Origin of the sequence: Ruegeria sp. (assembly GCF_965199275.1) — a bacterium.
Lineage (GTDB): Bacteria > Pseudomonadota > Alphaproteobacteria > Rhodobacterales > Rhodobacteraceae > Ruegeria.
Map to the genome: position 1 here is coordinate 1 of NZ_CBDAQX010000014.1, position 56,229 is coordinate 56,229.

The following is a 56,229-nucleotide window of genomic DNA, read 5'->3' on the forward strand; positions in this document are numbered from 1 at the left end:
CAGCGCACCTTCTACAACACGTGGATCATCGCCCTCAGCAAGGGCGATGATCTTTTTGGAACTGGTCGCAGCCCCGAGAATTTGATGTAGGGGCTTCACCGCGATCAGGCCTCGACTTGCGGCTTCATGTCTGCTGCTTCGATACCCGCAACCGCAACCGGCTTTTTCATCGCGTCGCGGCGGAACGGCTCACCCAGTTCCTGGTTGATCATGGCTTCGATCAAGGTGGTGATGCCGTTCTTCTGATCTTCGATGGCCTGGTTCAGCGCAGCTGTCAGTTCGTCTTGCGTACGTGCAACGACGCCTTTCAGGCCACAGGCCTCCGCGATACCGGCGTAAGAGACCTTCGTGTCCAATTCAGTGCCGACGAAGTTGTCGTCGAACCACAGGGTCGAGTTCCGCTTTTCCGCGCCCCACTGATAGTTGCGGAAAACGATCTGGGTCACGGCGGGCCATTCCTCACGTCCGATCGCCGTCAGTTCGGTAACCGCGATACCAAAGGCTCCGTCGCCCGAGAACCCAACAACGGGCACATCCGGGCAGCCGATCTTGGCGCCGATCACTGACGGCAGACCATAGCCACAGGGGCCGAACAGACCGGGGGCGAGGTATTTACGGCCTTCTTCGAACGAGGGGTAAGCGTTGCCGATGGCGCAGTTGTTGCCGATGTCGGACGAGATGATCGCCTCTTTAGGCAGCGCGGATTGGATCGCTCGCCATGCCATGCGCGGGCTCATCCAGTCCGGCTTGGCGGCACGGGCGCGTTCGTTCCAGGTGGTGCCCGGGTCGTCCTGCTCGTGGTCCATCGAGGTCAGCTCCTGCGCCCAACGCGACTTGGTTTCGGCAATTTTCGCCCTACGCGCATCGCGGCCTTCATCGCCCGCGGTTCCCGAAAGCTGTGCCAGGATACTGGTTGCAACGGTGGCTGCGTCGCCAACGATACCAACCGAGACCTTCTTGGTCAGGCCGATGCGGTCTGGGTTGATGTCGACCTGAATGATTTTTGCGTCAGTCGGCCAGTATTCCATACCGTATCCGGGCAGGGTCGAGAACGGGTTCAGACGGGTGCCAAGGCACAGGACAACGTCCGCTTCCTTGATCAGCTCCATCGCAGCTTTCGAGCCGTTGTAACCCAGAGGGCCGGCAAACAGCGGGTGCGAGCCGGGGAAAGCGTCGTTGTGCTGGTAACCAACGCACACGGGGGCATCCAGACGCTCGGCCAGTTCTTTCGACGCTTGGATGCCGCCTGCGGACAGCACCGTGCCAGCACCGTTCAGAATGACCGGGTTCTTGGCATCGGACAGCAGAGCGGCAGCTTCGGTCACGGCAGAGGCGCCGCCCGAAGGCAGTTCGAATTCGACCACGGCAGGCAGCTCGATATCGACAACCTGAGTGAAGAAGTCACGGGGTACGTTGATCTGTGCCGGGGCCGAGGCGCGCTTGGCTTTGGTGATCACGCGGCTGAGGACTTCGGCCATGCGCGACGGGTCGCGCACTTCTTCTTGATAGCAGACGCAGTCTGCGAACATCCGCATCTGTTCCATTTCCTGGAAACCGCCCTGACCCATAGTCTTGTTTGCGGCCTGAGGAGTGACCAGCAGCAGCGGAGTGTGGTTCCAGTAGGCGGTTTTGACGGCGGTGACAAAGTTGGTGATGCCGGGGCCGTTCTGCGCGATCATCATCGACATTTTGCCGGTGGCGCGGGTGTAGCCGTCGGCCATCATCCCGCCCGAGCCTTCATGCGCACAATCCCAGAACGTGATGCCCGCTTTCCCGAAAATATCCGAGATCGGCATCATGGCCGAACCGATGATGCCAAAGGCATGCTCGATTCCGTGCATCTGCAGAACCTTAACAAAGGCTTCTTCCGTGGTCATTTTCATCGGTGGCTCTCCAAAACTGAATGCGTGAATTGGCCGGGGGGTTCAGCCCGGCCTTTGATACGGTTTTGGCGTATGGGTGCGGATGGCGTTAGGGCCAGTTGAGGCGGCGGAATACGTCCAGCCGACGGTTAACTGGCCCGGATCGCATCCGCGATCAGCTTCACTCCGGCCTCAATGCGGTCGGGCGCAATCGAGGAATACCCAAGACGGTAGAAATTCCGAGGCGGCCTCGGCCCCGAAAAGAACGGCGCGCCGGGTTCGATATGCACCCCTTGCGCCTGCAACGTGGCAGCCAGTTGCGCAGTGTCTACATGCGAAGGGGCCTGCATCCAAATGGACGACCCGCCAAGCACGCCGCGCCCTGCGACCTGTAGCGCATGGGTTTGAACGGCTTTGTCCAACGCCTCTCGCCGTTGGGCCAAGGCGTTCGACATGCGCCTGATCTGAGCGTCGTAATGCCCGAGTGACAGGAAATAGGCTGCCGTGCGCTGAACATGCCCCGGAGGATGCCGCAACACGAGCGACCGCAGCGCGCGGGCTTCGCGGATGAAGGTCTCGGATCCGACCATGTAGCCCAGCCGCAAGCCCGGAAACAGCGATTTCGAGAAGCTGCCCACATAGACTACTCGCCCGTCGCGATCCATCGACTTGAGCGCGGGAGAAGGCGCGCCCAGATAGGCCATCTCGAACTCGTAGTCGTCCTCAACGATCATGGCGTTCAGCTCGCTCGCGCGTTCCAAAAGTGCGGTTCTGCGGCTGACGGGCATGGTGGCTGTTGTCGGGCTTTGGTGGCTGGGGGTGGTAAAGATCACGTCGGTGTCGTCTGGCAGAGCCTCGGGCGGCAGACCGTCACCATCCACGCGGATCGGGGCCATGGTGCAATCCGAATGGCTCAGCAGCTCACGCAGAGCGTAGTAGCAGGGGTCTTCAATTGCCGCTGTCCGCCCTTTTTTCAGAAGAATGCGCGAGGCCAACCACAACGCGTTCTGCGCGCCCAGCGTGATCAGGATCTCTTCGGGGCGGGCGGTGATGCCTCGGCGTGGCAGGGTGTGGCGGGCAATGAACTCGACCAGCAGAGGATCGTCCTGATCAGCGTAGTCAGTCGTTAGGGACTCGAAATCCTTGTGTCCCAGCGCCCGAACCGCACATAGCCGCCAATTCGCGTGGTCAAACAGTGTCCTGTCGGCCTGCCCGTAGATGAACGGGTATTTGTAGTTGCGCCAGTCCTGAGGTTTGGTCAGCACATTGCCGCCCGAGAACCGCCGGGCCAGCGCGTTGTCCCAGTCGACCGTCTCTTCGCTGCGCGGGACGGGCGTGTATTTCGGCGGGACCGGCGCATTTTCTGATACATAGTAGCCCGAACGCCCTTTGGCGGTCAGGTAGTCATTGGCCAGAAGTTCGGTATAGGCCAGTGTCACCGTAATCCGACTGACGCCCAGATGGGTTGCCAGCTTGCGGGACGAGGGCAGCTTTTCCCCAATGTGGAACCGACCCGACAGAATGCCTTCGGCGATCATCTGCTGGATTTGCGCCTGCAGCGTCCCCTGTCCGTTCAGCTCAAGAAAGAAAGTGTCAACCGAGATAGCCATGAGCGCTTATAGGTTGGACTTAAGGCGGTGGCAATCTGGACTTACATACCTCGGAGTGAATTTGTGATGTGGCTTGACGAGGAAATTCGAATCACCTAAATAACTAGAAATATAGTTTAATGGAGAATTCAGATGTGGGAAACCGCTGCAGCAGGATTTTCGGCCATGGGGTCCGAGGCCCGGTTGAAGGTTCTGAAAACACTTGTGAGGGCCGGGCAGGCCGGTTTGACCGTGGGTGAGATCCAGACACGTACCGGCATCGCCCCCTCCACCCTTGCGCATCACCTTCGGTTTCTGGCTGCAGGTGGTGTGGTTGAACAGGAAAAGATCGGGCGCACGACGATCAATCGCGCCTGTTTCAACGAGTTGCGAAACCTGGCGCAGTTTATTCTAAGCGAATGCTGCGCAGACGAAGTCGGAAAGGCCGCAAACGATGGCTGAACTATCACAAAACCCAAAAGCCTCGGCCAAACTCGCGCTGGATGTGATCAAAACGCCTTGGGCTTTGATCGTCGCGATACTGGCGTTGGTCGCAGTTTTCGATCCGGGCAACTGGGCTGAGGTCGTAAGTTTCGCCGCCAAAGCACTGGCGCATACGGGCCAGTATATCCTGTTCGCCGTCCTTCTGCTGTCCTATCTCAAGGCCACCGGCGCCGAAGTCATGGTAGCACGCGCGTTTGAAGGGCGAGAAACCCGGATGATCTTTCTGGCCGCCCTGTTCGGAGGGCTTGCGCCGTTTTGTTCCTGTGAGGTGATCCCATTCATCGCCGGGCTTCTGGCACTGGGCGCGCCGCTCTCTGCGGTGATGGCCTTCTGGCTTAGCTCTCCACTCATCGACCCGCCGACATTGCTGATCACCGCAGGCGCATTGGGGTGGCCTTTTGCCATCGGCAAGGCCGTTGCAGCAGTCGCTTTGGGTCTGTTCGGCGGGTTCGCCGTGCGTCTTCTGATGCGCAACGGGGCCTTCGCTCAGCCCCTGCGGGAATACAAACCCGCCGGATGCTGTGGGTGCGGCCCCAAGCTGGATGACAAACCCGTCTGGACGTTCTGGCAGGAACCCGAACGCCGTCAGCGTTTCCGTTCTGAGTTCGTGCATAACGGTCTCTTCCTGCTGAAATGGCTGGCTCTGGCCTATGTGCTTGAGGCGCTTCTGGTCAGCTATGTGCCTGCCGACCTGATCGCAAGCGTTGTCGGCGGAGAAGGCGTGCTGCCCATCGTCGTGGCCGCGCTGGTCGGAATGCCCGCCTACCTGAACTCCTATGTCGCGCCGCCGCTTCTGGCGGGACTGATGGAGCAAGGCATGACGGCAGGCGCGGCCATGTCCTTCATGGTGGCAGGGGCGGTCAGCTCAATCCCCGCCATGGCTGCGGTCTGGTCATTGGTGAAACCGCGCGTCTTCGCTACCTATCTGACCCTCGGGGTTGGGGGCGCGATTGTCGCCGGGATCTTGTTCCAGATGCTCTGAAAAAGAAAACGCCCGGCGCAGTGCCCGGGCGTTTTCCTCTGGTTCGCTAGGGATCAACCAGCCTCGCAGAACCGAGGCAGTTTGAACCTGTATCGTGCTTCTCCGCTTTCCACGTAGACGCGTTTTTCCACACAAGCGCTGGTGCCGACCGATTGGGATACTGGAGCCTCGGTTGAGGTGATCGACGTGGCCGTCCCATCGGGCAGACGAACCGAGGCGATGACCCCGTTCTTGAGATCCCCGTTGATCGCTGTAGCCGACAAAACCGGGACGGTCATGAAAGAATGATGCTCATGCTCGCCGTCATCCCCCAACAGGAAAAGACCGCCGACGATGAAAGCCATGACCACAGCAGCAGCCAGACCCAAACCCCAGGTTTTTAGGAAGGCATAGATCGTAACGGCGCGGTGTGGGCCAAAGATGGCAGATAGAATGCTGAGCATGAGAGGTCCCAAGAAAACGCCCCAGCCAGTTTAGACCGAGGCGGGCCAGAAATCAGGGGCGCAGATCGTCTTCTTCTTCGTCGTCCCCACCGCCTTTGGGAAGGTTGAAGAAGCTGTCGGCGTCCACGATCGGATCACTGTCTTCCTTTTCAGCTTCCGGCTCTTCAGAGAGCGAGAAGGTTTCCAGACCTTCAATCGCGGTCGGGATCTTCGGTGCTGCGTCCATTTCCAGCGACTGCTCGGTCGAGACCAGCTTGCGGCGCTCGTCATCGCTCATTACGCCGCCTTCAGCCGCTTTCTTCGCGGCGGCCTTCTGCACCACAGCGTCCAGTTCAGACTGTTTGCACAGGCCCAAGGCAACCGGGTCGATGGGCTGCATGTTTGCGATGTTCCAGTGCGTGCGCTCGCGGATCGACTGGATGGTCGGCTTGGTGGTGCCAACCAGCTTGGCGATCTGACCGTCACTAAGCTCGGGGTGGAACTTGACCAGCCACAGGATCGAGTTCGGACGGTCCTGACGCTTGGACAGCGGGGTATAGCGCGGGCCACGGCGCTTTTCTTCGCCCGTTGCCGACGGGTTGAACTTGAGCTTCAGCTTGTGCAGCGGGTTGTTCTGCGCCGCATCGATCTCTTCCTGCGTCAGCTGGTTGTTGGCAAGCGGGTCGAACCCTTTGACGCCAGCGGCCACATCGCCATCGGCAATGCCCTGCACTTCAAGCTCGTGCATCCCTACGAAATCCGCGATCTGCTTAAAGCTGATCGTGGTGTTGTCCACCAGCCATACGGCTGTTGCCTTGGCCATAAGCGGTTTTGCCATCAGCCCGTCTCCTATACATACATCTGTCCCGTCGCCGGAATTCGGCGGCCCCGGGGTTTTTGGGGCAGGTTTCCGTTGTCGGGGAACTTGGGGTGTATATAGTCGCCGCGACGCAAGAAGGGAAGAGGCGAATGCGCCATGGGTTTTTAGCGCTGGTTTTGTGGGCCATAAGCGCAGTCGCCGCGTTGGCCGAGGGCGAAAAGGCCGGTGAGTTCGACTACTACGTCCTGGCGCTCAGCTGGTCTCCGAACTGGTGCGCGCGCGAAGGGGATGCGCGGGGATCAGATCAATGCGACGCCCGGCATGACCATGGTTGGATATTGCACGGGCTCTGGCCGCAGTTCCATCAGGGCTGGCCCTCCTATTGCCGCACGCCCGAGGCCCCGCCGTCGCGCGCGATGACCCGCGCGATGGAGGATATTCAGGGCAGTGCGGGCCTTGCATGGCATCAGTGGAAGAAACACGGCACCTGTTCGGGCCTGTCGGCGCGGGGCTACATGGATCTGTCGCGCGAAGCGTATGGTCGCGTGACCCGGCCCGAGGTGTTCCGCCAGCTTGATACCTCGGTCAAACTGCCCGCGTCGATTGTCGAAGAGGCCTTTCTGAAGGCCAATCCCAAGCTCGAGCGCGACATGGTCACGATCACCTGCAAACAGGGCTATATCGAAGAGGTCCGACTGTGCCTGTCCCGCGACCTTGATCCCGTGCCCTGCGGCCGCGATGTCATTCGCGACTGCACGGCCAAAGACGCCCTGTTCGACCCGATTCGTTAGAGCTTTTTGTTCTGACACTCCCGCGCGTATTCCAGCGCCTTGGCGGTGCCTTTGAGGTCGATGGCCATCACCACTTCGCCGGCCGGATTGTAAACCGTCATCGTCTTATTTTGAGCAATCGCGGTGACGAAATTCCGGTCAGTGAAAAAGACTGTCGCGCCGGGGACGTCACGCTCGTTGAAGCCAATGGCGGTGGCGTCATAGCTTTTGCCGTCCAGAGCAAATCGGATCGGATAAGATTTGCCCTGTTCGATTTCGCCCCAGGCCTTGTTGTAGACGGCGAAATACCCGCGATTGCCTAGCGCGTCATAACCGATCCGCACGACCGAGAGGTCCTGATACACCGTCTGGATCAAGCACCCATTGCCCAACGCGGGGTCCATCATGATGTTCCAGCCGTCGACAAAGCCCTTGTCGATCAGTTGCTGAGAAAACGCTGCAGTGGCTGTAAAGGCGGCAAGTGCGAGGGCAAAAAGGCGTTTCATAACAGTTCCCAAAATCAAACGGATAAGGTCATAGCCATAGTACACGCCGCGTGCGGCAGGCAAAGACCATTCTTGACTGATATCATCGCGAAAGAAGACCTATGTGCATGGCTGAACCCGGCTATGTCTCGCCGGGGAGGCGCTTGAAACTCGGCTGTGGCACAATAGTTTTTGCCCCATAAGACAAGGAACGAGCCATGCCGCAACATCCAAGAACGTTCTCTCACATCGGATTGTCCGTCCCAAACGTTGACGAGGCTGTAAAGTTTTACTCCGAAGTCCTTGGTTTCTACGTGATCATGCCACCGACTGATGTGGTAGAGGATGACACGGATATTGGTGTCATGTGCACTGATGTGTTTGGTCCTGAGTGGAAAAAACTACGTATTGCGCATCTCGCGACTGCTGATCGCATCGGGTTCGAGCTTTTCGAGTTTGACGGGAATTATGTACCGGAAAACAATATCGATTTTCGCCAGAATGGTACGTTCCATTTTTGCGTCCAAGACCCGGATGTCGAAGGCCTGGTAGAAAAAATCGTTGCAGCGGGTGGCAAACAACGTATGCCGATTCGATACTATTATCCCGGAGAGAAACCCTACCGAATGGTCTACGTCGAAGACCCTTTTGGTATTGTCTTCGAGATCTACAGCCATTCTTACGAATTGACGTACTCTTCGGGCGCCTACACCTGAAATACGAGGCGGTGTCTCGTGTGCAACCGGAGGGGGTGAAAGCGTTCCGGTTGCTGTCATATTGCAATGCTCAGAGCTCTTTTCGTGCCCTCAGTGCTGCGGTAATCGTCCCGTCATCCAGATAGTCGAGCTCGCCTCCAATCGGCACGCCTTGCGCCAGTGAGGTCAGGCGGACCTGCCCCTCCAACTGATCGGCGATGTAGTGCGCTGTGGTCTGGCCGTCGACGGTGGCGTTCAGGGCCAGAATGATCTCGGTGACGCCTTCGGCCACAACCCGGTCCTTGAGGCGAGGAATGCGCAACTCATCCGGGCCAACGCCATCCAGCGCCGAAAGCGTGCCGCCCAACACGTGATAGCGTCCTTTGAACACGCCGGCACGCTCCATCGCCCACAGGTCGGCGACGTCCTCGACGACGCAAAGCTCTCCGGTCGCTCGGGCCTCATCGTTGCAGATGTCACAGATGTCGGTGGTGCCAACATTGCCGCAATTCAGGCACTCGCGGGCGGTGATGGCGACCTGCTGCATCACGTCGGACAGGGGCGTCAGCAGCAGGGAGCGTTTGCGGATCAGGTGCAGCACCGCGCGGCGGGCCGAGCGAGGGCCGAGGCCGGGAAGCTTGGCCATCAGGTCGATCAGATTGTCGATGTCGCTGTTAGAACTCACGGCCTATCCTGTCTGACGCCGGAGGGAGCCTCCGGCGGGAGTACTATTGAAAAGATGGAGATCAGAACGGCAGCTTGATGTCTGCGGGCAGGCCCATGCTTTCGGTCAGTTTGGCCATCTCGGCCTGCGAGCGCTCGGCGGCTTTGGTCTGTGCGTCCTTGATGGCCGCCAGGATCAGGTCCTCAACCACTTCCTTGTCGTCGCCATTGAAGATCGACGGGTCGATATCCAGGCCCTTCAGCTCTCCTTTGGCGGTTGCGGTTGCCTTGACCAACCCTGCGCCGGACTCGCCTACAACCATAAGGTTGTTCAGCTCTTCCTGCATCTCGGTCATCTTGGTCTGAAGATCCTGCGCGGATTTCATCATCTTGGCCATATCGCCCAGGCCGCCTAGTCCTTTAAGCATGTTGCTTCTCCTGTAAGTCCGGTTTGTGCCTAGATACGGGGGTCACCGTGGTGACACAAGAGCAGAGCGCGCTGCCGGGCCCAAGGCCGCTCAGGGTGATCGGCTTTAGCCGATTGCCCGTGGCGGGCGCGGGCGGGTTTGGTTTTGTGGTGCGATCAATCTTCTTCGAAAGGGTCCCATTCATCTTCGACCTCGGGCAGGGCTTCGGTCTCGACTTGGGCGGCGCGTTGTTCCGGTGTTTCGATACGGGTGATTTTGGCCTTGGGGAAACTTGCCAGAACGGCCTGAACCAGCGGATGTGCCGTGGCCTCTTCTTTCAGAGCCAGTTCGGCTTTATCGCGAATTTCGGCGATCGTCGGAGCGTCGCCCTCCGACACGATGGATACCGCCCATCTGTTGCCAGTCCAACGCTGCAAGGCCGATCCCAGTCGTGGTGCAAGATCGGTTGGGGCTTGCGACGATGGGTTGAATTCGATCCGTCCGGGCTGGTAAGAGACCAGCCGCACGCCGTTTTCGACCTCGACCAGAAGCTTGACGTCTCGGTTGTTCCGGATCAGCTCGACCACATGTTCGAAACTTGGGTATCGCGCCAGTGCCGTCTGTGTATCTTGCGCCAAGGCGGCGACGGGTGCGCCGCCGGACCCGCGTGGCGCAGGGGCGTAGCTTGTAGTGGCGCGGGCTTCGACCGGGGCCGCGCCGTTGCTTTGAATGGGCATCCCACCGCCAGGCCCGCCACTGGGGGGAGGAGGCGTATCCTGCAGCCGTTTGATCAGTTCTTCCGGGCTAGGCAGGTCGGCCACATGAGTCAGTCGGATCACAGCCATTTCGGCAGCCATCATGGCGTTGGGGGCGGCTGAAACTTCCTCAAGCGCTTTCAACAGCATCTGCCACATCCGAGTCAGTACCCGCATGGGGAGGGCCTCAGCCATCTGCTGGCCACGGGCGCGTTCATCCGGGGAAACAGTGGGGTCTTCGGCTGCGTCCGGGGTGATCTTCACGACCGAGACCCAATGAGTGATCTCAGCCAGATCACGCAGCACGGCCAATGGATCAGCCCCTTCGGCATATTGGCCACCAAGCTCGGTCAGTGCCCCTGTTGCATCGCCACTTAGGATCATGTCCATGAGGTCCAGAACCCGGCCACGATCCGCCAGGCCCAGCATCGCGCGCACTTGATCTGCCGTCGTCTCTCCGGCCCCGTGCGAGATCGCCTGATCCAGCAATGAGGTGGCGTCACGAGCAGATCCCTCGGCCGCACGGGTGATCAGCGCCAGCGCATCCTCGGCAATCTCTGCGCTCTCAGCCGAGGCGATCTTGCGCAGCAGGCCGATCATATCCTCGGGCTCGATCCTACGCAGGTCGAAGCGCTGGCAGCGCGACAGAACTGTGACGGGAACCTTGCGAATCTCGGTTGTGGCGAAGATGAACTTCACATGCGCCGGCGGCTCCTCGAGCGTCTTGAGCAGCGCGTTGAAGGCGCTGGTCGACAGCATGTGGACCTCATCGATGATGTAGATCTTGTAGCGGGCCGAGGCAGCGCGGTATCGGACGCTGTCGATAATCTCGCGAATATCATTCACGCCAGTGCGGCTGGCGGCGTCCATCTCCATCACATCGACATGGCGACCTTCCATGATGGCGATGCAGTGTTCACATTGGCCGCACGGCTCGGTCGTGGGTCCGCCAGTTCCGTCCGGTCCGATGCAGTTCATGCCTTTCGCAATGATCCGTGCGGTTGTGGTTTTACCCGTTCCGCGAATGCCTGTCATGACAAAGGCTTGCGCGATGCGATCCGCCTCGAACGCGTTTTTCAGCGTGCGGACCATCGCGTCCTGACCCACCAGATCGGCAAAGGTTTCCGGGCGATATTTGCGGGCGAGAACCTGATAGGCGGGGCTGTCTGAGTCGGTCATGTCTACTCTGGCGGATTCGGGACGTCACCGCAGCGTAGAGGCCCGCGCCGCCCGCGTCCACATGAGTTGAAGAACGATTTTGTTTTGGAAACCGGCGCGTCAGGGGTACACTCTGCAGATCGTGACTCAAGCCTAAAGTCAGGATCAACGCTTCCGGGGGGATGCTGTCATGACGAATTTGGTCATTCATGCTTTGCAAGTGGGCGGGGGCACACTTGCCCTGACGTCGATGCCGGGAAAGGGCGGCGACTATGCAGGCGACCTTGAAACGATTGGAGATTGGAGGCCGGGCCTCGTGCTGTCGATGACAACCGAGGCCGAGCTGGTCCAGTTCGGAGCCCGCGATTTTGGCCGCGACGTTCAGGGTCGCGCCAGCCGCTGGGTGCATCTGCCGATTCAGGATTTCGGCGTGCCACCGTCAGAGGTTGATGCGCAATGGCCTGATGTTAGCGCCGCGGCACGTCAGGCATTATCGGGCGGAGGGCGCGTGCTTGTCCATTGCAAGGGCGGATGTGGTCGCTCTGGCATGGTTGTGTTGCGGTTGATGATCGAATGCGGCGAGCTTCCAACCCAAGCGCTGGATCGGTTGCGCAAGCTGCGCCCCTGCGCGGTCGAAACTGACGCGCAGAAGCACTGGGCAACCTTGCCCGCCCGAGCTTTGGCAGACTCCTAAGCCGACGGCTGCAGTTCCGCCTGTGCCGGTTTACGCGGCGCAATCACCGAAGCCTCGAGCATGGCGCAGGGCAGGGATGTCATTGCTGCGCTCGGCAGGCTGCTCGTGTCGGTACCGAACATCAAATCGGCATAGCTATCAAGGGTCTCGCTGTCGGCATTGTCGCTAACACGCGATATGTCCGGTGTATGTAACATGCGATCTGTCCGGTTCTATTCTGTCTCTGAGAGGAGGCGTTATGAACCGAGCAGAAGTGTTACAGGAAGTTCGACTGATGAAGTTTGAAGATGTGTATTCGCGGCGAAGCGCGAACAAGCTGACGCAAGAACAGGCGGCTGAGATACTGGGTGTATCCGTGCGCACCGTCAGGCGTTGGGAGGATCGATTTGAGGCGGATGGTGCAGAAGGTCTGTACGACCGTCGGCTTGGCAAACTGGCCAACAATCGTGTTGCCACGGATAAGGTCATGGAGATGCTTGAACTGTTTGATACCAAGTACTGGGATTACACGCCGAAGCATTTCCACGAGAAGCTGGTGGCCCACCATGGTTTCACACAGAGCTACAACTGGGTGCGGCTTACACTGCAGCGCCACGGCCGGGTTCAGGCAGCACCCCGACGAGGTGCCCATCGGCGCAAGCGGCCCCGCCGTCCGATGGTTGGCATGATGTTGCATCAGGACGGCTCCAGCCATGAATGGGTTCCGGGTCAGTGGTGGGATCTGATCGTCACCATGGACGATGCCACCAACCGGGTTTATTCGGCATTCTTTGTCGAGGAAGAAGGGACGATGAGCAGTTTTCAGGGGCTGACAGAGGTGATCGAGGCGCAAGGTCTGTTTTGCTCGCTCTATGCCGATCGGGGCTCTCATTACTGGCATACGCCCGAAGCGGGCGGCAAAGTGGACAAGGACAATCTGACCCAGGTCGGGCGCGCCTTGCAGCAACTCGGCATTGAGCTGATCCCGGCCTATTCACCGCAGGCCCGTGGACGGTCTGAACGCATGTTTGGCACGTTCCAGAACCGATTGCCGCAGGAACTGCGGTCCCATGGGATCACAACCATTGAAGAGGCCAATCAGTTCCTGAAAGAGGTCTATCTTCCCGAACACAATGCCCTGTTTGCAAGGGAGCCGGAGGATACGACCTCGGCCTTCGTGCCGTTTACAGGCAATGTGCGCGACACCCTGTGTGTGCAGGAAGACCGCGTCGTCGGCAACGACAATACGGTGCGCTACAAGGGCCTGGTCATGCAGATCGCGGCAGACAGGCACCGTCATCATTTCGTCAAGGCGAAGGTCAGGGTCCACGAATACCCCGATGGTCAACTGGTCATCTTCCACGGCCCGAGATGCATTGGCCGCTACCAGCCTGACGGATCACCCATCACACAGGAGGATAGCAAACACAAAGTCGCGTGACCCGCTTCGACGTGGCGCGAACGCGGTGGCCCAAATCTACGGTCGCCTACGGCTCCCTCCGAATTGGGCCACCGCGCAATCAACTGAAGCGGACAATTGGCATGTTACCTACACCGGACAATTCAGAATGTTCTCGACAGGGTCTCGCTGTCGGCATTAGGATCCGCTCCGCAATAGACCCGCACCCGAGAAGGGCTGGCCCGAAACCGGGCGTGGCATCCGTCCGAGCAATGGGTCAGGTCGCTGCTGCCTTCGATTTCGAAACCCGATGTGGTTGCTGGACCGGCTTGGTCCAGCGCGTCAACCATCGAACGCGCCAGCCGTGCCAATGCAGGGCAAGTCTTGCCCGTATGTTGGCAGATGGTTGCTGAGAACCTGTGTGTCTTCGTCTTCCAGATCATCCTGCGCCCTCCGCGCGGTGGACTGGTGCTGGGATCAGGTGGGGCAGATAGGGTCTGTCACGGCCTGCCCGGACACCCCGCCCGAGTTTGGGTTATGTTGACGATGGCAGGTCTCCTGACTTGCGGGTCATCGCTTTGCCGACCTTCCCGGCCTTTCGGCCAGTGGCTTTTCGACATCGCTCACCGCTTAAAGTTGCGGGGGCAGTCGCGGAATTGGTTCTTCCCGAGCAAGCCGGGGAAAACCGCACCGTGTTCCCTTTTCATCCCGACGTCTTGTGAAAGCCGAGAACCATCGCATCATCGCTAGCGTTCATTACCATTCTGAGTCAAGTTGAACCTTCTGCGTTGCGGAAAGCCGATCCGCGAAGTGGACGCGTGGTCAAGCGGGATCGCAGTTGACTTGCATGGGCTGTCTGGGGTCAAGTTGCAATATGAACTCATCAGTTCAGTTTTCCGCCGAGGATACCCATGTTGGATTCAAACCAAACAGTGCTGATCGAAGATGTTCAGATCCCGGTGGGGGATGGCGCCCTGTCCGGGCGGATCTACCGGCCCGTGGCGCAGCCCGAGACAGTGGTGGTGGTCAACAGCGCGACAGGGGTTCCGCGCGATTACTACAAGCATCTCGCACAGTGGTTGGCCTCGGATCGGGATATCGCCTGTCTGATCTATGACTATCGGGAATTTGGGCATTCGAAATCGGGCCCACAGCGTCGGTCGAAGATTTCGATGGCCGATTGGGCGTTGCAGGATATGCCCGCCGCGCGGGCCGAGATGCGCCGACGGTTCCCGCTGGCGCAGCAATGGTCAGTTGGTCATTCGCTTGGAGGGATGCTGGGGCCAGTGCAGCCGGATATCGACACGATTGACCGGATGATCTGCGTCTGTTCCGGCCTTGTGAAACTGGGCGATCATCCTTGGCCGTACCGCGCTCTGGCAGGGTTGTTCTGGTATGGGCACGTGCCTCTGGTCGTGCGCGGCATGGGGTATTTGCCGGGCAAGGCACTTGGGTTTGGAACAGACCTACCGCCTAAGGTCTATTGGCAATGGCGCAAATGGTGCACCGCGCCGCACAGCTACTTGCCCGAGATCGGAGACACCCTGCCGCAAGCTAAATGGCAGGATGCTGACGTTCCCGTCGACCTGTTTGCCTTCACGGATGATGAGATGGTGCCCGAAGCCGCCGTTTGGCGGTTGGCCGATCTTTACGGGCCGAAGTCACGCCCCTGACTTCCGACATTTTTTCGTATAAGTCATTGATATTATTATGCCTTGGTTGCCAAAAGGCACTACACGGACTTTTTTCGCCAGCGATTGTTTCGGAGTGTTGAGGGAGCTCAGGCTTTGGTCTGGCCAGTTTTTCGGGTGCGCCCGGGGGGTATCTTGAAAGGGGCTTCGTTCCAGGTCAGGCCGACGCAGGTGAGGATGCGTCTGGCATCGACCGTGGCATGGCTTGGCATGCCGTAGCGGTCAGGGGTGCCTTTGTGGCGCAGGATCGAGAGCTGCAATGCGTTCAACTCGTTGCGGATACGAGCCGGGCTCATCGGGTGTCCGAGCAGGTCCAGATGCTTGCGCAGGTGCTGCAGGCAGCAGAAGGCCATGTAGCAGATGGCGATATGGGCCCGGACCCGACGCGGCGACCAGTGATAGATGGGCCGGATTTTCAGATCGTGCTTGTTGGTGCGGAAGCAGGCTTCGATCTCCCACAACTGGTGATAGCGGGCAATGACGTCCTGTGCCTCCAGTTCGTCCGCACCATGAACAACAATGGCATGCAGCCCGTCCCATTGTGCCGCTGCCTTGATCTTTGCATCATCCAGCGTGACGTCCCCGCTGTCGGGGAAGGCCAGGAAGCGGCCATATCCCCGGCTGCTGAAGCTGCCGGGTTTGCGAGAGCGCTTGAGCTTCTTGTGCAGCTTTTCGATTGCCTTGTCGCGCTTGTGGGCATCATTGCGTGCCCGGGTGGGTGACCAGGTCACAATGACCCGCGCTCCCTCCTGGTCGATCACCTTGTACCAGCCCTTCTCGGTTGCCTCTTCAGAACCGTGTCCAGCCCAAGGCTGGCGTCCCTCCGGGCTCAAAATGTTCGCCTTCACGGCGGCCGGGGCGGACTTCATGCGATAGCCGAGGATGTAGGGCAGACCCTTGTTCTGCAACATCTGCTGGTTGTCCTTGCTGAGCATGGCGGCATCGGCCACGAACGTGACCCTGGCCACGTCGAAGCGTCCCTCCAACGCCTTCAGCGCAGCTTCCAGCGTATGACCTTCCCAGGTGTTTCCCGGGAAGAGTTCATAGCCCACAGGCAGCCCATCGGAGGTGACGATCAGCGCCAGCATGACCTGAGCGCGGTGATGCTTGCCATCCTTGCTGAAGCCCTTGGCCAGAAGATGATCCTGCTCGACCCCGTCCGCATCCTCGGCCGGGTCCTCGCGCTCGGTGTCAAAGGCCAGGGTCGTGCAATCGTAGAACAGCACGGTCACTGGCCCGCCCAGCAACTTCTCTGCCGCCGCGTGAGAGGTTTTGCAAATCCCGTCTATCACCGGCGTATTGATGTAATCCATGCTCCGATAGACCACGTCCAGATTGAGCGTGATGCCTGCCTGGTTCTCCAACGCCTCCACGGTCGCGCGCTTGCTCTCGGGCTGTGCGATCCGCGCCATAACCAGCTCTTTCACAATGCGATTGGCACTTTTACGCGCCGCCCCCAGAAGGGCCCCCCAACCCAGTTGGTCATACATCGTCCCCATGACATCCCGCAGACCCAGAGAGACCCGCGCCTCCTCACGGCACTCGGCAAGATCAACGCCAAGCTTGTCCGGCCGCGGAGCGCGGCGCACCAGCGCCTGCAGATCGGCATATTCCGTGGGCGTGAACAGTTCCATTTGCGGCGAGCGATCAATGCGTAATTGCTCCATCAAGCGGCCCGCCAGACGCTTGATATCCTCAATCTCGCTGTCGTTATGGGCCACACCCACATGGCGCAGGATCTTCTGGCGTACCTTGGAGCCGGTGCGGACGGATTCAACGATCTGGATCCGTGTGCGGTTGAGCTTTGCGTCATGTTTGGTGCGGATGAACATGGGCGAAGAGGTTAGCCATCTGAAGGCCCATGTCAATACTTTTTATAATAATGGGGCACTACAACGCGCCTCTGAGCAACCACACCTGAAAACAAACCAAAAACCCAGTCAGATCAACAAAAAGGTCGGAAGTCAGGAAATGGTGCACCGCGCCGCACAGCTACTTGCCCGAGATCGGAGACACCCTGCCGCAAGCTAAATGGCAGGATGCTGACGTTCCCGTCGACCTGTTTGCCTTCACGGATGATGAGATGGTGCCCGAAGCCGCCGTTTGGCGGTTGGCCGATCTTTACGGGCCGAAGTCACGCCGTCACCTGTTGTCACCGGAAGAGTTTGGCGTTCCGGAAATCGGCCATATCGGTGTGTTTGCCCGTCGCAATGCTGCACTCTGGCCCCGATTGATCGCTTGATGGGGGACGCCGGCGAAGCGGCGCCCCTGTTTCAGCCCGTGTTTCAATCGCCGCGCCGCGCGGATTGTCTGTGCATCGCGGATCGGACCATCTTGCCGAAAGCCTTGTCGCGCGCCCGCGCCTCGGCCACGGTCTCAGAGTTGCGCTGATCCTCGCGCCGCAGCTTGCGCCAGCGGTCCAGCCGTTCTGCATCCAGCGGGCCTTCTTCTATTGCCGCTTGCACAGCGCATCCTGGCTCGGCCTCATGCTGGCAATCCGAGAACCGGCAGGCTTGGGCCAGCTCCAGAATGTCTGAGAACACTTCGTCCACCCCGTCCTGCGCATCGAGCAGCCGCAGGGCGCGCATGCCGGGGGTGTCGACCAGCCAACCGCCATTTTGCATCGGATGTAAGGCGCGAGACGTCGTGGTGTGGCGGCCTCGGGCATCATCCTCGCGGATTGCCGCAGTTGCCTGATCCTGACCGGTCATTCCGTTGGCGAGCGTTGTTTTGCCAACCCCGGATGACCCGACCAAAGCCGCTGTCTGACTCGCCGGACACCATGCCAGAACCTGCTGCAGGTCTAACGCGTCATGTGCGTTGACCGTCAGGACTGTCAAAAACGGTGCCAGCGCTTCGGCCTGCTTGGCGTAGGCTGCGGGGTCCGAGCAGCTATCTGCTTTGGTCAGGACCACGACAGGATAGCAGCCCGCCTGATGCGCCAGTGCCAGATACCGTTCGAGCCGGGGCACATTGAAATCCGCATTGCACGAGCTGACGATGAACAGCACGTCAACATTGGCTGCGATCAACTGCGCCTCGGCCCCGGTTCCGGCAGCACGGCGTTGCAATAGGCTGCGCCGGTCAAGCGGATGCTGAACGCGATTCTTGTCATCGGCCAGCACCCAATCTCCGACAGCAAAGTCGCCGGTAGAGTGACCAGGGGCAAACAGAGATGTTTCACCAGCCTCGTTCATCCCGACCAGACGGTCCCGGTGAACGGCGGTGAGACGAAAAGGCGTAAGCTGCGCGTGCGCCGCGTGTTGTGCAGCAAAGTGAGAGGACCATCCTAGGTCCGAAAGAGTAAAAGACATTGGTTTGCCTGTGTTCAGATATAGCACTCCCATCGGATGGCAGGCGCGCATCCGTTGGTGATGTGTTCAGGCAATCGGAGAGTTGGGTTTAGAACCGATCTGCCCGAAGGGTATTTGCTACATTCATAAAGCCCTCCTGCGGCTGATGGTTTCCATAAAGTGAGAGGTTGGACATCGACCCAAGCGGGGCTCGTTGTGGCTGCTTCCTTCCGGACCTGACCAGGTTGGCGAGGCGCTCGCCCGCGCCAACCTCTCAGGGCTTGATATAGGGAAGCTATATGAAAATGACAACCCGTCACAAGGTCAGTCGTATCCTTTCAAAGCCCTCGGTATCAGGCCCCAGCAATTCGGGGGAGTATCTGCTTAGCTCGGGCAAATACTTCAACGCCCCGCTGCCGGTTCTTAGGATCGTGCGAATACCATAAAGCGGGGCTAAGGAGAATGGGTAAGGCGCCTGATCCAGAGGGTCCGCGGGCAGGCGATCTGACAGGTAGTCCCGCAGTATCTCTTTGATATCCCTGGACGGCAGAGGAATGGCCCGGGCTTTTGCGACGAAAGGGAAATGCCCACCACCGCTGGCGCGATAGTTGTTGAGGGCGACCACAAAGCTCTGGTCGTCGTGGACTATTTGCCCGCCAAAGCACAGGTCGCGGACGCGCTGGGCGGTTGGATCGGTCGAGCCGCCGTTGCTATCGAACCGCGCCGGGCTGGACAGGTCGATCTGATAGGTCACGCCAAACACGACGTCAAAGTTATGCCCCGCCCGGCGGGAATCGGTTAGCTCGGCTTCGGCGTCTGGCTGGATCTGGTTGAAAACACCCGCCGACATCTCAAGCCAATCCCGCAGTTGCGCGCCAGTGATTTCGACGGCCCGCAACTCGTTGGGAAAGACATGCAGGTCAGCGACGTGACGCAGGCAAATCTTACCTACAGGCACGTCCGTATAGTTCCTCGGCCCGGCGCGGCCGCCGAATTTGTAGGGGGACACTGCAGACAGAAGCGGCACGCCAGCGAAGGCCGTGCCGTGCAGAAACGGGCGTAAACCCGCCGCTTGCGCCGCCGCCACCAGGGCAAGCCCGCGATCCGGTGCGCAGAAGCTGAAGTAGCTGTGCAGGCTCTGCGCGGTATGGCTGACAGGTTCGGCCATCATCTTGCGTGTGGCCAGATGAGCGGGCTTGAACATCTCGCTCAGGCCCTTGTCCTCAACCTCATCGGCAATGGCGACCAGGTTGCAGTGGTGAGCGGTGATCTGCCAACGCCCCTTGGGTGCCTTGGTCAGGTGCAGGTCAATGACACCCAGAAAAGACCCAGCAGACCCGGCCATGACCACAGGTGTTCCGTGGACCAGACCATTTTCGGCATCAACGCCGTCAAGCCCGAGATGCCCCGCGCCCGGCAGTGTCAGGTGCGTGTGACCGGCAACAATCGCGTCAATGCCCTCAATCTCGGCGAGGGGAATCACCGCATTCTCAAGCCCCGGCTGAGTCGTCGATTGCTCCAACCCCGAATGGGCCAGCGCGATGACCAGATCACAGCCTTGCGCGAGCAACGCCTCAGCCGTTCGTCGGGCGGCGGTCAGGATATCCTCGGCAATGAACGTGTCTTTTAGGTGATGCGCCTCCCACATCGTGGTTTGAGGCGGAAGCACTGAAAATACGCCGATTCGGATCGTTTCTTCCTGCGTAATGGACCGGGTCAGAACGACACTGCGCAGCCAAGGCTGCCGGTCGTTCACATGGTTCAGATTGCTGCAAATCACCGGGCAAGGGGCTTGGGTTATTACGCGCTCAAGTACATCCAACCCGAACCCGAAATCATGATTGCCCAAGCCGATCGCGTCATATTCCAGCGCCTTGAAGGCCTGCATCATCGGGTGCGGGCCATCGTTTTCCACCGCCCAGTCCCCAATCGGCGTTCCTTGCAGCGCGTCGCCATTGTCCAACAAAAGGGTCAAGGCGCCTTCGGCCTGTTGACGGGCGTCTCGGATCGCCGACGCCGTACGCGTCAGCCCGACGATCGGGTCCGTTTTGTCCGCATAATAGTCGAACCCGGTCAGGGTCATGTGCAGATCGGTGGTTGCCAGAATGCGGATATGCACGCCGGCGTCCTGCGCGTCTTTCATGCGCGGGGAGATTGCGGTCACGTTCGGTTGTCTACTTTTGCGCTATGAGAGTTAAGAAAATTTACCAAGAGGACAAATAAGTGAAAAATCCGAGGCGGTCATGCGGTGTTTCGGTGGCACCTGTCGATATGCCGCAGTAGTGAATTGACATTGCAACACCTGCGCGGACATGGCAGCCCTAGGCGCAAAAACCCGAGGGGACCCCAATGAAAAACGCAGAAAACGTGACATTCGGCAGTTCAGGCCTTGAGCGTGCGGCCCATCTGCGGGGAGACGCGGACAAGCTGACCGAAGCGGCCCAAGATCCAAACGCCCGCTGCCTGTTGCTGTGGCGTGGAAAAGTGCTGGTGCAGGGCGAGGCTCTGGATCGGTTGGGTCTGATCAACATGGCGCATACTCTGGTCGCGAATGGCCCAGGTGGAGTGGTTGAGGCTCCGATCTTGCTTGGCTGCTCCGATGACGGGGTGGCGATGTTTGCCGCAGATATCTCTGAATGGCAGGCCGAGGGGCTGGATCTGGCGAGCTTGGGCAATTTCATCGACCCGTCCGAGCAACAACATCCCGATCTGCCTGAGGGCCATGTGTTTGCCGAACTGCGCCGGATCATGACGCGCCTATCCGCCCGCGATGCCGAGCTTGCGGCGACAGCCAAGGCGGTTATCGGCTGGCACGAGACGCATCGCTTCTGTGCTCGCTGCGGTGCGCCAAGCGACGTATCGCAAGCAGGATGGCAGCGCAGTTGCCCGACTTGCGGCGGCCAGCACTTCCCGCGTACCGATCCGGTTGTGATCATGTTGATCACCCATGGCGACAGCGTGCTTATGGGGCGCTCGCCGGGGTGGCCGGAGGGGATGTTCTCGCTGCTGGCAGGGTTCGTCGAGCCGGGCGAAACACTCGAATCCGCCGTCCGGCGCGAGGTGATGGAAGAGGCGGGCGTTCCCGTGGGCGCCGTGTCCTATCTGTCCAGCCAGCCCTGGCCGTTTCCCGCGTCGCTGATGTTCGGCTGTGCTGGCGAGGCTCTGTCTCGGGACATCCAGATCGACCCGGTTGAGATTGAAGAGGCGATGTGGGTCAGCAAATCGGAGATGATGCAGGCCTTCGCGGGGGAACATCCGCGCCTGCTGCCCGCTCGCAAGGGGGCGATTGCGCATTTCCTGCTGCAGAACTGGCTTGCAGATACGCTGGACTAAAGAAACACTGGCAATAAAGAACGAGCAGCAAAGGCCCACATGCAGTTTTCAGCGCGCGAAGATATCGAGGCTCCCATCCACTCGGTTTTTGACATGGTGGCCGATTTCGATCGGTTCGAACGCATGGCGATGCGCCGTGGCGTTGACGTGCGCCGCACCACTGGCGGGGTTATACCTGCTGCAGGCATGGCGTGGGAAACCGAGTTCAAGCTGCGCGGCAAACCCCGCCAGATGTCCGTACTGCTGACCGATTGCGACCACCCCTCGCAAATGCGATTCGAGGCGACGGGCAAGGGCATGACCGGGGTTACGGTGGTTGACTTTATGGCCCTGTCTCAGCGTCGGACCCGCTTGAGTGTGGACCTGTCACTCAGCGCCAAGTCCCTGCCGGCGCGGTTGCTGCTGCAGTCGATGAAGCTGGGCCAAGCGCGGTTTCGCAAACGCTTTCAAATGCGCCTTGCGGAATTCGCCCGAGAACTGGAGCAGCGCCACAGGCATGGCGCCTAAACTCACATTTACCTGAAGCGCGGGCCTAGCCGCGTGGCTGGGCCGCCGGGTAGACGCCAAGTATTTCCACATTGGTGGTGAAATGCTCAAGCTCGTCCATCGCCAGTTGCACGTTCCGGTCTTCCGGATGCCCGACGATATCGGCATAGAACTGGGTCGCGGTGAACGAGCCATCGACCATGTAGCTTTCCAGCTTGGTCATGTTGATTCCGTTGGTCGCAAACCCACCCATCGCTTTATAAAGCGCCGCTGGAATATTGCGGACCTGAAAGACAAAGCTGGTGATCATGCCATGCTCGCCCCGACGCGACAGGTCAGCCTTGGGTGACATGACCAGAAAACGCGTGGTGTTGTCGCCATGATCCTCGATATGACGGGCGAGGACGTTCAGGCCGTAGATCTCTCCGGCCAGTTCGCTGGCCAGAGCGGCGGAATGGATTTCACCCGCCTCTGAGACCTCGCGCGCGGCGCGGGCGTTGTCGGGGCTGACCCGCCCATGAATACCGTGCTGGCGCAGGAAGCCCGCGCATTGGGGCAGCAGCACCAGATGGGAATGCGCCTCGGTGATGTCGTCGAGCGTCGCGCCGGGCACGGCCAGCAGGTTGATGTGAACGCGCACGAAGGCCTCATCAATGATTTGCAGACCACTATGCGGCAACAGCCGGTGGATATCGGCCACCCGCCCATAGGTTGTGTTTTCGACCGGCAGCATCGCCAGATCAGCCGCGCCGGAGCGAACTGATTCGATAACATCCTCGAAAGTGCGGCAGGGCAGCGCCTCCATATCGGGTCGCGCGTTGCGGCAGGCCTCGTGGCTATAGGCGCCGGGTTCGCCTTGAAAGGCAATGCGTTTGGTCATTTGGTCGGTCCCCTGCAACAAGTTACAAAATTGGGCGTTTCGTCGCGGTGTCTATACCTTGCCTCTCGCAAGGGGAAGCCTTAGACACCTTTTCAGACAGCTGAAATGGACTAGCGATCAATGTTCGACACGATGACAGTTACCAAGGCCGCTGCGGGCCTGTTCGGCACGTTCCTTGTGCTGCTTCTTGCCAAATGGGGTGGTGACATCCTGTACCATTCGCATGGGGGCCATGGGGATGCACAGGCTGCCTACATCATCGAGACCGAAAGCTCGGGTGAAAGCGCCGATGGCGAAGAGGTGGTCTTTGAAGACTTGCTGGCCGCCGCAGACCCTGAAAAGGGCGCCAGAGTTTTCCGCAAATGTACTGCTTGCCACAAGTTGGAAGACGGTGCGAACGGCACCGGACCCTACCTGTACGGCATTGTAGACCGGCCCGTTGCGTCGGCCAAAGGCTTCACCGGCTATTCGGCGGCGATGCAAGCGCATGGCGGCAACTGGACTCCCGAAGCGCTTGATGCCTTCGTTGAAAGACCCAACGCATATATCTCGGGTACATCCATGAGCTTTGCTGGCCTGAAAAAGCCTCAAGAACGCGCTGACCTGATTGCCTATCTGCAAACCATCGGCAACTGATTGCCATCACGTTTGTGAAAAAACCCAAAGCCGCTGCCTTGTGCAGCGGCTTTTTTTATGTCGAAAATCTTCACAAAGCGTTCACGCATTCTATACTTGAATCAGCCAGGACTGGCGATTTAGCTGGCGGAACAAACATAGATGACGACAACAATCCAGAGGATGAGCCTTATGAAACCCCTCCTGCCTGCTGCGCGCGACATGAGTATTCGGCATTGGGGGGTGGTCTTAGGGTTGGTCGCCGTGACGCTCGGATCAGCCGAGGTCGCCCAAGCGAATGATGAAAACGTTACAACCAGTCACGGGTACTCCTATTTTGGAAATCTGGACTACCCGGCGGACTATCCGCATCTGAATTACGTGAATCCCGACGCTCCCAAGGGCGGTGAGATGTCACTGGCAGCGTCTGGAACCTTTGACTCGTTGAACCCTTACTCACGAAAGGGTCGGAGCGGAGCGCTAACCACTATCCAATATGATCGCCTGTTCGAAAGCGCGGATGACAGCGTCGGTCAGTATTACGGAGTGCTGGCGGAAAGTCTCGAGTACGACGAAGGGCGCAACTACGTCATCTTCAACTTGCGCCCTGAGGCCATGTTCTGGGATGGAACACCGGTAACGGCTGAAGACGTTGTTTACAGCCACCGTTTGTTTATCGAGCAGGGCCTGCCGTCTTACGCGCAGGCTGTCGGGCGTATGGTCACCGGGGCTGAGGCGCTAGACGATCACACCGTGAGGTTCACGTTCAACCCAGAAGTCACGCGCCGTAGCTTGATCGAAACCGTAGGATCGACGCCTGTCTTCTCGAAAGCGTGGTTTGAAGCCGACGAGTCGCGTCGTCTGGATGAACCTCGTCTGGAAGTGGCAGTGGGGTCGGGACCATACAAACTGGACAGTTACGACATCAACCGCCGTATCGTCTATAAGCGCCGCGACGACTATTGGGGCAAAGACCTGCCGTTCAACGTCGGCCGCAACAACTTTGACTCTATTCGCGTCGAGTATTTCGCTGACCAGACTGCCGCGTTCGAAGGTTTCAAGGCGGGCGAATATACGATGCGGATCGAGAGCGATCCCAAGCTCTGGGCGACAAGCTATGACTTCCCCAAGCTGACAGAAGGCTCAGTTGTGCGCGACGAAATCATGGACGGCAGCCCGCCGACGCCGTCTGGTTTTGTGTTCAATCTCGGCAAGCCCCAATTCGCAGATAAGAACGTCCGCAAAGCGTTGGCTCTGGCATTCAACTTCGAATGGGCAAACGAATCCTTGTTGTTTGGATTGAATTCACCTCGCAACTCTTTTGTGCAAGGCACACCGCTTGAAGCGCAGGGCACCCCAGCGGGCCCAGAGCTGGCCTTCTTGGAAACGCTTGGCGATGTCGTCCCAGCCGATTTCATATCCGAGAATGTCGTCGTTGCTCATGAATCCAACCCAGCGCGCCTAAACGACCGTCGCAACCTGCGCAAAGCGTCAAAGATGTTGGACGAGGCGGGTTGGCCCGTGGGCGAAGGCAATGTGCGTCGAAATGCCGAAGGGCAGACGCTGAAGGTGAATATCCCATACCCTTCGAACTTGCCGACATCGACGGCGACGATGATCGAAACCTATGTTCAGAATCTTCAGGCACTGGGTGTAGATGCAACTGCGGAAAAGGTTGAACCAGCACAATACACATTGCGTAGCCGAGAGCGCGACTACGATATGGTCTATTCCACGCGGTATGGGTCGTTCCTGTCGACCGGCGGCGGATTGAGCCAGATGTATGGGTCCGAAGAGGCAGCCTTTAGCCTGTTCAATCCCGCTGGCCTGGCAAGCCCGTTGGTCGACGCGATTATTGAAGCGTCTTTTGAAACCGACAATCAGGCTGATCAGGACGCAGCACTTATGGCTTTGGATCGTGCCCTGAGGTATGAGTTTTTCGTGATCCCCGTGGGATACATCGCGGACTACTGGACAGCCTATTACGACATGTACGAATACCCTGAGAACCTGCCGCCCTATTCGTTAGGTCATTTGGACCTTTGGTGGATCAACCCCGAGAAAGAAGCCGATTTGAAGGCAAAAGGCGCGCTGCGGTAAAATGGGCGCCTATATTCTAAGACGCCTGCTTTTGGTCATTCCGACCTTGCTGGGCATAATGGTCGTCAACTTCACGCTGGTGCAGTTTGTTCCGGGTGGACCCGTTGAACAAATCATCGCTCAGATCGAAGGACAGGGCGATGTCTTTGCGGGCTTCGCTGGGGGCGGAGACGCCGGTGCCGGGTCCGAGCCTGCAGGCGGTGTCTTCGACGACAAATATGTGGGCGCGCGCGGCCTGCCTCCTGAGTTCATTGCCGAATTGGAAAAGGAATTCGGTTTCGACAAGCCACCGCTTGAGCGTTTTCTTGGAATGATGGGCAACTATCTGACGCTCGATTTTGGCGAGAGCTATTTCCGGTCGATCAGCGTGATTGATTTGGTGCTGGAAAAGATGCCCGTGTCGATCTCGCTGGGTCTATGGTCGACGCTGATTGCCTATCTGGTTTCAATTCCGCTAGGCATCCGCAAAGCAGTCAAGGACGGGTCGCGGTTCGATACCGTGACGAGCGGCGCTATTATCGTGGCCTACGCGATCCCCGGCTTCCTGTTTGCCATCCTGCTGCTGGTGCTGTTTGCGGGTGGATCCTACTGGCAGATCTTCCCGCTGCGAGGGCTGACCTCGGACAATTGGGACAGCCTCAGCCTTTTGGGCAAGATCGCCGATTATTTCTGGCACATCGCGCTGCCGATCATTGCCCTGACGATCTCGGCCTTTGCGACGCTGACGCTGCTGACCAAGAACTCGTTTCTGGATGAGATAAAAAAGCAATATGTCATGACGGCCCGCGCCAAGGGATTGGGGGAACGCAAGGTCCTCTATGGCCATGTCTTCCGCAACGCGATGCTGATCGTGATTGCGGGTTTCCCAGCGGTGTTCATTGGTGTCTTCTTCGGCGGCTCGATCATTATCGAGACGATCTTCTCTTTGGACGGTCTGGGTCGCCTCGGGTTCGAGGCCGCCGTGGCGCGGGACTACCCGGTGATCTTTGGCACTCTGTTCATCTTTGGTCTGATGGGGCTGGTTGTAGGTATCATCAGCGACCTGATGTACGTGCTGGTCGACCCACGCATCGATTTTGAGAAGAGGGAGGGGTAAATGGCGCTTTCCCCTCTCAACCAACGGCGTTGGCGCAATTTCCGACGCAATGGTCGGGCTTTCTGGTCGCTGATCATCTTCTCGGTGCTGTTCGGCCTGTCCCTATTCGCCGAGTTCATTGCCAACGATAAACCGATCCTCGTGCAATATCGTGGTCAATTCTACACGCCGATTTTTAACTTCTATCCCGAAACTGAATTTGGCGGCGATTTCCAGACCGAGGCGATCTATCGCGACCCCGAGGTCCGCTGCCTGATCGACAGTGGCGGACTTGAGGACTGTTTCGACGACCCCGAAGGTATCATCGAGCAGATCGAGGCGGGGACTTATCAGGCCGAAGGGTTTGAGCGAGGCTGGGCCATCTGGCCCCTGATCCCCTATTCCTTCAACACCAGCGTCGATCGCCCCGGTGCGGCCCCCTTGCCGCCGAATGGCCAGAACCTGCTGGGGACAGATGATACCAAACGGGACGTGCTGGCGCGGGTGATCTATGGCTTCCGCCTGTCGATCCTGTTTACGCTGATGGTGACCGGCGTGGCCAGCCTGATCGGTATTTTCGCCGGAGCTATTCAAGGCTTTTTCGGTGGCTGGCTCGACCTCATTTTTCAGCGGGTCATCGAGATATGGTCCGCGACTCCGTCGCTCTATGTCATCATCATTATGTTCGCCATTCTGGGCCGAAGTTTCTGGCTACTGGTGATCCTGATGATCCTGTTCAGCTGGACCGGATTGGTCAGCGTTGTAAGGGCCGAGTTCCTGCGGGCGCGCAATCTGGAATATGTCCGCGCCGCGCGGGCGCTGGGTGTGGGCAACATGACGATCATGTTCCGTCACATGCTGCCAAATGCGATGGTTGCGACGCTAACCTTCATGCCCTTCATCGTGACCGGCACGATTGGCGGGCTGGCTTCATTGGATTTCCTTGGTTTCGGTTTACCCTCTTCGGCTCCGTCTCTGGGTGAGCTGACTCTGCAAGCCAAACAGAACCTGCAGGCCCCGTGGCTGGCCTTCACCGCCTTTTTCACCTTCGCCATCATGCTGTCGCTGCTGGTGTTCATTTTTGAAGGCGTCCGCGATGCATTTGATCCCAGAAAGACCTTCTCATGAGCCTTTTGGACGTAAACAACCTCAAGGTCTCATTCCGGCAGGACGGAAAGGTGTCGGCTGCGGTTAAAGGCGTCTCCTTCACCGTGGATCGGGGTGAGACGGTTGCCCTGGTGGGTGAGTCTGGCTCGGGCAAGTCGGTGACGGCATTGTCGACCGTGTCGCTGCTGGGCGATAGCGCCATGGTCGAAGGCTCGGTCAAATATGACGGGGCCGAGATGATCGGGGCGTCCGAGGACAAGCTGATGGAGGTGCGCGGCAATGATATCAGCTTCATCTTTCAGGAGCCGATGACCTCGCTTAACCCGCTGCACACGATCCAGAAGCAGATGGCGGAATCGTTGGTGTTGCATCAGGGCCTGGCCGGGGATGCCGCGCGCGACAGAATTGTGGAGTTGCTGAACAAGGTTGGCATTCGCGACCCTGAGGATCGTCTGGACAGCTATCCGCACCAGCTTTCGGGCGGGCAACGGCAGCGTGTGATGATTGCTATGGCGCTGGCCAACAAACCGGATGTTCTGATCGCGGATGAACCAACGACCGCCTTGGATGTGACCATTCAAGCGCAAATTCTCGAACTATTGGCCGAGCTGCAGAAATCTGAGAACATGGGGATGCTGTTCATCACCCATGACCTTGGCATCGTGCGTCGGATCGCCGACCGGGTCTGCGTGATGAAAGACGGTGAGATTGTCGAAACCGGAATCACGGCTGAGATTTTCAACAACCCACAACACCCCTACACGCGCAAACTGCTGGAGGCCGAGCCTTCGGGGCACCCCGACCCAGTCGCCGCAGACGCGGAAGAGGTCGCCCGGACCGACCACCTGAAGGTCTGGTTCCCGATCCAGCGCGGCTTTCTGAAACGCACGGTCGGCTATGTGAAGGCCGTCAACGATGCGACGTTCAGCGTGCGGGCCGGGGAAACCCTTGGGATTGTCGGCGAAAGTGGCTCGGGCAAGACGACGATGGCGCTGGCCATTATGCGGTTGATCGCGTCCGAGGGTGGGATCACCTTCCGCGATCAGGATGTGCGCCGTTGGTCCACGCGAGAGTTGCGGCGCCTGCGCAAGGACATGCAGATCGTGTTTCAGGACCCGTTCGGCAGCCTGAGCCCACGTATGACATGCCAGCAGATCATCTCCGAGGGGCTCACTATTCACAATGTCGACCCCCATCGCGCCCCGCGCGAGCTAGTGGCCGAAGTGATGACAGAGGTGGGCTTGGACCCGGCCTCAATGGACCGCTACCCGCATGAGTTTTCGGGCGGGCAGCGTCAGCGGATTGCAATTGCGCGGGCCATGGTGCTGCGTCCGAAACTACTGGTTTTGGATGAGCCGACAAGCGCGCTGGACATGACGGTGCAGGTTCAGATCGTTGATCTTTTGCGCGATCTGCAACGGAAATACGGGTTGGCGTATCTGTTCATCAGCCATGACCTGAAAGTTGTGCGGGCTATGTCCCATAAGGTCATCGTCATGCGTAACGGCGACGTGGTCGAGATGGGCGCATCCGAGGATCTGTTTGAAAATGCGCAAACAGATTACACTCGTGAACTGATTGCGGCGGCGGGCTAAGGCCCGCCTCGCGTTTCCCTCAGGCGCTTGCTTTTTCGCGATCGGCGGGTTTGGGGACAGGGCCGCGAAGCTCTTCATAGTGATCGAAGCTCAGCTTGACCCAACCCGTTCCCCGCGTGGCACTGGCGAGGGTTCGGTGAAGCTCATCCTGCGCTACAGCAGGAAGTTGGGCGTTGAAGATTTCCCAACCGGAGGCATTGGGATTGCCTTCGAACCCCAAAACCTGACCTTGCAGAGAACTGATCGTAGGGACCAGATCGCCGACGAAATCTGACGGCAGATGAATCTCGGCCGTGAGAATCGGCTGTAGCACCACGGGCTTGGCCTGCGGCAACGCCTCGCGCACCGCATTCTTGCCCGCCGTCCGGAACGCGTAGTCCGAACTATCGACATTGTGGTGTTTGCCGTCGCTGAGGGTGATTTTGACATCCACGACCGGGAAGCCTTCGGGGCCTTGTACTAACGCGTCTTTGGCCCCATGCTCAACGGATGGGATGTAGTTCTTCGGTACCGCGCCGCCCTTCACAACCTCTTCGAATTGAAAGCCCGAGCCACGGGGTTGAGGCGCGACCGAGATCACAACGTCGGCGAATTGCCCGGCGCCGCCCGATTGCTTGCGATGACGGTGGCGATGTTCGACCGGCGTACGGATGGTTTCGCGATAGGCGGTCTCGACGGGGTCGGTTTCGATCTCGATGCCGAAATCCTCCAATAGCTTGGCCGTCACGCGCCGCATATGTTGCGGACCCTGCGAACCCAGTACGGAATGACCGCTCAGCTCGTCTTGCTCCATATGCAGCCCCGGGTCGATCTCGACCAAACGGCTCAGAGCGTTTGATAGGCGCACGTCGTCGCGCTCATGCGCGGGTGAGACGACCTGCCGGTGCGCAACCGGATGCGAAGACGCCCAATCCGGAAGCGGTGTAGCCGACCGGCTGTCATAGATGTATCCCGGGTTGAGATGATCAGATTTGACCGCAAGACCGATTTGCCCGGCCTCCAAAGCGCCGATCTGTGTTTTGGCGTCGAGGCTGGTCAAATTGCCGACCGTTTCGCCTCCCAAAGCCTCATGCGCTTTGACGCCATCGCCCAACCCGCGCAGCACGGTGATCTTGCCGATATGTTTCTTCACATCGGCAAAGCCCGCAATCGCGCGCGCATTGTCCGCGGCCTCATCCCGCCCAGCGGCGATATCGAACTCGGGCGCTTCGTGCCGCAGGGCTTTCATCAAGCGTGTGAGCCCATTGCCATGTTGCGCAGCCCCCAGGCAGGCCGGAATCAGCTGATGATTTTGCAGAACCTGAGCGGCCAGATCGTAAATCTCGGCGCTGGGGGGCTGCTTGTCCTCTATAAGCTGCTCCAGCAGATGGTCGTCGAAATCCGACAGCGTTTCCAACAATTCAGTGCGGGCTTCCTGTTCACGGTCCTCGACGGATTGAGGCAGTTCGATCAAGGCCGAGGGCTGGCCTTCTTGGTACTTCCACGCGCGTTCCGAGATCAGATCAACAGCGCCTATGATTGTTTCGCCGTCGCGGATCGGGACCTGCCGCAAGGCGATGTGATGGGTGCAATAGGTCTGCAAGGCTGCGATGATGTCGCGGATACGGCCATTGGGGTTGTCCATTCGGTTGATGAACAGGAAGCAGGGAATGCCTGCCTCTTCCACCAGCCGCAGGTATGGCGCGCATAGCACGGCAGCATCTGGGTCTGGCGGGACGACAACCACGGCAGCGTCCGAGATCGCCATGGCGGGTCCAACATAGGCCAGCGCATCGCCGCCGCCATCCACATCAACCGCGCACCACGGTTCGTCCAAATAAGAAAAACCGTGCAAATGCACGGTTCCGGAGATGTCGAATGTTGTCGGGCGCCCATCGAGGCGGCTGATGGCCTCGACCAGAGTGGATTTGCCCGATTGACTGGGGCCTAGGACGGTGAAAACGCGCATATGTGCTGTCCCTCTTTCAGGTTGCAGAGTGGCTGCACGAAAGGGGCTGCCTTGCGCAAATGCGCTGGCATGGTCTGTCTGCGGATTTGCCTGCCTCGGGCTGTGGACCTGATCGAAGACCCACGCCCCGAGTGTGGAGAAAACACCAGCCTTGCGTCAACCCCCCGTTCGTGATCGGCTTGGGCCCGCCGAAAACCGGGCCGCTTGCTCAAGGTCAGATCGCAGAGCTATGTCCGGCTTTGCTCAGGTCATAGGCATCGAAGCTACGAGCGATCATTCGGGTCAGAGCACGTGCCTCGGGCGGGATAAACAGCCCGTCATCGGTGACACGCAAAAGGCCGTCAAATCTTGCGTTCACCTCGGCATACATCTTGTTCAGCTCTGCGCTGGATACATCATAGCCGCGCAGGACCTCGGCCGAGTCGATCCGGAAATCGCACATCAAAGCTTCGATCAAGCGGGCGCGCAGCACGTCCTGTCCCTTGAACGCATGTCCACGCGAGGTCGAGAACTGGCCCTCGCGAATTGCCTTGGTATGGGCCGAGGTCGCGGGGTTGTTCTGTGCGTAGCCCTGAGGAAAGCGCGAGATCGAGCTTGCGCCGACGCCGATCAGAACCTCGGCCTGATCGTCCGTATAGCCCTGGAAGTTGCGTTTCAGATGGCCCGCTTTCAATGCTTTGGTCAGCCCGTCTTCTTGCGTCGCAAAGTGGTCGATTCCGATTTCGGCGTAGTTGTCCCACATGAACAGGCGGCGGGCGGTGTCGAAAAGATCCAGACGCTGCTCGGGCGTTGGCAGCGCCTCGGACGGGATCAGTTGCTGTCGTTTCGCCATCCACGGCACATGGGCATAGCCATAAAGCGCGACGCGATCCGGGCTGAGCGACAGAAGCTTCTGCACACTTTCAGTCATCCGTGCCTTGGTCTGATGCGGCAAGCCAAACAGGATGTCGGCATTCAGGCTGGTGATCCCGCGTGCGCGGATCATATCCACCGCATCCCGCGTCGTATCGTAGCTTTGGATGCGCCCGATGGTTTTCTGGATCTCGTCATCGAAATCCTGCACCCCGATCGAGGCGCGGTTCATGCCAACTTCGGCGAGGATATCCAGACGCGCTTCGTCAATCTCATTCGGGTCGATCTCGACCGAGAATTCGGCATCCGGTCCCAGCGGCACGATATCCAGAATGTAGCGCGCCAGATCGCGCATCAGGTCCGCATTCAGCAGGGTTGGGGTGCCGCCGCCCCAATGCAGGCGGGATAGAACCACCCCATCGGGCAGGCGCGCGGCCAATTGGTCCAACTCGGCCTTCAGTACGTCGACATAGGCGACCACGGGGCTATCGGTTTGCGTGCCTTGCGTACGGCAGGCGCAGAACCAGCACAAGCGCCGACAAAAGGGGACATGGACATAGAGCGAAATGGCGCTGCCCGGCTTGATCTGGGCGATCCAGTCACCAAAAAGATCAGCCCCCACGTCATTGCTGAAATGGGGGGCGGTCGGGTAGCTGGTGTAGCGAGGCACCTTCGCGTCAAAAAGTCCAAGCCTTGCCAATTGTGATTTATCTATCATGAAGATACCTTTAAGGGACCCAAGTCTTGGTTGCTTTGATAGAGATCAAGTAGGAAAGCGAATGTCAGTAGAGATAAAGTTTGATCATTCCAACTGTGACGAATGCCCGATTCGTCATCGGGCCGTCTGCGCCCGGTGCGATGCGGACGAGCTGCAGTCCCTTGAAGAGATTAAATATTATCGAAGTTTCGAAGCGGGTCAGACGATCATCTGGTCCGGCGATCAGATGAACTTTGTCGGCTCGGTCGTGTCGGGTATCGCGTCCCTAACCCAGACGATGGAGGACGGGCGGACCCAGATGGTGGGTCTGTTGCTGCCCAGTGATTTCGTTGGGCGTCCGGGGCGTGATTCTGCGCCATATGACGTTCAGGCCACCACGGATGTGGTGATGTGCTGCTTTCGCAAGAAGCCGTTCGAAGGGTTGTTGAGTGAGACCCCTCATATCGCGCATCGTCTTTTGCAGATGACATTGGATGAGCTGGACGCCGCGCGGGAATGGATGCTTGTTCTGGGCCGCAAGACGGCGCGGGAGAAGATCGCCAGCCTGCTTTCGATCATCGCGCGCAGGGATGCGTCGATCACGCAGAAAGGGCTGTCAGGCCCGCTCGTGTTTGACCTGCCGCTGACGCGTGAGGCGATGGCGGACTATTTGGGTCTAACGCTGGAAACGGTGAGCCGACAGATATCGGCCCTGAAAAAGGACGGGGTTATCGTGCTGGAAGGCAAGCGCCACGTGACCATCCCCGATCTTGGTCGCCTTATGGAAGAGGCCGGAGACGACTCGGACGGAGGTTTCCTCGTTTAGACGCCACCCGCCAGTCACATACCAAAGCGATCGAGCCGCCCCGCAGGGCGGCTTTTTTTTGGTTCAGGACGCGATCAGTGTGCCATGAAGACCGGTACAGCGGATTGTTCCAGCATGTTGCGCGTAGCACCGCCAAGGATCGCTTCGCGAAAGCGGGAATGGCCGTAGGCGCCCATGACAATCATATCTGATTCCGTATCCGTAGCGTGGCGGTTCAGAATGTCAGACACCCGCGTCATGGTTTTGCTGAGGACTTCGATATCGCACCGGACACCGTGCCGCGCGAGCATCTGGGACAGCATGCCACCTGGGTCAGAGCGGTCGGGCCCATGCCGTGGCGGGTCGATCACCACGATACGTGCCAGATCGGCATCTTTCAGAAATGGCAGGGCGCAGCGCACCGCGCGCATAGCCTCGACGCTTTCGTTCCACGCGATCATGATGTTTTTAGGCTTCGAAACAGGTTGCCCCGCGTTCGGGACGACCATGACCGGAGCGTGACCTTCGAACATGGCGGCTTCGACAATCGGTTCCGCTTCGGCACCGCGCCCTTCACCATAGGGGTGCGGCAGGACAACCAAATCCGAGAACCGTGCACGATGGGCAACGTGGCGTCCAATGTCCGCGATCTGGGCGACTCCGTTTTCGGCAGACCACCGCACACCGGTTTTTCCCAGAAAATCCTCGGCATAGCTTAGCAGTTCTTCGGCCTCGGCATTGGCCCGGCTGAGGGTTTCCTGAAGGATAAGTGCGTTCGCCCCGGCGTAGTAATACCCTGTCTGACTGCGATCGACGCCCAGGCACAGGGCCTCGGCATGACCATCCTGCGCTTCGGCCAATGCCGCCGCTTGAGAAAGCGCTGCCTGCGCATTCGTAGTTTCCGTCATGATTGTGAGAATTGATTTGTAAGCCATATCGACCTCGTCTTTCGAGCAGCCGATCCAATGCGACCAGCGCCCCTCCACTTGACTATGGGTGTCACAGAAAACAACGGATTGTCTTGACTCAGATCAAAGCGGCAGAGGGTGTTCTTCTACATTACGGGGGACAGTCAAAAAGGTTCTGTGCGGCACGTAAATCGCGCAGGGCAGGGTAAAGGGACGCAATATGTCGAATTACATCAAGCTGATCGTGCTTGGTCTGGTCGTGCTGTTTGCCGCGATCGGGTCCAATTATGCACGCGATTTGGCGTATCAGGTGCATGCGATACTGGTGATGATCATCGCCGGTGGTCTGTTCATCTGGACGCTTCGAAACACGGATGAGCCAGATATTCTTGTCGATCGCTCCGGCGAGTACATGGACGGCGTGATCCGCTACGGCGTGATCGCAACTGCCTTCTGGGGCGTGGTCGGGTTCCTGGCGGGAACTTTTATTGCGTTCCAGCTGGCATTTCCGACGCTCAACTTCGAATGGGCGCAAGGCTATCTGAACTTTGGGCGGTTGCGTCCGCTGCACACCTCTGCGGTGATTTTTGCCTTTGGCGGTAACGCTCTGATCGCGACCTCGTTCTACGTGGTCCAACGCACCAGCGCGGCGCGCCTTTGGGGCGGAAACCTGGCCTGGTTCGTGTTCTGGGGCTATCAGCTGTTCATCGTTCTGGCAGCGACCGGATATGTTCTGGGTGGCACGCAGTCCAAGGAATATGCCGAGCCTGAATGGTATGTGGACCTGTGGCTGACCATCGTCTGGGTCGCCTATCTGGCTGTCTATCTGGGTACGATCATCAAACGGAAAGAGCCGCATATCTATGTGGCCAACTGGTTCTACCTGGCCTTTATCGTGACCGTTGCGATGCTGCACTTGGTCAACAACATGACCATCCCGGTCAGTATCTGGGGTTCGAAATCGGTTATCGTCTGGTCGGGCGTACAGGATGCTATGATCCAGTGGTGGTATGGCCACAACGCTGTGGGCTTCTTCCTGACTGCGGGCTTCCTGGGCATGATGTACTACTTCATCCCGAAACAGGCCGAACGTCCCGTATTCTCCTACAAGCTATCGATCATCCACTTCTGGGCGCTGATCTTCCTGTATATCTGGGCCGGTCCGCACCACCTGCACTATACTGCATTGCCGGATTGGGCCTCGACGCTGGGCATGGTGTTCTCGATCGTTCTGTGGATGCCGTCCTGGGGTGGTATGATCAACGGTCTGATGACCCTGTCGGGCGCATGGGACAAGCTGCGCACCGACCCGATTATCCGCATGATGGTCATCTCGGTTGGTTTCTATGGCATGTCCACCTTTGAGGGTCCGATGATGTCGATCCGTGCGGTGAACTCGCTCAGCCATTACACCGACTGGACCATTGGTCACGTACATTCGGGCGCGCTTGGCTGGAACGGCATGATCACCTTTGGTGCGCTTTACTATCTGGTGCCTGTCCTGTGGAAGCGTGAGCGTCTGTACTCGCTACAGATGGTCAGCTGGCACTTCTGGCTCGCCACGATCGGCATTGTTCTCTACGCCGCATCGATGTGGGTCACCGGTATCATGGAAGGCCTGATGTGGCGCGAAGTGGATGCCAACGGCTTCCTGGTGAACTCGTTCGCTGACACCGTTGCCGCCAAGTTCCCGATGTATGTGGTTCGCGGTCTGGGTGGGGTTCTGTTCCTCGCTGGCTCGGTGATCATGTGCTACAACCTGTGGATGACTGTACGCAAGGCACCGGCCAAAGAGGCCAGCCTGACCGTCGCAGTCCCGGCTGAATAAAGGAGGCCGGAGCAATGGCAATTCTTGACAAACACAAAGTGCTTGAGACCAACGCGACCCTTTTGCTGATCTTCAGCTTTCTGGTCGTGACCATCGGTGGCATCGTTCAGATCACCCCGCTGTTCTATCTTGAGAACACAATCGAGAAGGTGGAGGGCATGCGCCCTTACACCCCTCTCGAGATGGCGGGCCGTGAGATCTACATCCGCGAAGGCTGCTATGTCTGCCACAGCCAGATGATCCGCCCCATGCGGGACGAGGTCGAACGCTATGGCCATTACTCGCTGGCGGCCGAGTCGATGTATGACCACCCGTTCCAGTGGGGATCCAAGCGGACCGGGCCTGATCTGGCACGTGTCGGCGGCCGCTACTCGGACGATTGGCATGTACGCCACCTGCGCGACGCGCAATCGGTCGTGCCGGAATCGGTGATGCCGAAATATGGCTTCCTCGAAAACCGCAAGATCGACGGCAAGTATATCGGCGACATCATGGCGGCAAACGCGGTGGTCGGTACACCCTACACCGACGAGATGCTGGAGAACGCGCAAGCCGACTTCCGCGCTCAGGCCGATCCCGACAGCGACTATGACGGGCTGCTGGAGCGCTATGGTGACAAGGTCAATGTCCGCAACTTCGATGGTCAATCCGACCTGACCGAGGCTGACGCACTGATCGCCTATCTGCAAATGCTGGGCACGCTGGTCGACTTCTCGACCTTCACGCCTGACGCAAACCGCTGAGGGAGGGTGCAATGGAAGAATATACTCTCCTGAGGCAGTTCGCAGATAGCTGGATGTTGCTTCTGCTGTTCGCCTTCTTTGTTGGCATCATTGTCTGGGTGTTCCGCCCAGGCGCCAGCAAGGAATACAGCGACACCGCCAACATCCCTTTCCGGCACGTTGATGCACCCGCAACGCAGCAAGACCAACCCGCCACATCCGAGGAGGCGCGGAAATGACTAAGACACCTGAAAAACAGCCGGGTGACCCGAATACAACCGGTCACAGCTGGGACGGCATCGAAGAATTTGATAACCCGATGCCTCGCTGGTGGCTGTGGACCTTCTACGCCACGATCTTCTGGGGTGTGATCTACACGATCATGTATCCCGCATGGCCACTGGTTCAGTCGGCGACGGCAGGCGTCATGGGTTGGTCATCTCGGGCCGAAGTCCAGCAGGAGCTGGTCTCGTTCGAAGAGGCCAACGCTCCGTGGAACGCCAAGCTGGTCGAAACCCCGCTCGAGGAAATCTCGGCGGACCCTGAGTTGCAGCAATATGCCGTCAACGCAGGCAGCGCTGTGTTCCGCACCTGGTGTGCGCAGTGTCACGGCTCGGGCGCGCAGGGCGCGGCGGGCTTCCCGAACCTGCTGGATGACGCATGGCTTTGGGGCGGCACGATGGAGGATATCCATTTCACCGTCAGCTATGGGATCCGGAACGAGGAAAGCGACGATGCGCGCTACTCCGAGATGCCGGCCTTTGGCGAGATTCTCGAACGGGAAGAGATCACCCAGGTGGTTCAGTACGTGATGTCGCTGACCAATGCGCAGACCGATGATGCGGCAGCGCAGGCAGGCAAGGTTGTCTTCGAAGACAATTGCGCTGCTTGTCACGGCGAGGACGGCAAAGGCGATGTCTTCCAGGGCGCGCCAAACCTGATGGATGCCATCTGGCTCTATGGCGGCAGCGAAGAGGCTCTGACCGAAACGGTGACCTATAGCCGCTTTGGCGTGATGCCCCCGTGGGATACCCGCCTGACCGAGGCGCAGATCCGTGCCGTGACCGCCTATGTCCACCAACTGGGTGGCGGTCAGTAAGGCTAAAAGAATACCTTGGGGCGGCTTGCCGCCCCAAGGTCCCGGCACCGGTTGTTCCATCTGTTCGCGCGTTTCCTGAACAGCCGGTGCCTATTTCCAAAACCATCATAGAGCCAATGGCCAATCCAGAACAGGCCGCGTTTCAAAGGTCGTCAAGATCGACCGTGCGCGGGTGTTTCTTCCACCAATGATGCTCGGGCAACCAGTGCGCTTTATTGCGGGTTGGTTTCGGTGCGTCCCTGAGATGGGGCTCGTTGATCCGTGTCGCTGTCATGAACGATTTCGCAAAAACACTCAGCATGGGGCTTTCCTTTCGCGTTTTCTGTATGCGTTAAGGATGATGTTTCCCTGTACAGGATGCGAGCCAATTGCTATTTCTATATGTAAGTTAGGATTACATATGAACTGGTTGAAACTGCCACCTCTCTCGTCCCTTCGCGCTTTTTCGGCCTTTGCTGAGAAGGGGGGTGTGGTTCAGGCCGGCGCTGCGCTGAATGTGAGCCACGCTGCCATAAGCCAGCAGTTGCGTGTGCTGGAGAAACACATGGGCGTCGCTCTGGTCCGGCGCGATGGAAAGTCGCTTTCCCTGACACCCGAAGGCGCGCATCTTGCGCGTGCCGTGCAGCTTGGGTTCGGTTCAATCGGCGCAGCTGTGGAAGAGGTGATGAGCGCAGGCGGCGCCCGTCCGGTTCACGTGTCGCTGACGCCAACCTTCGCCGCCTCGTGGTTGATGCCGCGACTGCCGGAGTTTCAGGCCAAATACCCTGAAATCAGCCTGACGATCGACCCTTCTCCGCATCTGGTGGAACTCACGCCAGGCGGCGTCGATGTTGCGATCAGGTACGGGTCCGGAGGGTGGCCCGGTGTGGACTGCGAAATGCTGCTGGAAACCCCTTTTGTTGTGGTTGCGGCCCCCAGCCTGCTGGGCGGTCGGTCGGATTGGACACCGGAAGAGTTGAGCCAGCTGCCTTGGCTGGAAGAGTTCGGCACCACCGAGGCCTCGACCTGGCTGGCCAGACGTGGAGTTGATCACCCGCCTCAGGGGCGTCGCATCTCGCTGCCGGGGACCTTGCTGCTTGAAGGCCTGCGGGCAGGGCAGGGTGTCACAGCCACGGTGCGACATTTCGTCGAGCAGGACATCAAGGCGGGCCGTCTTGTCGAGCTCCATACTGAGCCGGAAAGCAGCGGATACCACGTTTTGACGGCCAAAACGCCTCTTAGACCGGCGGTAAAGACCTTTGTCAGCTGGCTGAGGCGGCAGGCGGGTGACGCGCGGTAAAAGGTGTTTGTCCGATGCGCGTTTTGACCCATGTCAATGTTTGCGCGTCCATGATCTGGAAGAACACACTTCCATAAGACCCATCCTTGGAGCCAGCCAGTGAGCGATTCCGATCCCGCCCCCAGCTTGTATGCCGCCCGAGAGCCTATCTTTCCCCGGCGTGTCTCAGGTCCGTTCCGGAACCTGAAATGGATTATCCTGATTGTGACCTTGGGGATCTACTACGTCACCCCTTGGATCAGATGGGACCGAGGGCCCAGCCTGCCGGATCAGGCTGTGCTGCTGGACCTGGCCAACCGCCGCTTCTATTTCTTCTGGATCGAAATCTGGCCGCATGAATTCTACTTTGTTGCAGGCCTTCTGATCATGGCCGGTCTCGGGCTTTTCCTGTTCACATCGGCATTGGGCCGGGTGTGGTGCGGATATGCCTGCCCGCAGACTGTCTGGACCGACCTATTCATTCTGGTCGAACGCTGGATCGAGGGCGATCGCAACGCCCGCTTACGCCTGCACCGGCAAGAGAAGATGGACCTCCGCAAGGCCCGTTTGCGTCTGACGAAATGGACTGCATGGTTCCTGATCGGCCTCGCAACCGGCGGGGCCTGGGTCTTCTACTTTGCCGACGCGCCAACCCTTCTGCGTGATCTTGTGACCGGCAACGCACACCCCGTTGCCTACACGACCATGTTGATCCTGACCGGCACCACCTTCCTCTTTGGTGGCTTCGCGCGCGAACAGATCTGCATCTATGCCTGTCCATGGCCACGCATTCAGGCCGCGATGATGGACGAGGACACTCTGGTCGTCGGCTATCGCGAATGGCGCGGTGAGCCGCGCGGCAAAGGTAAGCGCACGGCCGATTCCGAGCTGGGCGATTGCATCGATTGCATGGCCTGCGTGAATGTCTGCCCCGTTGGTATCGACATTCGCGATGGTCAGCAGTTGGAGTGCATCACCTGCGCCCTGTGCATCGACGCCTGCGATGACATGATGGCCAAGATCGGCAAGCCTCGGGGTTTGATCGACTATATGGCGCTGAGTGATGAGGCGCATGAACGCGCAGGTCAGCCACCTAAGAATATCTGGAAACACATTCTGCGTCCCCGCACGATCATGTACACCGCGTTGTGGTCTCTGGTCGGTTTCGCGCTGCTGTTTGCCCTGTTCATCCGGTCCGATATCGACCTCACGGTCGCGCCTGTGCGCAATCCGACCTTTGTGACGATGTCGGATGGCACGATCCGCAACACCTATGATGTGCGCCTGCGCAACAAACATGGCGAAGAACGTCCGTTCAATCTGTCTCTGACCGGCGATCCGGCCATGCTACTGGAAATCGAAGGCGTTGACGGGCAAACTGTTACTGTGGCCCCTGATACCGCGCAACTGGTGCGGGTCTACATTACGGCGGCGCCTGACACGGGGCCTGCGCTTACGGATACGTCTGCTGTTCGGATCTGGGTCGAGGACCTCGACAGCGGTGAACGCGCCTACAAAGACACAAGCTTCAACGGACGAGGGAACTGATCATGTCCGAGCGGAAATTCACCGGCAAACACGCCCTTGCGGTGTTCGTATGTGCCTTTGGTGTGATCATCACGGTGAACCTGATCCTGGCTTACAGCGCGGTCAAAACCTTCCCGGGGCTGGAGGTCAAAAACTCCTACGTCGCCAGTCAGGAGTTCAATGACCGACTGAAGGAACACCAAGCTTTGGGTTGGGAAGTACGCGCTGAAAACACTGGCGGTCTGCTGATCCTGCACATCACAGACGCTACCGGCGCGCCGGTGCAAGTCGCCGATTTACAGGCCGTTGTGGGCCGTGCAACCCATGTGCGCGATGATTTCTCGCCCGACTTCACATTTGACGGGCTTGCCTATGCAACGCCTGCGACGCTGGGCAAGGGGAACTGGAACATCCGTCTGGTCGCCCGCGATCATTCAGGGGCCGAGTTCGCTCAGCGGGTTCCTTTGTACGTGAAAGGGTAGGGCGGTGACGGCTCAGCTATCCTCAGGTACGGCGGCTTGTCCGGGGTGCATCGCCGCCCCGGTGGAACCTGCGCGGCCAATCCCGGAGGATGTGCAGATCGCGCTGTCTCTGCCCGGTATTCATTGCTCGGCCTGTATTGCCAATGTCGAGCGGGCTTTGAACGCCCATCCCGGGGTGGAGGACGCGCGCGTCAACTTGACCCTGAAGCGTGCGATGATCAAAGCCGCGCCTGAAATGCGCGCGGCTGATCTGATCCCGGTACTGGAGCACGCGGGCTATGAGGCGCATGAACTGGATGCCGGAGCCCTGTCGGCCACCAGTGCCGACAAAGCGGGGCGTGACCTGCTGATGCGCTTGGCGGTGGCCGGGTTCGCCTCGATGAACGTGATGCTGTTGTCGGTATCGGTCTGGTCGGGGGCGACGGATGCGACGCGGGACATGTTCCACTGGATCTCTGCCGCGATCGCCCTGCCTGCGATAGCCTTCTCGGCGCAACCCTTCTTTGCCAATGCGTGGTCAGCCCTTCGCGTGCGTCGGCTAAACATGGATGTGCCGATTGTTCTGGCGATCCTGCTGGCGCTGGTGACATCGCTTTGGGAAACAGCGTTGAGCGGCGAACATGCCTATTTCGATGCCGCCCTGACGCTGACCTTCTTTCTGCTGGCAGGTCGTTACTTAGACTACCGCACCCGCGCCGCCGCGCGGTCCGCGGCTGAGGAACTAACAGCGCTGGAGGTCCCCCGCGCCCTTCGGTTGATCGACGGTACCGAAGAAGAGGTTGCTGTATCCACCCTGGCCGTTGGCGACTTGATCCTTGTGCGGCCCGGAGGGCGGATGCCGGTGGATGGCCAAATCGTCTCGGGTCAGTCGGAATTGGATCGTTCCCTGCTGACGGGAGAGACCCTGCCGGTGTTTGCAGAGGCAGGTCAGATCGTGAGCGCCGGCGAGGTCAACTTGACCGGCCCTCTGACCATCCGCGCCACGGCGGTCGGCGAAGATACATCCCTGCATCGTATGGCCGATCTGGTCGCCATCGCTGAATCCGGTCGGTCTAGATACACCTCGCTGGCGGACAAAGCGGCCAAGCTATACGCGCCCGGCGTCCATATCCTGTCGGCGCTCAGCTTTGTGGGCTGGTACATCTATTCCGGCGACCTGCGCACGGCCCTTAATATCGCGGCAGCGGTGCTGATCATAACTTGCCCTTGCGCGTTGGGGCTGGCGGTTCCTGCGGTGACCACCGCGGCCTCGGGCCGGTTGTTCCGCAAAGGGATGCTTATCAAACACGCCACCGCGCTGGAGCGTCTGGCCGAGGTCGACACGGTTGTCTTCGACAAAACCGGCACTCTGACCTCCGGCGCGCCCGAGGTGACCAATCTGGGCGATCACAGCACGGCCGACCTTGAAATCGCACTGGCTCTGGCCGAGGCATCGGCGCATCCCTTGTCGGTCGCTCTGGCCAAAGCAGCGCGTGAGGCCGGGATCAAACCCGCGACGCTGCGAAATATCACCGAGGTTCCGGGCTATGGCACCGAGGCCCAGTATCGAAACCAGCGCGTGCGCCTTGGACGCGCGGCTTGGGTTGGTGCGGAACAAGGGGTCGAGACCTCCGCCTGGCTGTCGGTTGGATCGAACACGCCGGTGGCCTTCCGATTCACCGATGCCCTGCGACCAGGCGCGGCCGAGGCCGTCTCGGACTTCGCCAAGGCCGGAAAGCAGGTGATCCTGATTTCAGGCGATTCGACGGGTGCCGTGAAAGCTCTGGCCGAGAAGCTGGGGATCGAGAACTGGATTGCCGAAGCGTTGCCTCAGGACAAAGCGCAGCGCATTCAGGACTTCAGCGAACGGTGCCACAAGGTCCTGATGGTGGGCGATGGTCTGAACGATACGGCAGCCCTTGCGGCAGCGCATGTGTCGATCTCGCCTGCCTCGGCCTTGGATGCGGCGCGGGTTGCGTCTGACATCGTACTTCTGGGAACTGACCTGTCCCCCATCGCCGATGCATGTGACACTGCCGTCAAAGCCACGAAACGGATTCGCGAGAATTTCCGCGTTGCTACGGTCTATAACGTGATTGCAGTGCCGCTGGCGGTGATCGGGCTGGCCACGCCCTTGATCGCGGCGTTGGCGATGTCGACCTCGTCGATTACCGTATCTTTGAACGCCCTGCGGCTGAGGTAACTATCATGGAAGTGCTCGCCTATCTGATCCCGATTTCCCTGTTTCTGGGCGGAATTGGCTTGGTTGCTTTTGTCTACACGGTCCGCTCGAACCAATACGAAGACCCCGAGGGCGATGCGCGCCGTATCCTCAGCGATGAATGGGATGACAAACTCAAGCAGTAGCTGGCTGAGGATGCAAAATCACAGTTGATCCCAACCGCCCTTGAAATTGCCGCAATGCCCGGCTATGTCCGGCGTATCCGCAAGCAGAGAGAACCCGCCAAATGGCCACCACCAACCCGATCCAGTTCATTCAGCAAGTTCGAGCCGAAGTTTCCAAGGTCGTCTGGCCGACCCGGCGCGAGGTGCTGCTGACTACGGTCATGGTGTTCATCATGGCTGCTCTGACCGCTGTTTTCTTTGCCCTGGTCGATTTGGGCATTCGTGGCGGCTTGCAACTGGTCCTGGGCGCGTTCAGCTAACCGCTCTCAGGCGCGGAAACACCGCAGCCCCCCTTGCACAGCACGGAATCTCAGAGTAGTTCACACGGGACTATTCGGAATGGGCGTGTGGCGATTCGGGCTGCGCGCCGCTTTTTATTCCGGAACACGCGGACAGGCCGCGACAGGATTTCAATACAGGGCGAACCCGCGATGCGGGGCTTGGCCCAAGACAAACAAGGACGACAGGTTCATGGCGAAACGGTGGTACTCGGTCAGCGTTCTTTCGAATTTCGAAAAGAAGATCGCAGAGCAGATCCGCACGTCGGTGGCTGAACAGGGCCTTGAGGACGATATCGACGAAGTACTGGTCCCCACCGAAGAGGTGATCGAAGTCCGTCGCGGCAAGAAAGTCACCACCGAACGCCGCTTTATGCCCGGTTACGTTCTGGTGCATATGGAAATGTCGGATCAGGGCTATCACCTGATCAACTCGATCAACCGTGTCACCGGTTTCCTTGGCCCCCAAGGCCGCCCGATGCCGATGCGCGACGCCGAAGTGAACCAGATCCTGAACCGCGTTCAGGAAGGTGAAGAAGCGCCGAAGCTTATGATCAGCTTCGAGGTCGGCGAGAAGGTCAAGGTCAACGACGGCCCGTTCGAGGATTTCGATGGCATGGTCGAAGGCGTGGACGACGAGAACCAGAAGCTGAAGGTCTCGGTTTCGATCTTTGGTCGGGAAACGCCGGTCGAACTGGACTTCACGCAGGTTACCAAGCAGGGCTGATTACCTTCTCGGAGAATTTCAAACGCCGCAGCGCCACAGACACTGCAGCGTTTTCATTTCCAATGACTACTTGGGTTTGGTTGCTGTGTAGCAAGTCGCACGGGTAGCCTACGGCTGGACTATGGAGAGAGTTGTGTTGAGGGCTTGAAGAGCCATATTGCGAGCTTCATCAACGGGCATGTCAACAAATATTGGGTCAAGATTGTTTGCGCTGACCGTCAATCGCGACCCCTCACCAAACGGCTGCCAAGTCCAGCATTGAGTTTTTGTCCCTTCGTCCGACAATAGACAAATTGAGCCTTTTTTCAGATCGCCTTGGCGTTCTTTCTTCAACGACCCGCCTTCTTTCCAATACGGTTTGGGAAAGCCAAGCTCATCTTCAGTCGCAAACAGCACCTTTCCCACGTGGCGGTACGGATACGAGGAATAGCGACCGCACCACTCGGGCTCATCATTGCCCTCACAGAGAGAAGTCAGAGCCGCATGATTGGATGCGGGGGTTATCCACACCACGTCCATATCAATAGCGCGTGTGCCGTTTTGGCTAAGTCTGCATATCTTCGAAAAACCAGATTTGCGGTCCATCCTTCCGAAATGGGTTGCGGAATTCCCAATTTCGAGGCGGGGTTTTAGTTCCGGTGGTAGAACCACAACTTCACCAGCAATGCGAACATGGAGGTCTTCTTTAAGGCAATCCTTTGGCACGTACTGAAGCCAAAGGGCGTGCCCCGTATATGCGCAGGTGACAATGACCGGTGCTGAAACGGATATAAACGGAGAAACTTGTACCAATCTCATGACACTGCCCCAGCCCGCACCGAGCGCAAACATGGCAAGGCAAGACAGGATGACAATGAGGTACCCTTGCCCAGCATATTGACCCACCATCGGGTGGTACACCAATAAGCCCGTGGGAAGGGCAATTGAAGCGAGCATGAGCGGAGCGCGAACTCGCCAATCAAATCGAAACGCTATGGCGGAAATCAACGCGACGCCTGCTAGAGCAATCGAAAAGACGGTAGGTGAATTCAGAGGGAACAAGAGCTGCCTTTTGCAAATGGTTTGATTGAATATTAGCAATCTTCAATCAGAAGTAGATTTGGCGCGATACCGGAATTCCCTACTGTGAGTTCGGTTTGGATGTACGTGAGCGGGTATTCGCAATGCCCTTGCCAACCCACTCATTCCCCTATAGATGCCGGCTCTATCGTCTTCGGGCGAGATTCTCTCGTGGGAGGTTTTAGGGATCGCGATCCCGGATCGGACCACGCAACATAAACCGGGTGGGACGCGTCCTGCCTACGTTGAAAGGAAAACCAAATGGCTAAAAAGCTTGCTGGTACAATGAAACTGCAGGTTCCTGCAGGTCAGGCGAACCCGTCGCCTCCAGTTGGTCCGGCGCTGGGTCAGCGCGGCATCAACATCATGGAATTCTGCAAGGCGTTTAACGCCAAGACCGCAGACATGGAGCAAGGCGCTCCTTGCCCGACCGTGATCACCTACTATCAGGACAAGTCCTTCACCATGGACATCAAGACGCCGCCTGCGTCTTATTACCTGAAAAAAGCAGCTGGTCTGAAGCCGGTTGGCAAGCGTAACCGTCCCCGTGGTGCGGAAAATCCCGGTCGTGAGACCGTGGCCACCGTGACCACCAAGCAGGTTCGCGAAATCGCCGAAGCCAAAATGAAAGATCTGAACGCCAACGACGTCGAAGGCGCAATGCAGATCATCCTGGGCTCGGCCCGCTCTATGGGCATCGAGGTGAAGTAAGATGGCAAAACTCGGTAAACGTACCCGCGCTGCGCGCGAAGCTGTCGCCGGCAAGGAAAACCTGTCGGTTGAAGAAGCAGTTGCCCTGGTAAAAGGCAACGCGACCTCGAAATTCGACGAGACCATCGAAATCGCGATGAACCTGGGCGTTGACACTCGTCACGCAGACCAAATGGTTCGTGGCGTTGTTGGCCTGCCGAACGGCACCGGTAAAGCGATGCGCGTTGCTGTATTCGCGCGTGGCCCCAAGGCAGACGAAGCGAAAGAAGCAGGTGCAGACATCGTTGGCGCAGAAGACCTGATGGAAACCATCCAGGGCGGCACCATCGAGTTCGATCGCTGCATCGCGACCCCTGACATGATGCCGATCGTTGGCCGTCTGGGTAAAGTTCTGGGCCCGCGCAACCTGATGCCGAACCCCAAAGTTGGCACCGTGACCATGGACGTGAAAGCGGCCGTGGAAGCAGCCAAAGGCGGTGAAGTTCAGTTCAAAGCTGAAAAAGGTGGCGTTGTGCACGCAGGCGTTGGCAAAGCGTCCTTCGACGAAGCCAAGCTGGCTGAAAACGTCCGTGCCTTCATCTCGGCTGTTGCGAAAGCCAAGCCGTCGGGCGCCAAAGGCACCTACATGAAGAAGATCGCACTCAGCTCGACCATGGGCCCGGGTGTGACCCTGGACGTGGCGGCTGCAGCAGGCGAATAAGCCTTAAAGCAGACGTAGCAATCTTTGAAACCCGAGTGGCGCAAGCTGCTCGGGTTTTTTGCTGTCTTAGCGAAAGGCTTGTTGCAGTCGCACTTGCAGCCGGTCGCGTTTGCGTAGTTCGAACTCGCTGCAGGTGATGTCGGGTTGCCAGAGGCGCAGCCAGTCCTTTAGCAATCGGCCCCGCAGGCAGCAATCGAGGATCTGAGTGTCGATCGGGTGGCGATACTGGCGGAAGAACATCTCTTTGTTGCAGGTCAGAGCGCCGCTTCGGTCGACGTCCTTTTCGGCCCCGTCCCGGAAGATGTCCGCTTTCAGAAAGTCGACGATATCATAAACGGCCAGCTTGTCGCGGGCCTCGGTGAAATCCAGCCCGATGGCTGTGCCTTGACCCATGATCAGGTTCAGGCCGTGAAAATCCCCATGTGAAAACACGCGCAGGTCGGGGCGGTTTTTCAAGGATGCGGCTTCGGCCAGAAACTCCTCGACCATTGGCTGGCTGATTTCCGAGATATGCGAGGGTACTTGGGCGGACTGCTCGCGTATGCTGTCGGTCATCCAACGCGGCCGAAACGCGTAATCGCTGGCTTTTTGAACCGCGTGCAGGTCATGCAGCCACGACCCCGCCCGTCGATAGACTTGCGCCACCTGGGTGTCGTCTTCGCTGTTGTAGATGATATCCGTCGCGGTTGGGCGCTCGACAAACTCAGTCACCATGAACGCATCGTTTGGCGACATAAAGACTGGGCGGACGACCCGGTTGTTTTTGGAGGCTTTGAAGTGTTCGGTGAGTTGCACCAGCAGGTCGAACTCTTTGCGCAGGCGTCCCGTTTCCGGCGACATCGTATCAAGTTTCAGCGCGTAGGAACGGTTCGAGGTTTCGATCTTCCACACCAGACGGCTATCGGGAAATGCATGGGATCGGCAGTGAAACCGGATCTGCGTGATGGGCGTGCCCAGACAGTCCTGCGCCAGCTCTTGGGCGCAGGCACTGGCCTTGTCGAATTCTTCCAGAGTAACCGCTGTCATTTTGCCTCAAGCCCGGAGTGTTTTCTGGCTTTCATATCGGAGGTGACCGTAGCTGAAACCCACTGTCAATGATTTTGCTGGCGGCTATTGACCCTTTGGCAGCTCGTCTCGCATACAAAGGGTGTATTCCGCCTTGATGCCGCAAGTGCAAATAGGGGCAATTTACCCCTTGGAAACCCCTGTCATCTGCCCTAAGTAGGGCTGCGAAGTAAAGCGTGCGATTCGTCGTGCGCTTTATTTCGTTTCGTCCAAGACGGTGGGTGGTGCCATATGGCCCCTTAATTCCCTGCCTGAGACGGGTAAGACCAAAGAATTCTGAGGGTCCCACCCTCGGGCGCATTTTGGCCAATCCCGTAACAACGGACCTGAACGCCGGGGTTAACCCCTCGGCAAATATGAGCCGGGGTGAGTGATCGCCCCAAACTTGGAGAGAACTGTGGATAGAGCCCAGAAAGAGAAAGTGGTCGAGGAACTCGGCCAAATCTTCGAAAGCTCTGGCGTCGTAGTGGTTGCTCACTACGCCGGTCTGACAGTTGCCGAGATGCAGGACCTTCGCGCACGTGCTCGTGACGCGGGTGGCTCCGTGCGTGTTGCCAAGAACAGGCTCGCCAAAATCGCCCTTGAGGGTAAGCCGTGTGAAAGCATGGCCGACCTGCTGACAGGGATGACCGTTCTGACCTATTCCGAGGACCCTGTGGCAGCAGCCAAGGTGGCCGAGGACTTCGCCAAAGAGAACCAAAAGTTCGAAATCCTTGGCGGTGCAATGGGCGAGAACGCTCTGGACCGGGCTGGTGTTACAGCCGTGTCGAAAATGCCGTCGCGTGAAGAGCTTATTGCTACGATCGCTGGTATGCTTGGCGCGCCTGCTTCGAACATCGCCGGTGCAATTGGCGCACCTGCAAGCAACATCGCAAGCATCCTTTCCACCATCGAAGAGAAGGCGGAAGCTGCGTAAGCGGTTGGCACTGAATGATCTGCGTAGGGGATACCCCCTGACGTTGGAACACACACTGTAAACGGAAAGAGCTGATAAAATGGCTGATCTGAAAGCACTCGCAGAAAGCATCGTGGGTCTGACCCTGCTGGAAGCACAAGAACTGAAAACCATCCTCAAAGACGAATACGGCATCGAGCCCGCAGCAGGCGGCGCAGTTGTCATGGCTGCTGGTGGCGACGCCGGTGGTGCAGCTGAGGAAGAAAAAACCGAATTCGACGTCGTTCTGAAGAACGCCGGCGCATCGAAAATAAACGTCATCAAAGAAGTTCGCGGCATCACCGGCCTGGGCCTGAAAGAAGCCAAGGAACTGGTCGAAGCCGGCGGCAAGATCAAAGAAGGCGTAGACAAAGCAGAAGCAGAAGACGTCAAAGCCAAGCTGGAAGCAGCTGGCGCCGAAGTCGAGCTGGCCTAAGCTTAGTCTCTGGCGCATCGCTGATGTGCCGAAAAATTTGGCTGGGTCCGGAGAAATCCGGGTCCAGCCGAACCTGTCTTAGAAAGGGCCTCATGTCGTGGGGCGTTTTCTAAGACACGGTTTTCGGATCGGGAGGCCGCCTTCGGGACGGTGGCCACGAATTGATCCGGGCGTGTCGTCTCGAATGTGCAAGATGCCGGGGCCCGACGGTGTCTTTGCCCGCTGAGAACATCGAAAGGTGACATCTGACATGGCTCAAACGTTCCTTGGCCAGAAACGTCTTCGTAAATACTACGGCAAAATCCGCGAAGTGCTGGAGATGCCGAACCTCATTGAGGTACAGAAATCTTCTTATGATCTTTTCCTGCGCTCCGGCGATGCAGAACAGCCCACAGACGGCGAAGGCATCAACGGTGTGTTCCAGTCGGTTTTCCCGATCAAGGATTTCAACGAAACCTCCGTTCTGGAGTTCGTGAAATACGATCTGGAAAAACCGAAATACGACGTCGAAGAGTGCATGCAGCGCGACATGACCTACAGCGCACCGCTGAAGGTCACTCTGCGTCTGATCGTGTTTGATGTCGATGAGGACACCGGCGCGAAATCGGTCAAAGACATCAAAGAACAGGACGTGTTCATGGGCGATATGCCCCTGATGACACCGAACGGAACGTTCATCGTGAACGGCACCGAGCGTGTGATTGTGTCCCAGATGCACCGCTCGCCCGGTGTGTTCTTTGACCACGACAAGGGCAAAACCCATTCCTCGGGCAAGTTGTTGTTTGCCTGCCGCATCATCCCGTATCGCGGCAGCTGGCTGGACTTTGAGTTCGACGCCAAAGACATCGTTTTCGCCCGGATCGACCGTCGCCGTAAATTGCCTGTGACAACCCTGCTGTATGCGTTGGGTCTGGATCAGGAAGCGATCATGGACGCGTATTACAACACCGTGTCCTATAAGCTGGACAAGAAGAAGGGCTGGGTCACGCCGTTCTTCCCCGAGCGTGTACGCGGCACCCGTCCGACCTATGATCTGGTTGACGCCAAATCAGGTGAAGTGATTGCCGAAGCGGGCAAGAAAGTCACCCCGCGCGCGGTCAAGAAGCTGATCGACGAAGGCACTGTCACCGACCTGCTGGTTCCGTTCGATCACATCGTTGGCAAATATGTCGCCAAGGACATCATCAACGAAGAAACCGGTGCGATCTATGTCGAAGCCGGTGACGAACTGACGCTGGAATATGACAAAGACGGCGATCTGATCGGCGGCACCGCGAAAGAGCTGATCGACGCGGGCATCACCGACATTCCGGTTCTGGACATCGACAACGTCAATGTTGGCCCGTACATGCGCAACACCATGGCGCAGGACAAGAACATGAACCGCGAAAGCGCGCTCATGGACATTTACCGCGTCATGCGTCCGGGCGAGCCGCCCACCGTCGAAGCTGCGTCGGCCCTGTTCGACACCCTGTTCTTCGACAGCGAGCGTTACGACCTGTCCGCTGTTGGTCGCGTGAAAATGAACATGCGTCTGGCTCTGGACGCGCCTGACACTCTGCGCACCCTGCGCCGCGAAGACATCGTGGCCTGCATCAAGGCGCTGGTGGAGCTGCGTGACGGCAAAGGTGACATCGACGATATCGACCACCTCGGCAACCGTCGGGTGCGTTCGGTCGGCGAATTGATGGAAAACCAGTACCGCGTTGGCCTGCTGCGCATGGAGCGCGCGATCAAAGAGCGTATGTCGTCGGTCGAGATCGACACCGTCATGCCGCAAGACCTGATCAACGCGAAACCGGCTGCGGCTGCTGTTCGCGAATTCTTCGGCTCGTCGCAGCTTTCGCAGTTCATGGACCAGACCAACCCACTGTCGGAAGTCACCCACAAACGCCGCCTCTCGGCGCTTGGCCCCGGCGGTCTGACACGTGAGCGCGCGGGCTTTGAGGTGCGCGACGTTCACCCGACCCACTATGGCCGGATGTGCCCGATTGAAACGCCGGAAGGTCCGAACATCGGTCTGATCAACTCGCTGGCCACCTTTGCCCGCGTGAACAAGTATGGCTTCATCGAAACACCGTACCGTGTCGTCAAAGACGCCGAGGTGACGGATGAGGTTCACTACATGTCCGCGACCGAGGAAATGCGTCACACCGTGGCGCAGGCGAACGCGACTCTGGACGCCGATGGCAAGTTCATCAACGATCTGGTTTCGACCCGTCAGGCAGGTGACTACACCCTCGCCCCGCGTGAGAATGTTGACCTGATCGACGTATCGCCGAAACAGCTGGTTTCGGTCGCTGCATCGCTGATCCCGTTCCTTGAAAATGACGACGCCAACCGCGCTCTGATGGGCTCGAACATGCAACGTCAGGCGGTTCCGCTGCTGCGCGCCGAAGCGCCTCTGGTCGGTACCGGGATCGAGGAAAAGGTTGCGATCGACTCGGGTGCTGCGATCCAGGCGAAACGCGCCGGTATCATCGACCAGGTCGATGCCCAGCGTATCGTTATTCGCGCCACCGAAGATCTGGAATTGGGCGACGCTGGCGTTGACATCTATCGTCTGCGCAAGTTCCAGCGTTCGAACCAGAACACCTGCATCAACCAGCGTCCGCTGATCAAGGTGGGTGACACCGTCCAGAAGGGCGAGGTCATTGCCGATGGTCCGTCGACCGATATGGGTGAACTGGCGCTTGGTAAGAACGTAGTCGTCGCGTTCATGCCGTGGAACGGTTACAACTACGAAGACTCGATCCTGATCTCGGAACGTATCGCGCGTGACGACGTCTTTACATCGGTCCATATCGAGGAATTCGAAGTCGCCGCCCGCGACACCAAGCTGGGCCCAGAAGAGATCACCCGCGACATCCCGAACGTCGGTGAAGAAGCGCTGCGCAACCTCGACGAGGCGGGCATCGTTTACATCGGTGCGGATGTTGAGCCGGGCGATATTCTGGTCGGCAAGATCACTCCGAAGGGCGAAAGCCCGATGACCCCGGAAGAAAAGCTGCTGCGCGCCATCTTTGGTGAGAAAGCATCTGACGTGCGCGACACATCGCTGCGCGTGAAACCGGGTGATTACGGTACGGTCGTTGAGGTCCGCGTCTTCAACCGTCACGGTGTGGAAAAAGACGAGCGTGCGCTTCAGATCGAGCGTGAGGAAGTCGAACGTCTGGCCCGTGACCGGGACGACGAGCTGGCGATCCTGGACCGCAACATCTATGCGCGTCTGCAGGGCCTGATCCTGGGTAAAACCGCTGTCAAAGGCCCGAAAGGCGTCAAGCCGGGGTCGGCGATCACCGAGGACCTGCTGGAAACCCTGACCCGTGGTCAGTGGTGGCAGTTGGCGCTGGAAGGTGAACAGGATGCACAGATCGTTGAGGCTCTGAACGAGCAGTACGAAGTGCAAAAGCGTGCTCTGGACGCCCGTTTCGAAGACAAGGTCGAGAAAGTCCGCCGTGGTGACGACTTGCCGCCGGGTGTGATGAAGATGGTCAAAGTCTTTATCGCCGTGAAGCGCAAGCTGCAGCCGGGCGATAAGATGGCCGGTCGTCACGGGAACAAAGGTGTGATCTCCAAGGTTGTTCCGATGGAAGACATGCCGTTCCTGGCCGATGGTACGCCGGTAGACTTCTGTCTGAACCCGCTTGGTGTGCCTTCGCGTATGAACGTTGGTCAGATCCTTGAAACCCACATGGGTTGGGCCGCACGCGGTCTGGGTCTGAACATCGACGACGCTCTGGGTGAATACCGCCGCTCTGGCGATCTGACCCCTGTTCGCGAAGCGATGAAGCTGGCCTATGGCGAGAATGTCTACGAAGAAGGCATCACCGGTCTGGACGAGGATGGCCTGATCGAGGCTGCGGGCAATGTGACCCGCGGTGTTCCGATCGCAACCCCTGTCTTCGACGGCGCCAAAGAGGCTGACGTCAACGACGCGCTGGTGCGTGCGGGCTTCTCTGAAAGCGGTCAGTCGGTTCTGTTCGACGGTCGTACCGGTGAGCAATTCGCGCGTCCGGTGACCGTGGGCATCAAGTACCTGCTGAAACTGCACCACCTGGTGGACGACAAGATCCACGCGCGTTCGACCGGTCCGTACAGCCTGGTTACCCAGCAGCCGCTGGGTGGTAAGGCGCAGTTCGGTGGTCAGCGCTTTGGTGAGATGGAGGTCTGGGCTCTGGAAGCTTACGGCGCCGCCTACACCCTGCAGGAGATGCTCACCGTGAAATCGGATGACGTCGCCGGCCGGACCAAGGTCTACGAGTCGATCGTCAAGGGCGAGGATAACTTTGAAGCGGGCGTACCGGAATCGTTCAACGTTCTGGTTAAAGAAGTCCGTGGCCTCGGCCTGAATATGGAACTCCTGGATGCGGAGGTTGAGGAGTAAGGGCGCTGCCCTTTCTCCCGTCCCCCCTTCCGCAAGATTTGAGGTAACAAATGAACCAGGAAATCACCAACAACCCGTTCAACCCGCTGACGCCCCCGAAGGTCTTTGACGAGATCAAGGTCTCGCTGGCGTCGCCCGAGCGGATCCTGTCTTGGTCCTATGGCGAGATCAAGAAACCCGAAACCATCAACTACCGGACGTTCAAGCCCGAACGTGACGGTCTGTACTGCGCGCGTATCTTTGGCCCGATCAAAGACTACGAATGTCTGTGTGGCAAATATAAGCGGATGAAGTATCGCGGCGTTGTCTGCGAGAAATGCGGCGTGGAAGTCACCCTGCAGAAAGTCCGCCGCGAGCGTATGGGCCACATCGAACTGGCCGCGCCTGTTGCGCATATCTGGTTCCTGAAATCGCTGCCGTCCCGCATCGGTCTGATGCTGGACATGACGCTGCGTGATCTGGAACGCGTTCTGTACTTTGAAAACTACGTCGTCATCGAGCCCGGTCTGACCGACCTGACCTACGGCCAGATGCTGACCGAAGAAGAGTACATGGATGCGCAGGATGCTTATGGCATGGACGCGTTCACAGCGAATATCGGTGCCGAAGCCATCCGTGAGATGCTGGCCCAGATCGATCTGGAAGCCGAAGCAGAGCAGCTGCGCGCTGATCTGGCAGAAGCAACCGGCGAGCTGAAGCCCAAGAAGATCATCAAGCGTTTGAAGGTTGTCGAATCTTTCCTCGAGTCGGGCAACCGGCCTGAGTGGATGGTGATGACCGTGATCCCGGTCATTCCGCCGGAACTGCGTCCGCTGGTTCCGCTGGATGGTGGCCGTTTTGCGACTTCGGATCTGAACGATCTGTATCGCCGCGTCATCAACCGGAACAACCGTCTGAAGCGTCTGATCGAACTGCGCGCACCTGACATCATCGTCCGCAACGAAAAGCGGATGTTGCAGGAATCCGTGGATGCTCTGTTCGACAACGGCCGTCGTGGCCGCGTGATCACCGGTGCCAACAAGCGTCCGCTGAAATCGCTGTCGGACATGCTGAAGGGAAAGCAGGGTCGCTTCCGCCAGAACCTTCTGGGTAAGCGCGTCGACTTCTCGGGCCGTTCGGTCATTGTGACCGGTCCGGAACTCAAGCTGCACCAGTGTGGTCTGCCCAAGAAGATGGCGCTGGAGCTGTTCAAGCCGTTCATCTACTCGCGTCTTGAAGCCAAGGGTCTGTCTTCGACCGTGAAACAGGCGAAGAAACTGGTCGAGAAAGAGCGTCCCGAAGTTTGGGATATCCTCGACGAGGTGATCCGCGAACACCCTGTCATGCTGAACCGTGCACCGACGCTGCACCGTCTTGGCATTCAGGCGTTCGAGCCGGTTCTGATCGAAGGTAAAGCCATCCAGCTGCACCCGCTGGTCTGTTCGGCCTTTAACGCCGACTTCGACGGGGACCAGATGGCCGTTCACGTCCCGCTAAGCCTTGAGGCGCAGTTGGAAGCCCGTGTTCTGATGATGTCGACGAACAACGTTCTGTCGCCTGCAAACGGCGCGCCGATCATTGTTCCGTCGCAGGATATGATCCTGGGTCTCTACTATGTGACCCTGGAACGCGAAGGCATGCCGGGCGAAGGCAAGGTGTTCGGGTCGATCGACGAAGTTCAGCACGCGCTGGATTCCGGCGAAGTGCATCTGCACTCGAAAATCACCGCGCGGATCACGCAGATCGACGACGAAGGCAACGAAGTTCAGAAGCGCTATGAGACCACTCCGGGCCGTCTGCGTCTAGGTGCTCTGCTGCCGATGAACAACAAAGCGCCGTTCGATCTGGTCAACCGCCTGCTGCGGAAGAAAGAAGTGCAGCAGGTGATCGACACCGTCTACCGTTACTGCGGTCAGAAAGAGTCGGTCATCTTCTGTGACCAGATCATGTCGATGGGCTTCAAAGAAGCGTTCAAGGCGGGCATCTCGTTCGGTAAAGACGACATGGTCATTCCGGACGACAAGTGGGGCATCGTTGATGACACCCGCGGTCAGGTGAAAGACTTTGAACAACAGTACATGGA

At 58.8% G+C, this 56,229-nt stretch carries 53 protein-coding genes, 1 other RNA gene and 1 riboswitch (1 of these 55 only partly in view); of the genes, 34 read left to right on the plus strand and 20 right to left on the minus strand.

The annotated features are described in order from the left end of the window. Window positions 1–104: 104 nt before the first annotated feature. On the minus strand, window positions 105–1,883 hold the full coding sequence (xsc, locus tag ACOERD_RS09890) for a sulfoacetaldehyde acetyltransferase (RefSeq protein WP_419738913.1): 1,779 nt from the start codon (window positions 1,881–1,883) through the stop codon (window positions 105–107). A gap of 128 nt (window positions 1,884–2,011) precedes the next feature. Beyond that, window positions 2,012–3,472 carry a PLP-dependent aminotransferase family protein gene (locus ACOERD_RS09895; protein WP_419738914.1) on the minus strand — a complete coding sequence of 487 codons (1,461 nt, stop codon included), beginning with the start codon at window positions 3,470–3,472 and terminating at the stop codon, window positions 2,012–2,014. A 132-nt stretch (window positions 3,473–3,604) separates the two neighbouring features. Between ACOERD_RS09895 and ACOERD_RS09900 the strand changes: the two genes are divergently transcribed. Continuing rightward, complete coding sequence (locus ACOERD_RS09900) at window positions 3,605–3,913, plus strand: ArsR/SmtB family transcription factor (RefSeq protein ID WP_170375462.1); 309 nt, start codon at window positions 3,605–3,607, stop codon at window positions 3,911–3,913. Next, a complete protein-coding gene (locus tag ACOERD_RS09905; RefSeq protein ID WP_419738915.1) occupies window positions 3,906–4,937 on the plus strand; it encodes a permease in 1,032 nt (343 codons plus the stop codon). The genes ACOERD_RS09900 and ACOERD_RS09905 overlap by 8 nt, the downstream gene beginning before the upstream one ends. Before the next feature lie 53 nt (window positions 4,938–4,990). Here ACOERD_RS09905 and ACOERD_RS09910 read toward each other — a convergent pair whose 3' ends face one another. Then, on the minus strand, window positions 4,991–5,380 hold the full coding sequence (locus tag ACOERD_RS09910; RefSeq protein ID WP_170552503.1) for a hypothetical protein: 390 nt from the start codon (window positions 5,378–5,380) through the stop codon (window positions 4,991–4,993). A 52-nt stretch (window positions 5,381–5,432) separates the two neighbouring features. Next, window positions 5,433–6,197, minus strand: coding sequence for a DUF1013 domain-containing protein (locus tag ACOERD_RS09915; RefSeq protein ID WP_419738916.1), 765 nt, complete (start codon window positions 6,195–6,197; stop codon window positions 5,433–5,435). Between the two features lie 131 nt (window positions 6,198–6,328). On the opposite strand from ACOERD_RS09915, the gene ACOERD_RS09920 reads away from it, so the two are divergent. After that, a complete protein-coding gene (locus tag ACOERD_RS09920; protein WP_419738917.1) occupies window positions 6,329–6,970 on the plus strand; it encodes a ribonuclease T2 family protein in 642 nt (213 codons plus the stop codon). Here the strand turns inward: ACOERD_RS09920 and ACOERD_RS09925 are convergent. After that, window positions 6,967–7,518, minus strand: a complete 552-nt coding sequence (locus ACOERD_RS09925; RefSeq protein WP_419738918.1) for a hypothetical protein — start codon at window positions 7,516–7,518, stop codon at window positions 6,967–6,969. The two genes, ACOERD_RS09920 and ACOERD_RS09925, sit on opposite strands and share 4 nt — an antisense overlap. A gap of 134 nt (window positions 7,519–7,652) precedes the next feature. Here ACOERD_RS09925 and ACOERD_RS09930 point away from each other — a divergent pair, with 134 nt between their 5' ends. Further along, window positions 7,653–8,150, plus strand: a complete 498-nt coding sequence (locus ACOERD_RS09930) for a lactoylglutathione lyase family protein (RefSeq protein ID WP_170483306.1) — start codon at window positions 7,653–7,655, stop codon at window positions 8,148–8,150. A gap of 70 nt (window positions 8,151–8,220) precedes the next feature. Here ACOERD_RS09930 and recR read toward each other — a convergent pair whose 3' ends face one another. From recR to ACOERD_RS09945, 3 genes are all read right to left on the minus strand, one after another. Then, complete coding sequence (gene recR, locus ACOERD_RS09935; protein WP_170552512.1) at window positions 8,221–8,814, minus strand: recombination mediator RecR; 594 nt, start codon at window positions 8,812–8,814, stop codon at window positions 8,221–8,223. A gap of 61 nt (window positions 8,815–8,875) precedes the next feature. Then, the gene (locus ACOERD_RS09940; protein ID WP_170328851.1) at window positions 8,876–9,220 is read right to left on the minus strand and encodes a YbaB/EbfC family nucleoid-associated protein; all 345 of its coding nucleotides are present in this window, start codon (window positions 9,218–9,220) and stop codon (window positions 8,876–8,878) included. Window positions 9,221–9,375: 155 nt separating this feature from the next. Then, on the minus strand, window positions 9,376–11,133 hold the full coding sequence (locus tag ACOERD_RS09945; protein WP_419738919.1) for a DNA polymerase III subunit gamma/tau: 1,758 nt from the start codon (window positions 11,131–11,133) through the stop codon (window positions 9,376–9,378). Between the two features lie 169 nt (window positions 11,134–11,302). Between ACOERD_RS09945 and ACOERD_RS09950 the strand changes: the two genes are divergently transcribed. Further along, window positions 11,303–11,806 (plus strand): protein-tyrosine phosphatase family protein, encoded by a 504-nt coding sequence (locus ACOERD_RS09950; RefSeq protein WP_170375444.1) that lies wholly within the window; start codon window positions 11,303–11,305, stop codon window positions 11,804–11,806. Here the strand turns inward: ACOERD_RS09950 and ACOERD_RS09955 are convergent. Next, window positions 11,803–12,003, minus strand: coding sequence for a hypothetical protein (locus tag ACOERD_RS09955; RefSeq protein ID WP_419738920.1), 201 nt, complete (start codon window positions 12,001–12,003; stop codon window positions 11,803–11,805). The genes ACOERD_RS09950 and ACOERD_RS09955 overlap by 4 nt on opposite strands. Before the next feature lie 41 nt (window positions 12,004–12,044). Between ACOERD_RS09955 and ACOERD_RS09960 the strand changes: the two genes are divergently transcribed. Beyond that, window positions 12,045–13,226 (plus strand): ISNCY family transposase, encoded by a 1,182-nt coding sequence (locus tag ACOERD_RS09960; RefSeq protein WP_419737600.1) that lies wholly within the window; start codon window positions 12,045–12,047, stop codon window positions 13,224–13,226. A 488-nt stretch (window positions 13,227–13,714) separates the two neighbouring features. Continuing rightward, a riboswitch (cobalamin riboswitch) is annotated at window positions 13,715–13,936 on the minus strand. Between the two features lie 159 nt (window positions 13,937–14,095). Next, window positions 14,096–14,857, plus strand: coding sequence for an alpha/beta fold hydrolase (locus ACOERD_RS09965; RefSeq protein ID WP_419738921.1), 762 nt, complete (start codon window positions 14,096–14,098; stop codon window positions 14,855–14,857). A 107-nt stretch (window positions 14,858–14,964) separates the two neighbouring features. Here the strand turns inward: ACOERD_RS09965 and ACOERD_RS09970 are convergent, their stop codons facing one another. After that, on the minus strand, window positions 14,965–16,707 hold the full coding sequence (locus tag ACOERD_RS09970) for an IS1634 family transposase (RefSeq protein WP_419737624.1): 1,743 nt from the start codon (window positions 16,705–16,707) through the stop codon (window positions 14,965–14,967). Here ACOERD_RS09970 and ACOERD_RS09975 point away from each other — a divergent pair. Both ACOERD_RS09975 and ACOERD_RS09980 read left to right on the plus strand, forming a co-directional pair. Beyond that, the gene (locus ACOERD_RS09975) at window positions 16,700–16,906 is read left to right on the plus strand and encodes a hypothetical protein (RefSeq protein WP_419738922.1); all 207 of its coding nucleotides are present in this window, start codon (window positions 16,700–16,702) and stop codon (window positions 16,904–16,906) included. The two genes, ACOERD_RS09970 and ACOERD_RS09975, sit on opposite strands and share 8 nt — an antisense overlap. Further along, window positions 16,872–17,117: a hypothetical protein gene (locus ACOERD_RS09980; protein WP_419738923.1), complete on the plus strand. Its 246-nt coding sequence runs from the start codon at window positions 16,872–16,874 to the stop codon at window positions 17,115–17,117. The genes ACOERD_RS09975 and ACOERD_RS09980 overlap by 35 nt, the downstream gene beginning before the upstream one ends. 43 nt (window positions 17,118–17,160) lie before the next feature. On the opposite strand, the gene rsgA is transcribed toward ACOERD_RS09980, so the two are convergent. From rsgA to ACOERD_RS09995, 3 genes are all read right to left on the minus strand, one after another. After that, window positions 17,161–18,189, minus strand: a complete 1,029-nt coding sequence (rsgA, locus tag ACOERD_RS09985) for a ribosome small subunit-dependent GTPase A (protein ID WP_419738924.1) — start codon at window positions 18,187–18,189, stop codon at window positions 17,161–17,163. 157 nt (window positions 18,190–18,346) lie between these two features. Then, window positions 18,347–18,445, minus strand: an RNA gene (ffs, locus tag ACOERD_RS09990) — signal recognition particle sRNA small type. 39 nt (window positions 18,446–18,484) lie between these two features. Continuing rightward, the gene (locus ACOERD_RS09995; protein WP_419738925.1) at window positions 18,485–20,332 is read right to left on the minus strand and encodes a bifunctional 2',3'-cyclic-nucleotide 2'-phosphodiesterase/3'-nucleotidase; all 1,848 of its coding nucleotides are present in this window, start codon (window positions 20,330–20,332) and stop codon (window positions 18,485–18,487) included. A gap of 185 nt (window positions 20,333–20,517) precedes the next feature. Here ACOERD_RS09995 and nudC point away from each other — a divergent pair, with 185 nt between their 5' ends. Next, on the plus strand, window positions 20,518–21,501 hold the full coding sequence (gene nudC / locus ACOERD_RS10000) for an NAD(+) diphosphatase (RefSeq protein ID WP_419738926.1): 984 nt from the start codon (window positions 20,518–20,520) through the stop codon (window positions 21,499–21,501). A gap of 39 nt (window positions 21,502–21,540) precedes the next feature. Beyond that, a complete protein-coding gene (locus ACOERD_RS10005) occupies window positions 21,541–22,008 on the plus strand; it encodes an SRPBCC family protein (protein ID WP_419738927.1) in 468 nt (155 codons plus the stop codon). A gap of 25 nt (window positions 22,009–22,033) precedes the next feature. On the opposite strand, the gene ACOERD_RS10010 is transcribed toward ACOERD_RS10005, so the two are convergent. Beyond that, a complete protein-coding gene (locus ACOERD_RS10010; protein WP_419738928.1) occupies window positions 22,034–22,867 on the minus strand; it encodes a prephenate dehydratase in 834 nt (277 codons plus the stop codon). A gap of 120 nt (window positions 22,868–22,987) precedes the next feature. Between ACOERD_RS10010 and ACOERD_RS10015 the strand changes: the two genes are divergently transcribed. The 5 genes from ACOERD_RS10015 (at window position 22,988) to ACOERD_RS10035 (ending at window position 29,359) form a co-directional block, all read left to right on the plus strand. Beyond that, on the plus strand, window positions 22,988–23,503 hold the full coding sequence (locus tag ACOERD_RS10015) for a c-type cytochrome (RefSeq protein WP_170471271.1): 516 nt from the start codon (window positions 22,988–22,990) through the stop codon (window positions 23,501–23,503). A gap of 171 nt (window positions 23,504–23,674) precedes the next feature. Beyond that, the gene (locus tag ACOERD_RS10020) at window positions 23,675–25,582 is read left to right on the plus strand and encodes an extracellular solute-binding protein (RefSeq protein WP_419738929.1); all 1,908 of its coding nucleotides are present in this window, start codon (window positions 23,675–23,677) and stop codon (window positions 25,580–25,582) included. 1 nt (window position 25,583) lies between these two features. Further along, the gene (locus ACOERD_RS10025; protein ID WP_170460207.1) at window positions 25,584–26,678 is read left to right on the plus strand and encodes a microcin C ABC transporter permease YejB; all 1,095 of its coding nucleotides are present in this window, start codon (window positions 25,584–25,586) and stop codon (window positions 26,676–26,678) included. Continuing rightward, entirely contained in the window at window positions 26,679–27,785 is a 1,107-nt protein-coding gene (locus tag ACOERD_RS10030; protein ID WP_419738930.1) for an ABC transporter permease, read from the plus strand. Next, complete coding sequence (locus tag ACOERD_RS10035; RefSeq protein ID WP_419738931.1) at window positions 27,782–29,359, plus strand: ABC transporter ATP-binding protein; 1,578 nt, start codon at window positions 27,782–27,784, stop codon at window positions 29,357–29,359. The genes ACOERD_RS10030 and ACOERD_RS10035 overlap by 4 nt, the downstream gene beginning before the upstream one ends. A 19-nt stretch (window positions 29,360–29,378) precedes the next feature. Here the strand turns inward: ACOERD_RS10035 and ACOERD_RS10040 are convergent, their stop codons facing one another. Both ACOERD_RS10040 and hemN read right to left on the minus strand, forming a co-directional pair. Further along, window positions 29,379–31,307 carry an elongation factor G gene (locus tag ACOERD_RS10040; RefSeq protein ID WP_419738932.1) on the minus strand — a complete coding sequence of 643 codons (1,929 nt, stop codon included), beginning with the start codon at window positions 31,305–31,307 and terminating at the stop codon, window positions 29,379–29,381. A 214-nt stretch (window positions 31,308–31,521) separates the two neighbouring features. Further along, window positions 31,522–32,877 carry an oxygen-independent coproporphyrinogen III oxidase gene (gene hemN, locus ACOERD_RS10045; RefSeq protein ID WP_419738933.1) on the minus strand — a complete coding sequence of 452 codons (1,356 nt, stop codon included), beginning with the start codon at window positions 32,875–32,877 and terminating at the stop codon, window positions 31,522–31,524. 61 nt (window positions 32,878–32,938) lie between these two features. Here hemN and fnrL point away from each other — a divergent pair, with 61 nt between their 5' ends. Beyond that, the gene (fnrL, locus tag ACOERD_RS10050) at window positions 32,939–33,682 is read left to right on the plus strand and encodes a transcriptional regulator FnrL (RefSeq protein ID WP_170375417.1); all 744 of its coding nucleotides are present in this window, start codon (window positions 32,939–32,941) and stop codon (window positions 33,680–33,682) included. Between the two features lie 74 nt (window positions 33,683–33,756). On the opposite strand, the gene ACOERD_RS10055 is transcribed toward fnrL, so the two are convergent. Beyond that, on the minus strand, window positions 33,757–34,596 hold the full coding sequence (locus tag ACOERD_RS10055) for a universal stress protein (protein ID WP_419738934.1): 840 nt from the start codon (window positions 34,594–34,596) through the stop codon (window positions 33,757–33,759). 193 nt (window positions 34,597–34,789) lie between these two features. Here ACOERD_RS10055 and ccoN point away from each other — a divergent pair, with 193 nt between their 5' ends. The 4 genes from ccoN to ccoP are packed head-to-tail and all read left to right on the plus strand — an operon-like array spanning window position 34,790 to window position 38,218. Next, on the plus strand, window positions 34,790–36,397 hold the full coding sequence (gene ccoN / locus ACOERD_RS10060; RefSeq protein WP_170375413.1) for a cytochrome-c oxidase, cbb3-type subunit I: 1,608 nt from the start codon (window positions 34,790–34,792) through the stop codon (window positions 36,395–36,397). A gap of 14 nt (window positions 36,398–36,411) precedes the next feature. Then, window positions 36,412–37,140 carry a cytochrome-c oxidase, cbb3-type subunit II gene (ccoO, locus tag ACOERD_RS10065; RefSeq protein WP_170375411.1) on the plus strand — a complete coding sequence of 243 codons (729 nt, stop codon included), beginning with the start codon at window positions 36,412–36,414 and terminating at the stop codon, window positions 37,138–37,140. Between the two features lie 11 nt (window positions 37,141–37,151). Next, window positions 37,152–37,358 (plus strand): cbb3-type cytochrome c oxidase subunit 3, encoded by a 207-nt coding sequence (locus ACOERD_RS10070; RefSeq protein WP_419738935.1) that lies wholly within the window; start codon window positions 37,152–37,154, stop codon window positions 37,356–37,358. Further along, entirely contained in the window at window positions 37,355–38,218 is an 864-nt protein-coding gene (ccoP, locus tag ACOERD_RS10075; protein WP_419738936.1) for a cytochrome-c oxidase, cbb3-type subunit III, read from the plus strand. The genes ACOERD_RS10070 and ccoP overlap by 4 nt, the downstream gene beginning before the upstream one ends. 142 nt (window positions 38,219–38,360) lie before the next feature. Here the strand turns inward: ccoP and ACOERD_RS10080 are convergent, their stop codons facing one another. Further along, a complete protein-coding gene (locus tag ACOERD_RS10080; RefSeq protein WP_419738937.1) occupies window positions 38,361–38,519 on the minus strand; it encodes a hypothetical protein in 159 nt (52 codons plus the stop codon). Window positions 38,520–38,618: 99 nt separating this feature from the next. Between ACOERD_RS10080 and ACOERD_RS10085 the strand changes: the two genes are divergently transcribed. The 7 genes from ACOERD_RS10085 to nusG all read left to right on the plus strand — a co-directional run bounded on the left by ACOERD_RS10085 (window position 38,619) and on the right by nusG (window position 44,875). Further along, window positions 38,619–39,497, plus strand: a complete 879-nt coding sequence (locus ACOERD_RS10085; protein WP_170690601.1) for a LysR family transcriptional regulator — start codon at window positions 38,619–38,621, stop codon at window positions 39,495–39,497. 99 nt (window positions 39,498–39,596) lie between these two features. Further along, window positions 39,597–41,024 (plus strand): cytochrome c oxidase accessory protein CcoG, encoded by a 1,428-nt coding sequence (gene ccoG / locus ACOERD_RS10090; protein ID WP_419738938.1) that lies wholly within the window; start codon window positions 39,597–39,599, stop codon window positions 41,022–41,024. 2 nt (window positions 41,025–41,026) lie between these two features. Then, window positions 41,027–41,485, plus strand: a complete 459-nt coding sequence (locus tag ACOERD_RS10095) for a FixH family protein (RefSeq protein WP_170375399.1) — start codon at window positions 41,027–41,029, stop codon at window positions 41,483–41,485. Window positions 41,486–41,489: 4 nt separating this feature from the next. Next, window positions 41,490–43,667: a heavy metal translocating P-type ATPase gene (locus ACOERD_RS10100; protein WP_419738939.1), complete on the plus strand. Its 2,178-nt coding sequence runs from the start codon at window positions 41,490–41,492 to the stop codon at window positions 43,665–43,667. A gap of 5 nt (window positions 43,668–43,672) precedes the next feature. Then, window positions 43,673–43,831 carry a cbb3-type cytochrome oxidase assembly protein CcoS gene (ccoS, locus tag ACOERD_RS10105; protein WP_419738940.1) on the plus strand — a complete coding sequence of 53 codons (159 nt, stop codon included), beginning with the start codon at window positions 43,673–43,675 and terminating at the stop codon, window positions 43,829–43,831. Window positions 43,832–43,932: 101 nt separating this feature from the next. Further along, window positions 43,933–44,130 (plus strand): preprotein translocase subunit SecE, encoded by a 198-nt coding sequence (gene secE / locus ACOERD_RS10110; RefSeq protein WP_170460241.1) that lies wholly within the window; start codon window positions 43,933–43,935, stop codon window positions 44,128–44,130. Window positions 44,131–44,341: 211 nt separating this feature from the next. After that, entirely contained in the window at window positions 44,342–44,875 is a 534-nt protein-coding gene (gene nusG, locus ACOERD_RS10115) for a transcription termination/antitermination protein NusG (RefSeq protein ID WP_117872965.1), read from the plus strand. A gap of 108 nt (window positions 44,876–44,983) precedes the next feature. Here nusG and ACOERD_RS10120 read toward each other — a convergent pair whose 3' ends face one another. After that, the gene (locus tag ACOERD_RS10120; RefSeq protein ID WP_419738941.1) at window positions 44,984–45,916 is read right to left on the minus strand and encodes a hypothetical protein; all 933 of its coding nucleotides are present in this window, start codon (window positions 45,914–45,916) and stop codon (window positions 44,984–44,986) included. A 279-nt stretch (window positions 45,917–46,195) separates the two neighbouring features. On the opposite strand from ACOERD_RS10120, the gene rplK reads away from it, so the two are divergent. Together rplK and rplA are read left to right on the plus strand one after the other, a co-directional pair. Then, complete coding sequence (rplK, locus tag ACOERD_RS10125) at window positions 46,196–46,645, plus strand: 50S ribosomal protein L11 (RefSeq protein WP_113791694.1); 450 nt, start codon at window positions 46,196–46,198, stop codon at window positions 46,643–46,645. Between the two features lies 1 nt (window position 46,646). Further along, window positions 46,647–47,345: a 50S ribosomal protein L1 gene (gene rplA, locus ACOERD_RS10130; protein WP_170375389.1), complete on the plus strand. Its 699-nt coding sequence runs from the start codon at window positions 46,647–46,649 to the stop codon at window positions 47,343–47,345. Between the two features lie 66 nt (window positions 47,346–47,411). Here the strand turns inward: rplA and ACOERD_RS10135 are convergent, their stop codons facing one another. Continuing rightward, a complete protein-coding gene (locus ACOERD_RS10135; protein WP_419738942.1) occupies window positions 47,412–48,371 on the minus strand; it encodes a phosphotransferase family protein in 960 nt (319 codons plus the stop codon). Window positions 48,372–48,807: 436 nt separating this feature from the next. On the opposite strand from ACOERD_RS10135, the gene rplJ reads away from it, so the two are divergent. The 4 genes from rplJ to rpoC all read left to right on the plus strand — a co-directional run. Further along, on the plus strand, window positions 48,808–49,326 hold the full coding sequence (gene rplJ / locus ACOERD_RS10140) for a 50S ribosomal protein L10 (protein WP_170375385.1): 519 nt from the start codon (window positions 48,808–48,810) through the stop codon (window positions 49,324–49,326). A 79-nt stretch (window positions 49,327–49,405) separates the two neighbouring features. Then, entirely contained in the window at window positions 49,406–49,780 is a 375-nt protein-coding gene (gene rplL / locus ACOERD_RS10145) for a 50S ribosomal protein L7/L12 (RefSeq protein WP_008204003.1), read from the plus strand. A 250-nt stretch (window positions 49,781–50,030) separates the two neighbouring features. After that, window positions 50,031–54,167 carry a DNA-directed RNA polymerase subunit beta gene (gene rpoB, locus ACOERD_RS10150; protein ID WP_419738943.1) on the plus strand — a complete coding sequence of 1,379 codons (4,137 nt, stop codon included), beginning with the start codon at window positions 50,031–50,033 and terminating at the stop codon, window positions 54,165–54,167. A 50-nt stretch (window positions 54,168–54,217) separates the two neighbouring features. After that, window positions 54,218–56,229: the beginning of a DNA-directed RNA polymerase subunit beta' gene (gene rpoC, locus ACOERD_RS10155; protein ID WP_419738944.1), read on the plus strand. 2,230 nt of this gene lie beyond the right edge of the window; 2,012 of the gene's 4,242 nt are visible here — the first part of the coding sequence; its start codon is at window positions 54,218–54,220; its stop codon lies beyond the right edge, outside the window.

What these genes read in the sequence shown, in the direction of transcription:
- xsc (WP_419738913.1), bottom strand. Translation starts at nt 1,883, where the DNA reads ATGAAAATGACCACGGAAGAAGCCTTTGTTAAGGTTCTGCAGATGCAC.
- ACOERD_RS09895 (WP_419738914.1), bottom strand. Translation starts at nt 3,472, where the DNA reads ATGGCTATCTCGGTTGACACTTTCTTTCTTGAGCTGAACGGACAGGGG.
- ACOERD_RS09900 (WP_170375462.1), top strand. Translation starts at nt 3,605, where the DNA reads ATGTGGGAAACCGCTGCAGCAGGATTTTCGGCCATGGGGTCCGAGGCC.
- ACOERD_RS09905 (WP_419738915.1), top strand. Translation starts at nt 3,906, where the DNA reads ATGGCTGAACTATCACAAAACCCAAAAGCCTCGGCCAAACTCGCGCTG.
- ACOERD_RS09910 (WP_170552503.1), bottom strand. Translation starts at nt 5,380, where the DNA reads ATGCTCAGCATTCTATCTGCCATCTTTGGCCCACACCGCGCCGTTACG.
- ACOERD_RS09915 (WP_419738916.1), bottom strand. Translation starts at nt 6,197, where the DNA reads ATGGCAAAACCGCTTATGGCCAAGGCAACAGCCGTATGGCTGGTGGAC.
- ACOERD_RS09920 (WP_419738917.1), top strand. Translation starts at nt 6,329, where the DNA reads ATGCGCCATGGGTTTTTAGCGCTGGTTTTGTGGGCCATAAGCGCAGTC.
- ACOERD_RS09930 (WP_170483306.1), top strand. Translation starts at nt 7,653, where the DNA reads ATGCCGCAACATCCAAGAACGTTCTCTCACATCGGATTGTCCGTCCCA.
- ACOERD_RS09940 (WP_170328851.1), bottom strand. Translation starts at nt 9,220, where the DNA reads ATGCTTAAAGGACTAGGCGGCCTGGGCGATATGGCCAAGATGATGAAA.
- ACOERD_RS09945 (WP_419738919.1), bottom strand. Translation starts at nt 11,133, where the DNA reads ATGACCGACTCAGACAGCCCCGCCTATCAGGTTCTCGCCCGCAAATAT.
- ACOERD_RS09950 (WP_170375444.1), top strand. Translation starts at nt 11,303, where the DNA reads ATGACGAATTTGGTCATTCATGCTTTGCAAGTGGGCGGGGGCACACTT.
- ACOERD_RS09955 (WP_419738920.1), bottom strand. Translation starts at nt 12,003, where the DNA reads ATGTTACATACACCGGACATATCGCGTGTTAGCGACAATGCCGACAGC.
- ACOERD_RS09960 (WP_419737600.1), top strand. Translation starts at nt 12,045, where the DNA reads ATGAACCGAGCAGAAGTGTTACAGGAAGTTCGACTGATGAAGTTTGAA.
- ACOERD_RS09965 (WP_419738921.1), top strand. Translation starts at nt 14,096, where the DNA reads ATGTTGGATTCAAACCAAACAGTGCTGATCGAAGATGTTCAGATCCCG.
- ACOERD_RS09975 (WP_419738922.1), top strand. Translation starts at nt 16,700, where the DNA reads ATGAACATGGGCGAAGAGGTTAGCCATCTGAAGGCCCATGTCAATACT.
- ACOERD_RS09970 (WP_419737624.1), bottom strand. Translation starts at nt 16,707, where the DNA reads ATGTTCATCCGCACCAAACATGACGCAAAGCTCAACCGCACACGGATC.
- rsgA (WP_419738924.1), bottom strand. Translation starts at nt 18,189, where the DNA reads ATGTCTTTTACTCTTTCGGACCTAGGATGGTCCTCTCACTTTGCTGCA.
- nudC (WP_419738926.1), top strand. Translation starts at nt 20,518, where the DNA reads ATGAAAAACGCAGAAAACGTGACATTCGGCAGTTCAGGCCTTGAGCGT.
- ACOERD_RS10005 (WP_419738927.1), top strand. Translation starts at nt 21,541, where the DNA reads ATGCAGTTTTCAGCGCGCGAAGATATCGAGGCTCCCATCCACTCGGTT.
- ACOERD_RS10010 (WP_419738928.1), bottom strand. Translation starts at nt 22,867, where the DNA reads ATGACCAAACGCATTGCCTTTCAAGGCGAACCCGGCGCCTATAGCCAC.
- ACOERD_RS10015 (WP_170471271.1), top strand. Translation starts at nt 22,988, where the DNA reads ATGTTCGACACGATGACAGTTACCAAGGCCGCTGCGGGCCTGTTCGGC.
- ACOERD_RS10020 (WP_419738929.1), top strand. Translation starts at nt 23,675, where the DNA reads ATGAAACCCCTCCTGCCTGCTGCGCGCGACATGAGTATTCGGCATTGG.
- ACOERD_RS10025 (WP_170460207.1), top strand. Translation starts at nt 25,584, where the DNA reads ATGGGCGCCTATATTCTAAGACGCCTGCTTTTGGTCATTCCGACCTTG.
- ACOERD_RS10030 (WP_419738930.1), top strand. Translation starts at nt 26,679, where the DNA reads ATGGCGCTTTCCCCTCTCAACCAACGGCGTTGGCGCAATTTCCGACGC.
- ACOERD_RS10035 (WP_419738931.1), top strand. Translation starts at nt 27,782, where the DNA reads ATGAGCCTTTTGGACGTAAACAACCTCAAGGTCTCATTCCGGCAGGAC.
- ACOERD_RS10040 (WP_419738932.1), bottom strand. Translation starts at nt 31,307, where the DNA reads ATGCGCGTTTTCACCGTCCTAGGCCCCAGTCAATCGGGCAAATCCACT.
- hemN (WP_419738933.1), bottom strand. Translation starts at nt 32,877, where the DNA reads ATGATAGATAAATCACAATTGGCAAGGCTTGGACTTTTTGACGCGAAG.
- fnrL (WP_170375417.1), top strand. Translation starts at nt 32,939, where the DNA reads ATGTCAGTAGAGATAAAGTTTGATCATTCCAACTGTGACGAATGCCCG.
- ACOERD_RS10055 (WP_419738934.1), bottom strand. Translation starts at nt 34,596, where the DNA reads ATGGCTTACAAATCAATTCTCACAATCATGACGGAAACTACGAATGCG.
- ccoN (WP_170375413.1), top strand. Translation starts at nt 34,790, where the DNA reads ATGTCGAATTACATCAAGCTGATCGTGCTTGGTCTGGTCGTGCTGTTT.
- ccoO (WP_170375411.1), top strand. Translation starts at nt 36,412, where the DNA reads ATGGCAATTCTTGACAAACACAAAGTGCTTGAGACCAACGCGACCCTT.
- ACOERD_RS10070 (WP_419738935.1), top strand. Translation starts at nt 37,152, where the DNA reads ATGGAAGAATATACTCTCCTGAGGCAGTTCGCAGATAGCTGGATGTTG.
- ccoP (WP_419738936.1), top strand. Translation starts at nt 37,355, where the DNA reads ATGACTAAGACACCTGAAAAACAGCCGGGTGACCCGAATACAACCGGT.
- ACOERD_RS10080 (WP_419738937.1), bottom strand. Translation starts at nt 38,519, where the DNA reads ATGCTGAGTGTTTTTGCGAAATCGTTCATGACAGCGACACGGATCAAC.
- ACOERD_RS10085 (WP_170690601.1), top strand. Translation starts at nt 38,619, where the DNA reads ATGAACTGGTTGAAACTGCCACCTCTCTCGTCCCTTCGCGCTTTTTCG.
- ACOERD_RS10095 (WP_170375399.1), top strand. Translation starts at nt 41,027, where the DNA reads ATGTCCGAGCGGAAATTCACCGGCAAACACGCCCTTGCGGTGTTCGTA.
- ccoS (WP_419738940.1), top strand. Translation starts at nt 43,673, where the DNA reads ATGGAAGTGCTCGCCTATCTGATCCCGATTTCCCTGTTTCTGGGCGGA.
- secE (WP_170460241.1), top strand. Translation starts at nt 43,933, where the DNA reads ATGGCCACCACCAACCCGATCCAGTTCATTCAGCAAGTTCGAGCCGAA.
- nusG (WP_117872965.1), top strand. Translation starts at nt 44,342, where the DNA reads ATGGCGAAACGGTGGTACTCGGTCAGCGTTCTTTCGAATTTCGAAAAG.
- rplK (WP_113791694.1), top strand. Translation starts at nt 46,196, where the DNA reads ATGGCTAAAAAGCTTGCTGGTACAATGAAACTGCAGGTTCCTGCAGGT.
- rplA (WP_170375389.1), top strand. Translation starts at nt 46,647, where the DNA reads ATGGCAAAACTCGGTAAACGTACCCGCGCTGCGCGCGAAGCTGTCGCC.
- ACOERD_RS10135 (WP_419738942.1), bottom strand. Translation starts at nt 48,371, where the DNA reads ATGACAGCGGTTACTCTGGAAGAATTCGACAAGGCCAGTGCCTGCGCC.
- rplL (WP_008204003.1), top strand. Translation starts at nt 49,406, where the DNA reads ATGGCTGATCTGAAAGCACTCGCAGAAAGCATCGTGGGTCTGACCCTG.
- rpoB (WP_419738943.1), top strand. Translation starts at nt 50,031, where the DNA reads ATGGCTCAAACGTTCCTTGGCCAGAAACGTCTTCGTAAATACTACGGC.